General features: G+C 66.7%; 54 protein-coding genes, 3 tRNA genes and 2 pseudogenes (2 of these 59 only partly in view). 30 read left to right on the top strand and 29 right to left on the bottom strand.

Translation table 11 applies throughout. The annotated features are described in order from the left end of the window. The 3 genes from ACNA0R_RS07475 to tkt all read right to left on the bottom strand — a co-directional run. Positions 1-315 carry the beginning of a phosphoglycerate kinase gene (locus ACNA0R_RS07475; protein ID WP_415825319.1) on the bottom strand. 879 nt of this gene lie to the left of the window's left edge, so only the first 315 of its 1,194 coding nucleotides appear in the window; it begins with the start codon at positions 313-315; its stop codon lies off the left edge, out of view. A gap of 171 nt (positions 316-486) precedes the next feature. After that, the gene (gene gap, locus ACNA0R_RS07480; RefSeq protein ID WP_415825320.1) at positions 487-1,497 is read right to left on the bottom strand and encodes a type I glyceraldehyde-3-phosphate dehydrogenase; all 1,011 of its coding nucleotides are present in this window, start codon (positions 1,495-1,497) and stop codon (positions 487-489) included. Between the two features lie 16 nt (positions 1,498-1,513). Beyond that, a complete protein-coding gene (gene tkt / locus ACNA0R_RS07485; protein ID WP_415825321.1) occupies positions 1,514-3,559 on the bottom strand; it encodes a transketolase in 2,046 nt (681 codons plus the stop codon). Between the two features lie 310 nt (positions 3,560-3,869). Between tkt and ACNA0R_RS07490 the strand changes: the two genes are divergently transcribed. Then, positions 3,870-4,643 (top strand): 16S rRNA (uracil(1498)-N(3))-methyltransferase, encoded by a 774-nt coding sequence (locus tag ACNA0R_RS07490; RefSeq protein WP_415825322.1) that lies wholly within the window; start codon positions 3,870-3,872, stop codon positions 4,641-4,643. A gap of 27 nt (positions 4,644-4,670) precedes the next feature. Here the strand turns inward: ACNA0R_RS07490 and ACNA0R_RS07495 are convergent, their stop codons facing one another. The 3 genes from ACNA0R_RS07495 to ACNA0R_RS07505 all read right to left on the bottom strand — a co-directional run bounded on the left by ACNA0R_RS07495 (position 4,671) and on the right by ACNA0R_RS07505 (position 8,897). Continuing rightward, positions 4,671-5,135, bottom strand: a complete 465-nt coding sequence (locus ACNA0R_RS07495) for a barstar family protein (protein WP_415825323.1) — start codon at positions 5,133-5,135, stop codon at positions 4,671-4,673. 237 nt (positions 5,136-5,372) lie between these two features. Beyond that, complete coding sequence (locus tag ACNA0R_RS07500; protein WP_415825324.1) at positions 5,373-7,661, bottom strand: NADP-dependent malic enzyme; 2,289 nt, start codon at positions 7,659-7,661, stop codon at positions 5,373-5,375. A gap of 222 nt (positions 7,662-7,883) precedes the next feature. Next, a complete protein-coding gene (locus ACNA0R_RS07505; RefSeq protein WP_415825325.1) occupies positions 7,884-8,897 on the bottom strand; it encodes a hypothetical protein in 1,014 nt (337 codons plus the stop codon). 47 nt (positions 8,898-8,944) lie between these two features. Here ACNA0R_RS07505 and ACNA0R_RS07510 point away from each other — a divergent pair, with 47 nt between their 5' ends. Beyond that, positions 8,945-10,111, top strand: a complete 1,167-nt coding sequence (locus ACNA0R_RS07510; RefSeq protein WP_415825326.1) for a pyridoxal phosphate-dependent aminotransferase — start codon at positions 8,945-8,947, stop codon at positions 10,109-10,111. Between the two features lie 14 nt (positions 10,112-10,125). Here the strand turns inward: ACNA0R_RS07510 and ACNA0R_RS07515 are convergent, their stop codons facing one another. Then, a complete protein-coding gene (locus ACNA0R_RS07515) occupies positions 10,126-10,986 on the bottom strand; it encodes a transglycosylase SLT domain-containing protein (RefSeq protein ID WP_415825327.1) in 861 nt (286 codons plus the stop codon). A gap of 144 nt (positions 10,987-11,130) precedes the next feature. Here ACNA0R_RS07515 and ubiD point away from each other — a divergent pair, with 144 nt between their 5' ends. Continuing rightward, complete coding sequence (gene ubiD / locus ACNA0R_RS07520; RefSeq protein WP_415825328.1) at positions 11,131-12,675, top strand: 4-hydroxy-3-polyprenylbenzoate decarboxylase; 1,545 nt, start codon at positions 11,131-11,133, stop codon at positions 12,673-12,675. On the opposite strand, the gene ACNA0R_RS07525 is transcribed toward ubiD, so the two are convergent. The 4 genes from ACNA0R_RS07525 to ACNA0R_RS07540 form a co-directional block, all read right to left on the bottom strand. After that, on the bottom strand, positions 12,632-13,024 hold the full coding sequence (locus tag ACNA0R_RS07525; protein ID WP_415825329.1) for a hypothetical protein: 393 nt from the start codon (positions 13,022-13,024) through the stop codon (positions 12,632-12,634). The two genes, ubiD and ACNA0R_RS07525, sit on opposite strands and share 44 nt — an antisense overlap. Further along, positions 13,021-13,476, bottom strand: a complete 456-nt coding sequence (locus ACNA0R_RS07530) for a phage holin family protein (RefSeq protein ID WP_415825330.1) — start codon at positions 13,474-13,476, stop codon at positions 13,021-13,023. The genes ACNA0R_RS07525 and ACNA0R_RS07530 overlap by 4 nt, the downstream gene beginning before the upstream one ends. A gap of 67 nt (positions 13,477-13,543) precedes the next feature. After that, positions 13,544-13,858, bottom strand: coding sequence for an ElaB/YgaM/YqjD family protein (locus ACNA0R_RS07535; protein WP_415825331.1), 315 nt, complete (start codon positions 13,856-13,858; stop codon positions 13,544-13,546). Positions 13,859-13,973: 115 nt separating this feature from the next. Beyond that, positions 13,974-14,663: a hypothetical protein gene (locus ACNA0R_RS07540; protein ID WP_415825559.1), complete on the bottom strand. Its 690-nt coding sequence runs from the start codon at positions 14,661-14,663 to the stop codon at positions 13,974-13,976. A gap of 416 nt (positions 14,664-15,079) precedes the next feature. Here ACNA0R_RS07540 and cysG point away from each other — a divergent pair, with 416 nt between their 5' ends. Then, positions 15,080-16,495 carry a siroheme synthase CysG gene (gene cysG, locus ACNA0R_RS07545; RefSeq protein ID WP_415825332.1) on the top strand — a complete coding sequence of 472 codons (1,416 nt, stop codon included), beginning with the start codon at positions 15,080-15,082 and terminating at the stop codon, positions 16,493-16,495. Positions 16,496-16,602: 107 nt separating this feature from the next. On the opposite strand, the gene upp is transcribed toward cysG, so the two are convergent. Both upp and dacB read right to left on the bottom strand, forming a co-directional pair. Continuing rightward, entirely contained in the window at positions 16,603-17,241 is a 639-nt protein-coding gene (upp, locus tag ACNA0R_RS07550; protein ID WP_086063471.1) for a uracil phosphoribosyltransferase, read from the bottom strand. A gap of 39 nt (positions 17,242-17,280) precedes the next feature. Then, positions 17,281-18,777 (bottom strand): D-alanyl-D-alanine carboxypeptidase/D-alanyl-D-alanine endopeptidase, encoded by a 1,497-nt coding sequence (gene dacB / locus ACNA0R_RS07555; protein WP_415825333.1) that lies wholly within the window; start codon positions 18,775-18,777, stop codon positions 17,281-17,283. A gap of 117 nt (positions 18,778-18,894) precedes the next feature. Between dacB and queA the strand changes: the two genes are divergently transcribed. From queA to ACNA0R_RS07585, 6 genes are all read left to right on the top strand, one after another. After that, positions 18,895-19,953 carry a tRNA preQ1(34) S-adenosylmethionine ribosyltransferase-isomerase QueA gene (gene queA / locus ACNA0R_RS07560; protein WP_415825334.1) on the top strand — a complete coding sequence of 353 codons (1,059 nt, stop codon included), beginning with the start codon at positions 18,895-18,897 and terminating at the stop codon, positions 19,951-19,953. Then, entirely contained in the window at positions 19,950-21,086 is a 1,137-nt protein-coding gene (gene tgt / locus ACNA0R_RS07565) for a tRNA guanosine(34) transglycosylase Tgt (protein ID WP_415825335.1), read from the top strand. Before queA ends, tgt begins: the two co-directional genes overlap by 4 nt. Positions 21,087-21,300: 214 nt before the next feature. Next, positions 21,301-21,633, top strand: coding sequence for a preprotein translocase subunit YajC (gene yajC, locus ACNA0R_RS07570; protein ID WP_415825560.1), 333 nt, complete (start codon positions 21,301-21,303; stop codon positions 21,631-21,633). Positions 21,634-21,741: 108 nt separating this feature from the next. Further along, entirely contained in the window at positions 21,742-23,637 is a 1,896-nt protein-coding gene (gene secD / locus ACNA0R_RS07575) for a protein translocase subunit SecD (protein WP_415825336.1), read from the top strand. A 47-nt stretch (positions 23,638-23,684) separates the two neighbouring features. After that, entirely contained in the window at positions 23,685-24,614 is a 930-nt protein-coding gene (gene secF, locus ACNA0R_RS07580; protein WP_415825337.1) for a protein translocase subunit SecF, read from the top strand. 119 nt (positions 24,615-24,733) lie between these two features. Beyond that, entirely contained in the window at positions 24,734-25,069 is a 336-nt protein-coding gene (locus ACNA0R_RS07585; protein WP_415825338.1) for a hypothetical protein, read from the top strand. 93 nt (positions 25,070-25,162) lie between these two features. Here the strand turns inward: ACNA0R_RS07585 and ACNA0R_RS07590 are convergent, their stop codons facing one another. After that, complete coding sequence (locus ACNA0R_RS07590) at positions 25,163-25,891, bottom strand: haloacid dehalogenase type II (protein ID WP_415825339.1); 729 nt, start codon at positions 25,889-25,891, stop codon at positions 25,163-25,165. 107 nt (positions 25,892-25,998) lie between these two features. Here ACNA0R_RS07590 and ACNA0R_RS07595 point away from each other — a divergent pair, with 107 nt between their 5' ends. Further along, positions 25,999-26,475, top strand: a complete 477-nt coding sequence (locus ACNA0R_RS07595) for an OsmC family protein (RefSeq protein WP_415825340.1) — start codon at positions 25,999-26,001, stop codon at positions 26,473-26,475. Between the two features lie 39 nt (positions 26,476-26,514). Here the strand turns inward: ACNA0R_RS07595 and ACNA0R_RS07600 are convergent, their stop codons facing one another. Further along, complete coding sequence (locus ACNA0R_RS07600) at positions 26,515-26,898, bottom strand: RNA-binding S4 domain-containing protein (RefSeq protein WP_415825341.1); 384 nt, start codon at positions 26,896-26,898, stop codon at positions 26,515-26,517. A 71-nt stretch (positions 26,899-26,969) separates the two neighbouring features. Next, positions 26,970-27,872, bottom strand: a complete 903-nt coding sequence (locus ACNA0R_RS07605; RefSeq protein ID WP_415825342.1) for an SMP-30/gluconolactonase/LRE family protein — start codon at positions 27,870-27,872, stop codon at positions 26,970-26,972. A 210-nt stretch (positions 27,873-28,082) separates the two neighbouring features. Between ACNA0R_RS07605 and ACNA0R_RS07610 the strand changes: the two genes are divergently transcribed. Next, a complete protein-coding gene (locus tag ACNA0R_RS07610; RefSeq protein ID WP_415825343.1) occupies positions 28,083-28,874 on the top strand; it encodes a transporter substrate-binding domain-containing protein in 792 nt (263 codons plus the stop codon). A 27-nt stretch (positions 28,875-28,901) separates the two neighbouring features. After that, positions 28,902-29,762, top strand: coding sequence for an FRG domain-containing protein (locus ACNA0R_RS07615; RefSeq protein ID WP_415825344.1), 861 nt, complete (start codon positions 28,902-28,904; stop codon positions 29,760-29,762). Here the strand turns inward: ACNA0R_RS07615 and ACNA0R_RS07620 are convergent. Next, entirely contained in the window at positions 29,753-30,502 is a 750-nt protein-coding gene (locus ACNA0R_RS07620) for a phosphatase PAP2 family protein (RefSeq protein WP_415825345.1), read from the bottom strand. The genes ACNA0R_RS07615 and ACNA0R_RS07620 overlap by 10 nt on opposite strands. A gap of 166 nt (positions 30,503-30,668) precedes the next feature. On the opposite strand from ACNA0R_RS07620, the gene miaB reads away from it, so the two are divergent. The 6 genes and pseudogenes from miaB to ACNA0R_RS07650 form a co-directional block, all read left to right on the top strand. After that, the gene (gene miaB / locus ACNA0R_RS07625; RefSeq protein ID WP_415825346.1) at positions 30,669-32,099 is read left to right on the top strand and encodes a tRNA (N6-isopentenyl adenosine(37)-C2)-methylthiotransferase MiaB; all 1,431 of its coding nucleotides are present in this window, start codon (positions 30,669-30,671) and stop codon (positions 32,097-32,099) included. Beyond that, the gene (locus tag ACNA0R_RS07630) at positions 32,099-33,115 is read left to right on the top strand and encodes a PhoH family protein (RefSeq protein ID WP_415825347.1); all 1,017 of its coding nucleotides are present in this window, start codon (positions 32,099-32,101) and stop codon (positions 33,113-33,115) included. The genes miaB and ACNA0R_RS07630 overlap by 1 nt, the downstream gene beginning before the upstream one ends. After that, on the top strand, positions 33,105-33,614 hold the full coding sequence (gene ybeY, locus ACNA0R_RS07635; RefSeq protein WP_415825348.1) for an rRNA maturation RNase YbeY: 510 nt from the start codon (positions 33,105-33,107) through the stop codon (positions 33,612-33,614). The genes ACNA0R_RS07630 and ybeY overlap by 11 nt, the downstream gene beginning before the upstream one ends. A gap of 124 nt (positions 33,615-33,738) precedes the next feature. Next, positions 33,739-34,632: an HlyC/CorC family transporter gene (locus tag ACNA0R_RS07640; RefSeq protein ID WP_415825349.1), complete on the top strand. Its 894-nt coding sequence runs from the start codon at positions 33,739-33,741 to the stop codon at positions 34,630-34,632. Positions 34,633-34,661: 29 nt separating this feature from the next. Further along, positions 34,662-35,484 (top strand): annotated as a pseudogene (locus tag ACNA0R_RS07645) (apolipoprotein N-acyltransferase); the annotation flags it as partial. 6 nt (positions 35,485-35,490) lie between these two features. Then, positions 35,491-36,008, top strand: a pseudogene (locus ACNA0R_RS07650) (nitrilase-related carbon-nitrogen hydrolase); the annotation flags it as partial. Between the two features lie 134 nt (positions 36,009-36,142). On the opposite strand, the gene ACNA0R_RS07655 reads toward ACNA0R_RS07650, so the two are convergent. Beyond that, on the bottom strand, positions 36,143-37,150 hold the full coding sequence (locus ACNA0R_RS07655; RefSeq protein WP_415825561.1) for an aldo/keto reductase: 1,008 nt from the start codon (positions 37,148-37,150) through the stop codon (positions 36,143-36,145). Between the two features lie 296 nt (positions 37,151-37,446). Between ACNA0R_RS07655 and ACNA0R_RS07660 the strand changes: the two genes are divergently transcribed. The 3 genes from ACNA0R_RS07660 (at position 37,447) to ACNA0R_RS07670 (ending at position 37,775) form a co-directional block, all read left to right on the top strand. Then, a tRNA-Ala gene (locus ACNA0R_RS07660) sits at positions 37,447-37,522 on the top strand. A 34-nt stretch (positions 37,523-37,556) separates the two neighbouring features. Beyond that, a tRNA-Glu gene (locus ACNA0R_RS07665) sits at positions 37,557-37,632 on the top strand. 66 nt (positions 37,633-37,698) lie between these two features. Further along, a tRNA-Asp gene (locus tag ACNA0R_RS07670) sits at positions 37,699-37,775 on the top strand. Positions 37,776-37,899: 124 nt separating this feature from the next. Here the strand turns inward: ACNA0R_RS07670 and ACNA0R_RS07675 are convergent. From ACNA0R_RS07675 to ACNA0R_RS07690, 4 genes are all read right to left on the bottom strand, one after another. Further along, the gene (locus tag ACNA0R_RS07675) at positions 37,900-38,361 is read right to left on the bottom strand and encodes a TspO/MBR family protein (RefSeq protein WP_415825350.1); all 462 of its coding nucleotides are present in this window, start codon (positions 38,359-38,361) and stop codon (positions 37,900-37,902) included. Between the two features lie 123 nt (positions 38,362-38,484). After that, a complete protein-coding gene (locus ACNA0R_RS07680) occupies positions 38,485-39,765 on the bottom strand; it encodes a Rid family hydrolase (RefSeq protein WP_415825351.1) in 1,281 nt (426 codons plus the stop codon). Between the two features lie 10 nt (positions 39,766-39,775). Continuing rightward, positions 39,776-40,777 carry a Bug family tripartite tricarboxylate transporter substrate binding protein gene (locus ACNA0R_RS07685; RefSeq protein WP_415825352.1) on the bottom strand — a complete coding sequence of 334 codons (1,002 nt, stop codon included), beginning with the start codon at positions 40,775-40,777 and terminating at the stop codon, positions 39,776-39,778. 232 nt (positions 40,778-41,009) lie between these two features. Continuing rightward, positions 41,010-41,312 carry a YciI family protein gene (locus ACNA0R_RS07690; RefSeq protein WP_415825353.1) on the bottom strand — a complete coding sequence of 101 codons (303 nt, stop codon included), beginning with the start codon at positions 41,310-41,312 and terminating at the stop codon, positions 41,010-41,012. 276 nt (positions 41,313-41,588) lie between these two features. On the opposite strand from ACNA0R_RS07690, the gene bioB reads away from it, so the two are divergent. Genes bioB through bioD form a run of 4 tightly spaced genes read left to right on the top strand, consistent with a single transcriptional unit; the run spans position 41,589 to position 46,063 of the window. Further along, a complete protein-coding gene (gene bioB / locus ACNA0R_RS07695; RefSeq protein ID WP_415825354.1) occupies positions 41,589-42,596 on the top strand; it encodes a biotin synthase BioB in 1,008 nt (335 codons plus the stop codon). A gap of 32 nt (positions 42,597-42,628) precedes the next feature. After that, positions 42,629-43,993, top strand: coding sequence for an adenosylmethionine--8-amino-7-oxononanoate transaminase (bioA, locus tag ACNA0R_RS07700; RefSeq protein ID WP_415825355.1), 1,365 nt, complete (start codon positions 42,629-42,631; stop codon positions 43,991-43,993). Between the two features lie 13 nt (positions 43,994-44,006). Beyond that, on the top strand, positions 44,007-45,287 hold the full coding sequence (gene bioF / locus ACNA0R_RS07705) for an 8-amino-7-oxononanoate synthase (protein WP_415825356.1): 1,281 nt from the start codon (positions 44,007-44,009) through the stop codon (positions 45,285-45,287). Further along, a complete protein-coding gene (gene bioD, locus ACNA0R_RS07710; RefSeq protein ID WP_415825357.1) occupies positions 45,284-46,063 on the top strand; it encodes a dethiobiotin synthase in 780 nt (259 codons plus the stop codon). The genes bioF and bioD overlap by 4 nt, the downstream gene beginning before the upstream one ends. On the opposite strand, the gene ACNA0R_RS07715 is transcribed toward bioD, so the two are convergent. Next, the gene (locus tag ACNA0R_RS07715) at positions 45,978-46,514 is read right to left on the bottom strand and encodes a thioredoxin family protein (protein WP_415825358.1); all 537 of its coding nucleotides are present in this window, start codon (positions 46,512-46,514) and stop codon (positions 45,978-45,980) included. The genes bioD and ACNA0R_RS07715 overlap by 86 nt on opposite strands. Positions 46,515-46,585: 71 nt before the next feature. Then, positions 46,586-47,287 carry a cytochrome c biogenesis CcdA family protein gene (locus ACNA0R_RS07720; RefSeq protein ID WP_415825359.1) on the bottom strand — a complete coding sequence of 234 codons (702 nt, stop codon included), beginning with the start codon at positions 47,285-47,287 and terminating at the stop codon, positions 46,586-46,588. A 242-nt stretch (positions 47,288-47,529) separates the two neighbouring features. Between ACNA0R_RS07720 and ACNA0R_RS07725 the strand changes: the two genes are divergently transcribed. Genes ACNA0R_RS07725 through ACNA0R_RS07735 form a run of 3 tightly spaced genes read left to right on the top strand, consistent with a single transcriptional unit; the run spans position 47,530 to position 50,285 of the window. Then, on the top strand, positions 47,530-48,270 hold the full coding sequence (locus tag ACNA0R_RS07725) for a response regulator (protein WP_415825360.1): 741 nt from the start codon (positions 47,530-47,532) through the stop codon (positions 48,268-48,270). A 7-nt stretch (positions 48,271-48,277) separates the two neighbouring features. Then, positions 48,278-49,615 carry a sensor histidine kinase gene (locus ACNA0R_RS07730; RefSeq protein WP_415825361.1) on the top strand — a complete coding sequence of 446 codons (1,338 nt, stop codon included), beginning with the start codon at positions 48,278-48,280 and terminating at the stop codon, positions 49,613-49,615. Positions 49,616-49,625: 10 nt separating this feature from the next. Further along, positions 49,626-50,285: an alpha-ketoglutarate-dependent dioxygenase AlkB gene (locus tag ACNA0R_RS07735; RefSeq protein WP_415825362.1), complete on the top strand. Its 660-nt coding sequence runs from the start codon at positions 49,626-49,628 to the stop codon at positions 50,283-50,285. On the opposite strand, the gene ACNA0R_RS07740 is transcribed toward ACNA0R_RS07735, so the two are convergent. Then, a complete protein-coding gene (locus tag ACNA0R_RS07740; RefSeq protein WP_415825363.1) occupies positions 50,263-50,865 on the bottom strand; it encodes a YbhB/YbcL family Raf kinase inhibitor-like protein in 603 nt (200 codons plus the stop codon). The two genes, ACNA0R_RS07735 and ACNA0R_RS07740, sit on opposite strands and share 23 nt — an antisense overlap. 300 nt (positions 50,866-51,165) lie before the next feature. Between ACNA0R_RS07740 and ACNA0R_RS07745 the strand changes: the two genes are divergently transcribed. Continuing rightward, positions 51,166-52,137 carry a GGDEF domain-containing protein gene (locus tag ACNA0R_RS07745; protein WP_415825562.1) on the top strand — a complete coding sequence of 324 codons (972 nt, stop codon included), beginning with the start codon at positions 51,166-51,168 and terminating at the stop codon, positions 52,135-52,137. A 48-nt stretch (positions 52,138-52,185) separates the two neighbouring features. Here ACNA0R_RS07745 and ACNA0R_RS07750 read toward each other — a convergent pair whose 3' ends face one another. The 4 genes from ACNA0R_RS07750 to ACNA0R_RS07765 all read right to left on the bottom strand — a co-directional run. Continuing rightward, on the bottom strand, positions 52,186-53,106 hold the full coding sequence (locus ACNA0R_RS07750) for a 2-deoxy-5-keto-D-gluconate 6-phosphate aldolase domain-containing protein (RefSeq protein WP_415825364.1): 921 nt from the start codon (positions 53,104-53,106) through the stop codon (positions 52,186-52,188). 37 nt (positions 53,107-53,143) lie between these two features. Beyond that, positions 53,144-53,803 (bottom strand): HAD family hydrolase, encoded by a 660-nt coding sequence (locus ACNA0R_RS07755; RefSeq protein ID WP_415825365.1) that lies wholly within the window; start codon positions 53,801-53,803, stop codon positions 53,144-53,146. 142 nt (positions 53,804-53,945) lie between these two features. Beyond that, a complete protein-coding gene (locus ACNA0R_RS07760; RefSeq protein WP_415825366.1) occupies positions 53,946-54,458 on the bottom strand; it encodes a DUF1993 domain-containing protein in 513 nt (170 codons plus the stop codon). A gap of 183 nt (positions 54,459-54,641) precedes the next feature. After that, on the bottom strand, positions 54,642-54,699 hold the end of the coding sequence (locus tag ACNA0R_RS07765) for an amidohydrolase family protein (protein ID WP_415825367.1). The gene runs 755 nt beyond the window's last position; the window shows 58 of its 813 coding nt (coding positions 756-813); its start codon lies off the right edge, out of view; it ends in the stop codon at positions 54,642-54,644.

Genomic DNA, 54,699 nt, shown 5'->3' on the forward strand with positions numbered 1-54,699 from the left:
CACGCCGTCCACCCAATCGCGCACCAGCGGCACGGGGCTGCCCAGCAGCTCGGCCAGGCGGCGGCCCACCGGGGCCAGGCTGTCGGCATCGGTCAACTGGCCTTCTTTCGGACGGCCCAGGTGGGACGTCACCATCACGGCCGCGCCCGCGTCCAGCGCCATGCGGATGCCGGGCACCGACGCGCGGATGCGCGTGTCTTCGGTGATGTTGCCAGCGTCGTCGAACGGCACGTTGAGATCGGCGCGGATGAACACGCGCTTGCCTTTCAGCGCGCCGGACTTGGCCAGCGCGGACAGAGTATTTACCTTGGACATGAAAAAATTCTCCCCATCATTCCCACGCCGTGCAAAAAAAGAACGCCACCCGTCCCTTTGCCATCGCCCTATCGAAGACGCCGAGGAACCGGGCGGGCGGCCAGCCCTCCGCCGGTCCTCGAGCGTCGCCCCCTTGAGGGGGAAGCGCGCAGCGCTTCGGGGGTGGGTCTTTTATTTAGCGTTCATCAGCGCGACGGTGGTGTCCAGCATGCGGTTGCTGAAGCCCCACTCGTTGTCGTACCACGACGACACCTTGACCAGCGCGCCCGACACCTTGGTCAGCGTCGCGTCGACGGTGCTGGACGCCGGATTGTGGTTGTAGTCGACCGAGACCAGCGGTTCGGTGTTGTACTCCAGGATGCCCTTCAGCGCGCCTTGCGAAGCGGCCTTCAGGATGCCGTTCACTTCCTCGACCGAGGTCTCGCGCTTGGCGATGAACGACAGGTCGACGATGGACACATTGATGGTCGGCACGCGGATCGCGAAACCGTCCAACTTGCCGTTCAGTTCCGGCAGCACCAGGCCCACCGCGGCGGCCGCGCCGGTCTTGGTGGGGATCATGCTCATGGTCGCGGAACGGGCGCGGCGCAGGTCCTCGTGATAGACGTCGGTCAGCACCTGGTCGTTGGTGTAGGAATGGATGGTCGTCATCAGTCCCGACACCACGCCCAGTTCGTCATGCAGCGGCTTGACCAGCGGCGCCAGGCAATTGGTGGTGCAGGACGCGTTGGAGATGACGGTGTGCGCGGCCTTCAGGGTCTGGTGGTTCACGCCGTACACCACGGTGGCGTCGACATCCTTGCCGCCAGGCGCGGAGATGATCACCTTCTTGGCGCCGCCCTTCAGGTGGGCGCTGGCTTTTTCCTTGCTGGTGAAGAAGCCGGTGCATTCCAGCACCACATCCACCTTGAGGTCGCCCCAGGGTAGTTCCGCCGGGTTGCGGTTGGCCAGCACGCGGATCTTGTCGCCGTTGACGACCATGTAGTCGCCGTCCACTTCCACGGTGCCGGGGAAGCGGCCATGCGCCGTGTCGTAGCGCGTCAGGTGGGCATTGGTCTTGGGATCGCCGAGGTCGTTGATGGCGACGATCTGAATATCGTGCTTCTTGCCGCTTTCATAGTGCGCGCGCAGGACGTTGCGTCCGATGCGGCCGTAGCCATTGATGGCAACACGTATGGTCATGACTCGATCTCCTCGTTTACAAAACCTGTTTGACGGCAGCGGCCACCTTCTCGGCGGTCAGGCCGAAGAAGGGGAACAGCACGCCGGCCGGCGCCGATTCGCCGTAGCGGTCGATGCCGACGACGGCGCCTTCCAATCCCACGTATTTATGCCACAAGCCGGTCGTGCCGGCTTCGACGGCGACGCGCGGCAAGCCCTTGGGCAGCACGGCGGCGCGCCATTCGGCGTCCTGTTTGTCGAACACGTCCGTGCTGGGCATGGACACCACGCGCACGGCCACGCCGTCCTTGCTCAGCAATTCCTGTGCTGCAAGCGCCAGGGCGACTTCCGACCCGGTGGCGATGATGACGGCGCGCGCATCGTCGGCGTCGCGCAGCACATAGCCGCCGCGCGCGATGGCCGCGACGGTCGCTTCGTCGCGCGGCACGAAAGGCAGGTTCTGGCGCGACAACAGCAGCGCGCTCGGGCCGCCATCGCGCACGTCCATGCCTATGCTGGCGGGACGCTTGACGGCCTCGATCCAGGCGACGGCGGTTTCGGTCGTATCGCAGGGCCGCCACACCGACAGATTGGGGATCAGGCGCAGGCTGTTGGCATGCTCGATCGATTGATGCGTGGGGCCGTCTTCACCCAGGCCGATGGAATCGTGCGTGAATACGTGCACCACGCGCTGCTTCATCAGCGCGGCCATGCGCAGGCCGTTGCGCGAATAATCGGAGAACGTCAGGAAGGTGCCGCCGAAGGGCAGGTAGCCGCCATGCAGGGCGATGCCGTTCATGATGGCGGCCATGCCGAATTCGCGCACGCCGTAGTTGATGTGGCGGCCGAACTGGATGGCTTTTTCGCCGGCGCGGACGGGAGCCACGCCCTTCCAGTCGGTGTAGTTGGAGCCCGTCAGATCGGCGGAGCCGCCGAGCAATTCCGGCAGGGCCTGGGCCAGCGCGCCGATGGCGTACTGCGAAGCCTTGCGGGTAGCCACGGTTTCCGCCTTTTCCACCGTTGCGGCGACGAAGGCGCGCGCCTTGTCGGCGAAATCGGCGGGCAGCTCGCCGCGCATGCGGCGCGTGAATTCGGCGGCTTCCGTGGGGAACTGGCGGGCATAGGCATCGAAACGCGCCTGCCATTCGTTCTGCGCCACCGAACCGGCGCGACGCGCATCCCAGCCCTCGTAGACTTCCGGCGGGATCACGAAAGGTTCGTGCTGCCAGTTCAGCGCGGCGCGCGTGGCGGCAATTTCATCCTTGCCCAGCGGCGCGCCGTGGACCTTGTCGGTACCCGCCACATTGGGCGCGCCCTTGCCGATGACGGTACGGCAGGCGATCAGCGTCGGCCCGCCGTGGCTGGCGGCGTTCGCGCGCGCCTGGCGCACGGCGGCATCGACCGCCTCGACGTCATGGCCGTCCACGCCGCGGATCACGTTCCAGCCATAGGCTTCGAAACGCTTGCCGGTGTCGTCGCCGAACCAGGCCTCGACCTTGCCGTCGATGGAAATGCCGTTGTCGTCATACAGCACGATCAGCTTGGACAGGCGCAGCGTGCCGGCCAGCGAGCAGACTTCATGCGAGATGCCTTCCATCAGGCACCCGTCGCCCACGAAGGCGTAGGTATGATGATCCACCACGGTGTGGCCGGGGCGGTTGAATTCCGCCGCCAGCAGGGCTTCGGCCAAAGCCATGCCGACGGCATTGCCCAGGCCCTGGCCCAGCGGGCCGGTGGTGGTCTCGACGCCGGCCGTGATGCCGACTTCCGGATGCCCAGGCGTGCGCGAGTGCATCTGGCGGAATTGCTTGATTTCTTCGATCGGCAGGTCGTAGCCGGTCAGGTGCAGCAGCGCATACAGCAGCATCGAACCGTGGCCATTGGACAGCACGAAGCGGTCGCGGCCGGGCCAGGCGGGATCGGCGGGATTGTGGCGCAAATGGCGCGTCCACAGCGCCTGGGCGATTTCCGCCATGCCCATGGGAGCCCCCGGGTGCCCGGAGTTCGCCTGCTGTACGGCGTCCATCGCCAAGGCGCGGATGGCATCCGCCAAAGAAGGTTGTCGGGCGGTCGGATTGCTCATTCTGGAAGGGCTCGCTGCACACGCTGTCCCGGCGGCGATCGATAAGGGGCCGGGACTGGGGTTTGAAGAGCTCACGAGTTTACCATCCGGGCGGGAGCCGCCCGCCCGCCCGGCCTCGTCCGGTCAGCCTAGTGCGCGCCTCGCCAGGCGATGGATCCGGCCGGCGGCGCGGCCGGCGCCGGGTAAGATTCGCCCATGTGCGTCCCGCCGGACGCCCGCGCGGCCCACGACCAAGCCCGTCCGCATGGCCGGCCGCCGGACGCGGCAACCTCACAGGCATATTTGACAGGCACGCTGCACGAAATTCCCCATGCCCAGCCCTCGCTTCTATTGCTCCTTCGCGCTCGCGCCGCACGCCCGCATCGAACTGCCCGAGGCCATCGCCCATCACGCCGCGCGCGTGCTCCGGCTGCGCGATGGCGACACGGCGGTGCTGTTCGACGGCAACGGCGGCGAATACCCGGCGACACTGCGCATTGCCGGCAAGGCCGTGCATGCGGAGCTAGGCGCGCACGATCCGCGCGAGGCCGAATTGGCCGGCGGCCTCACGCTGGTCCAGGGCCTGCCGTCCGGCGACAAAATGGACTGGATCGTGGAAAAAGCCGTGGAGCTGGGCGTGCGGCGGCTGGTGCCCGTCGCCGCGCAGCGCAGCGTGCTGCAGCTCAACGGCGAGCGGCAGGACAAGCGCCTGGCGCACTGGCGTCGCATCGCCACCGCCGCCAGCGAACAATGCGGGCGCAACCGGCTGATGCGGATCGAACCGGTGATGCCGCTGGCCCGCTGGCTGGAAACGGCCTCGACCGGCCGGCGGCTGCTGTGCCATCCGGAGAACGGCACGCCGTTGAAGGCGGCGCTGCGCAATTTGGGCGATGCCCGGGCCGTCGAGCTGCTGGTGGGCCCGGAAGGCGGCTGGTCCGACACGGAGCGCGACGCGGCGCGCGCGGCCGGAGTCGACGTCGTCAGCTTCGGCCCGCGCGTGCTACGCACCGAAACCGCCGGCCTGGCGCTGGCCGCGGCGACAACCGCGCTGTTGGACTGGGATGCGGATGAAGCGACCGGCGCCCCCGTCGATTCCGGCACCTAGGCTGGGCAAGGGTTTCAGGCAGGCGCCTTAGTCGGCTTCACCGTAAGGCGCGGCCGCCACGCCGGGTTCAGCCGCGGGGTGTGCGCCCGCGTGCTCGACGACATAGGCGAACAGCCGGCCGTTTTCACGGGCATATTCGGTGACGTCCTGGCAGATGGAAAGAATGCGGGCCGCGTCTTCTTCCAGCGCGGGATCGCCGGAATGCAGCTTGTGCAGCCACAACACGACGCCGACTTTCTGATCGAGCACGGTGTCGGAAAGGCAATCCGACAATTCGTCGAAACTGCGGAAGTGCATCGGGAAATCCACCGCCTTGGCGATGGCCCGGAATACGGCCGACCGGCTGCGCGCCCGGTCGCAGTCGGCGACGTACAGGGCCGCGCGCAATTCGCCGGCGGCGTCCGCTACCGATTGCCTATCCAGCGCAGCAGCATCGAGCTCGCCGCCACGCTGCAACTGGCGTTGCAATGCGGGCTGACCGGTTCTGGCCATGCTCGGACCTCCTGCAAAAAAAACGTCCGCGACCCATCCGCGGGATACGCTGCATCGTATCGGCATAAACCGGTTCGATCAATCGCATCGCGCCATGTTTTTGCGCCTTACCGATCCACGTGCTATCCACGGTCGGCGCATTGGATTCGGAAGATACAACGAGCAAGAAGCAATGAAAAGGGCCGGAGCCCGGGCCGATGCCCCGGGTCTCCGGCCCTTGGACCGAGACCGCCCCGCCTAGCGGCGATTGTTGGCGTCGACCACGGCCAGTGCCGTCATATTGACGATACGGCGCACCGTGGAACTGGACGTCAGGATATGCACGGGCGCATTCGCACCCAACAGGAAGGGACCGACGGCCACGTTGCCGCCCGCCGCGGTCTTCAGCAGGTTGTACGCGATGTTGCCCGAATCGACGTTGGGACATACCAACAGATTGGCGCTTCCTTTCAGCGTCGACGACGGCAGAATGCGCAGGCGCAGCTCCTCGTCCAGCGCGCAGTCGCCATGCATTTCGCCATCGATCTCGATTTCCGGCGCGCGCTCGCGCACCAGTTGCAGCGCTTCGCGCATTTTCTCGCCCGACGACGAACTGCCGGACCCGAAATTCGAGCGCGACAGCAGCGCCACCTTCGGGGCCACGTTCAAGCGGCCCATTTCCTGCGCGGCGGCGATGGTGAATTCGGCGATCTGTTCGGCGGTGGGGTCTTCATTGATGTGCGTATCCACCAGCACGACCGTACGCTCGGACAGCAGCAGTATGCTCATCGCGGCGTAGACGTTGCTGCCCGCGCGCTTGCCGATCACCTCATCGACAAAGCGCAGGTGGTCGGCGTAGGCGCCGACGGTGCCGCAAATCATGGCATCGGCGTCGCCCAGGTGGACCATCATCGCGCCGATCAGCGTCAAACGACGGCGCATTTCCACGCGCGCCATTTCCTTGGTGATGCCGCGGCGGCACATCAGCTCCCAATACGTCGTCCAGTAGCGATGGAAGCGCTCGTCGTATTCGGGGTTGGTGACCTCGACGTCCTCGCCCAGGCGGAGGCGCAGGCCCAGGCGTTCGATGCGCGCGGCCAGCACGGCCGGGCGGCCGACCAGGATGGGCTTGGCCAGGCCTTCATCGACCACCACCTGCACGGCGCGCAGCACGCGTTCGTCTTCGCCTTCGGTGAACACCACGCGCGACTTCGCGCCCTCGCGCACCAGGCGCTTGGATGCCGCGAACACCGGCTTCATGAAGGCGCCGGAGTGATAGACGAACTGCTGCAGCTGTTCGACATAGCTGTCCATATCGGCCAGCGGACGGGTCGCGACGCCCTCTTCCATCGCGGCCTTGGCCACGGCGGGGGCGATGCGCACGATCAGGCGCGGGTCGAACGGCTTGGGAATGAAGTATTCGGGACCGAAACAGAGATCGAAGGTGCCGTAGGCCGCGGCCACGACTTCGCTCTGTTCTTCCTGCGCCAGCTTGGCGATGGCGTAAACGGCGGCTTTTTCCATGCCGCGCGTGATGGTGGTCGCGCCCACGTCCAGCGCGCCCCGGAAGATGTACGGGAAGCACAGAACGTTGTTGACCTGGTTCGGGTAGTCCGAGCGGCCGGTCGCCATGACGGCGTCATCGCGCACGCTCTTGACCACTTCCGGCAGGACTTCGGGCGTGGGGTTGGCCAGCGCCAGGATCAGCGGACGGGCGGCCATCGCGGCCACCATTTCCGGTTTCAGCACATTGCCCGCCGACAGGCCCAGGAACACGTCGGCGCCTTCGATGACTTCGCCCAGCTTGCGCAGGTCGGTCTTGCGCGCGAAGCGGGCCTTGTCCGGATCCATCAGCGTGGTGCGCCCTTCGTACACCACTCCTTCGATATCGGTAACCCAGATGTTTTCGATGGGCAGGCCCAGATCGACCATCAGCTCCAGGCAGGCCAGCGCCGCGGCGCCCGCGCCGGACGTCACCACCTTGACCTTGCCGATGTCCTTGCCGACCACCTTCAGGCCGTTGATGAAGGCCGCGCAGACAGTGATGGCGGTACCGTGCTGGTCGTCATGGAAGACCGGGATCTTCATGCGTTCGCGCAGCTTGCGCTCCACCACGAAGCATTCCGGCGCCTTGATGTCTTCCAGGTTGATGCCGCCGAAGGTGGGCTCGAGGCCGGCGATGATTTCCACCAGCTTGTCGGGATCGGTTTCGCTGATTTCGATGTCGAACACGTCCAGGCCGGCGAATTTCTTGAACAGCACGGCCTTGCCTTCCATCACAGGCTTGGACGCCAGCGCGCCGATATTGCCCAGGCCCAGCACCGCCGTACCGTTGGAAATGACGCCAACCAGATTGCCACGGCTGGTGTAGCGATAGGCGTTCACCGGGTCCGTGACGATTTCTTCGCAGGCGGCCGCGACGCCCGGCGTGTAGGCGAGAGCCAGATCGCGTTGATTGGTCAGTTGCTTGGTCGGCGTGACCGAGATCTTGCCGGGGCGGCCTTGCTCGTGATATTCGAGCGCGGCCTTGCGCAAATTGGCGTCCATGATCGCTTGATACGTGTGAAGAAAGTTGAAAACCGAAAGGCAGGATTCTAGTACCTTGCCGGACCCTGTGCTGGGAATCGGGTCGGAACGCGCCGGTGGAACTGCCTTCGTGGGGCATCGCGACTGGCGGACGGAAAGTCTTTTATCTTACTCCGATGCGCTGGAGCGGCCGCGCGGCGGGCATCGCCGCGCGCGTCGGCGAAACGCGGAACGGCACGGCTTTCAAGGGGCCTCGGGGAATAAACCGGCGGGGTCGAAACTGTCCTTGACGCGCCTGTCGAGTGCGCGCGCGCGTGCCGGCGGCAGCGGTGCGGCCGGCCCGGCAACATCAGGCGGCGGTGGCGGCGATGCTCCCGGCGGCGCTTCCAGAACCAGGCTTTCCAGCCACACCAGAGTGCCCCCATGCCCATGCAGCATGCGCGCCAGATTCAAGGTCGCCGGCGCGGCCGGCAGCAAGGCATCCAGACGGTAGCGTGCGGGCCAGGCCGGCTGCTCGCCGCACCACCGCGCGTCCTCGCCCGATGCCAGGCGGAACAGCACAGGCACCAATTGCTGCAGGGTTGCGCTGCGCAAGGGCCGGCCGTCGTCGGCGCCGAAAGGGCCGAGCGTATCGGCCACGCCGTCGGCCAGCAGCACATCGGCCTCATGCACGCCGGACAGGTCGCCGCGCCCGGTCGGCCAGGCGGCCGCGCCGCGATCGGCGAACCAGGCCGCGAGCGTGATCGCCGGATCGGCTCCGGCGAACTGCGGCAGGCCGGCGGCGGCCAGTTCGCCCAGCGTCACGCCCGGGCCGGCGCGCCAGCGCGGTACGGGCCCGGACTCACGCGCCAGTCCGTTGAGGGCCGCCGGGTCCACCCACAGCACCGGCCGCCCCTCGATCGACACCGCCGACCCCGCCAGGGCCAATTGCACGCCATGCTCGGCGCAAAGCATCCTGGCTTGCCGCACATTGGCGCCGTCGACCGGCGTCCAGCGCGCCTGTGGCGCGGCCTGCGCCGAACCGGCCGTATGGAAGCCGGCGGCCGTCGGAAATGCCGCATCCGCCGCAGCCGCGGTCGTGGCCGTGGTTGCCCTATCGGGCCCGCCGGCTCCGGGAATCGTCGCCTCGGCGCCGACCGCCGAGTGGATGAGCTTGAGTTCGCCGGCGCAAACGCGGCGCAGGCTCTGGCAGAACACCTGCCAAGGTGTGCGGGGCGTGGCCCGGCCCATCAGAAACGCGCGTCGCGATGGCTGCATGACTACAATTCCCTTCTTCCTTATCCGCGACCGCCGCAAGATTCCGTATGTTTCCCCTCGCCGACCGTACCCATGAATTCCTGACGTTCCACGCGGTGGAGGTGTTCAAACAGGCGCAGGCCATGCAGGCCGCGGGCCGCGACATCATCAGCCTGGGCATAGGCGAACCGGACTTTACCGCGCCCGCCCAAGTGGTGGAAGCGCTGGAACGCGCCGCGCGCGCGGGCCAAAGCGGCTACAGTCCGCCCGCCGGGCTATCGGCGCTGCGCGAGGCGATCGCGGACTTCTACACCCGCTTCGGCGCTCGTGTCGATCCCTCGCGCGTCATCGTCACGGCGGGCGCCTCCGGCGCCCTGTCGCTGGCATGCGCCGCCCTGGTCAATCCCGGCGATGAAGTCCTCATGCCGGATCCGTCCTATCCCGCCAATAGCAACTTCGTGCTGGCCGCGGGGGGACGGCCGCAGCTGATACCCAGCACGCCGGACAAGCGCTTCCAATTGTCGGCGGCCGATCTGCGCGACCATTGGTCGGCCCGCAGCCGCGGCGCCATCATCGCGTCGCCCAGCAATCCGACCGGCACGTCCATCGCGCAGCCTGAGCTGGCCGAGCTGTTGGGCGAGGTCGGCGCGCGCGGCGGTTTCACGCTGATGGACGAGATCTACCTGGGCCTGTCCTACGACGGCCAGCCGCGCTCGGCGCTGGCGCTGGATGACGACGCCATCGTCATCAATAGCTTCTCCAAGTACTTCAACATGACGGGCTGGCGGCTGGGCTGGCTGATCGTGCCGCAGGCCATGGTGGCGACGGTGGAAAAAATGGCCGCCAGCCTGGCGATCTGCGCTCCCACCCTGGCCCAGCACGCGGCCCTGGCCTGCTTCCAACCCGACACCCTGGCGCTCTACGAAGAACGGCGCCTGGCGTTCCAGGCGCGCCGCGACTTCCTGCTGGATGGCTTCGAGCGCCTGGGGATCGACGTCCCGGTCAAGCCGGACGGGGCGTTCTATATCTATGCCGACGTGGCGCGCTGGGGGATGGATAGCGCCAGCTTCGCCATGCAACTGCTGCACGAGGCCGGGGTGGCCGCCGTGCCGGGCCTGGATTTCGGCCCGGCGCATGCCAGCCGCACGCTGCGCTTCGCCTATACCACCGGCATGGAGCAGTTGCGCGCGGCCGTGGACCGCATCGGCGGTTTCCTGGAAACGCTGCGGCGCTAAGCCGACGACAGGCCTCAGTCACGCGCCAGCGGAATCCCCGACGCCAGCGCCAGCCGGCGGCGCTCGGCCTGCACCTTGTCGCCGTAGCCGCCGTCATTCGGACCGCTGGCGCCGACATAGCAGGCCAGACCGCCCGGCACCGAACCACGGCGCTTGATGCAGTCCTTCAAGATCCCCGCGCCCACGCGGATATTGGCGACGGGATCCAGCGCGCCCTTCTTGCCGTAGGCATCGAACTTGGACTGATGCACGCTGGTCATGACCTGCATGAGCCCCTGGGCGCCCACGCTGGATTCGGCGAAGGGGTTGTAGCGCGACTCCACCGCGATGACCGCCAGCAGCAGCAGCGGATCGATCTTCAGTTCGCGCCCGACCTTGTAGGCGGTATTCACCAGCACGGCGGTGGCATCCGACGCCACTTTGTACTTGCGCGAGATATAGTTGCGCAGCGCTTCGGTCTGCATACTGTTCGCCGTTTCGGCACGCGGCGCCGGCTTGACCTCGGGATGGGGCAAAGGCGTAAGGAAGGCGGTTGCATTACTGCCGGCATCCGGCACGGCCAGCGCCACGGCGCCGGGCGAACCATCCGCCTTGTTGCCATCGTCCAGGTCCGACAAGGTGTCGGCATCGGCGTAGGCGCTGTCCGCCGATCCCGCCGGGGAAACCGTCGCGGGCGCGAGCGCCATCAACAAAGCCTTGTGTACCTGCAAGGCCTGGTCGCGCAGACCAGGCAAAGCCAAACCCATGCTGACTGTGACGATGACGGCGATGCCCAGGTACACCGAGCAGATCCGCAGCCATTCGCCGAGATAACGGTGAACGCCTTGTGCCAATTGCCGGAAGACCGGATAACTGGCGACTGACGCATAAGGCATTGGAGACCTCCTGCGTTTTAAAGGGAAGGGGATGTTAACCTCTTATGGGCTGCCCATATGTAACAAATCCCGCAATTACCATGCAACGTTGGGCAACTTTGTCGAACTTCCGCGAACTCACACGCGCTCTCCCGTAGGCCTTTCGTGAAATACCGAGATTTAAGAGATTTCATCGCCCAACTCGAATCGCGCGGCGACCTCAAGCGCATCGCCGCGCCGGTGTCGACGCACCTGGAAATGACCGAGATCGCCGACCGCGTGCTGCGCAAGGGCGGCCCCGCGCTGCTGTTCGAAAACGCCATCCATCAGGACCGCCCCGCCGGCATGCCGGTACTGGCCAACCTGTTCGGTACGCCGCGCCGCGTGGCCTGGGGCATGGGCGCGGAGCAGGTGGAAGCGCTGCGGGATACCGGCGAACTGCTGGCCTCCCTGCGCGAACCGGAGCCGCCCAAGGGCCTGCGCGATGCCTTCGCCAAGGTCGCGATGCTAAAGGCCGCGCTGTGGGACATGAGCCCCAAAACGGTACGCGGCCCGGCCTGCCAGGAAATCGTATTGGAAGGCGACGACGTCGACCTGTCGCGCCTGCCCCTGCAAAAATGCTGGCCCGGCGATGTCGCTCCGCTACTGACCTGGGGTCTGGTGATCACCAAGGGCCCGCGGGCGCGGCGCCAGAACCTGGGAATCTACCGCCAGCAACCCGTGGGCCGCAACAAGCTCATCATGCGTTGGCTGTCGCACCGGGGCGGGGCGCTGGACTTCCGCGAACACGCGCAGGCCTATCCCGGCCAGCCTTTTCCCATCGCCGTTGCGCTGGGGGCCGATCCGGCAACCATATTGGGGGCCGTCACGCCCGTGCCCGACACCCTGTCGGAATACCAATTCGCCGGACTCTTGCGTGGATCGCGCACCGAGGTCGCCAAGGCGCTGGGCAGCGAACTGTCGGTGCCCGCCTACGCCGAGATTGTCCTGGAAGGCCACCTGCTGCCGAGCACGGACCCGCGCGCGGTCGCGCCGGCGGTGCCCGATGGCGTCGCGCCGCCGCCGGACACCGGCTACGAGATGGCCCTGGAAGGCCCCTACGGCGACCATACCGGCTACTACAACGAACGCGACTGGTTTCCGGTGTTCACGGTGGACCGCATTACGATGCGCCGCGATCCGATCTACCACTCCACCTACACCGGCAAGCCGCCGGACGAACCGGCGGTGCTGGGCGTGGCGCTGAACGAAGTCTTCGTGCCCCTGCTGCGCCGCCAGTTGCCGGAGATCGTCGACTTCTATCTGCCGCCGGAAGGCTGCAGCTACCGCCTGGCCGTGGTGTCCATCCGCAAACAATATCCAGGCCACGCCAAGCGCGTCATGTTCGGGCTATGGAGCGTGCTGCGGCAGTTCATGTACACCAAGTTCATCGTGGTGGTGGACGAAGACGTCAACCCGCGCGACTGGAAAGAGGTGGTGTGGGCCATGACCACGCGCATGGACCCGGTGCGCGACACCACCCTGGTGGAGCACACGCCCATCGATTACCTGGATTTCGCCTCGCCGGTGTCCGGCCTGGGCGGCAAGATGGGCCTGGACGCCACCAATAAGTGGCCCGGCGAGACCGACCGCGAATGGGGCCGGCCCATCGTCATGGATGACGCCATCAAGAATAAGGTGGACGCGATGTGGAGTCAGCTGGGCTTGTGACGTGCGCGGCGCCGGCCTGGCGCGCCTTCCAGCCGCGATAGGCCTGCCAGCCGACGACCGCGAGGGTGCCCAGCTTCAAGAGCCGGGAACGCTTGCCGCGCAGGAACACGGTGGACAACGTCGACGTAATGATGGGATAGCGGCGCGCCAAGGTGAACGCCTGCCACGCCAGGCCGGGCATGTTGCCCGCGCCGATACGCGGAACCAGGCCCTTGATGAGATGCGAAGGCGACAAGGACTGCGTCAATGCGGCAACGTTGTGCACCAGCGATTGGCGCTCGACCGCCGCGCGCGCGCGCAGCAGTTCGATGCGCACCTGGCGATCGACCTCCGGGGACAATTTACTCATGGCGCGGTCTCCCGCCGACGGGTGGCATGGGCTTGGCGTTCGGCTTCGGCGCGCCGCTCCGCTTCTTCTTCCTCCTGGGCCTTGATACGCAGGTGCTCCAGCAGTTGCACGTCGCGCGCCAGTTCCTCCAGCGTTGCGGCGAAGGGCGCCGGGCCCTGCGTCAACATGCGGCGCACGACCAGCAGCAGGATCACGCCCAGGACGGCATAAACGGCCGCCAGCGCGCCAAACGCCATATAACGTTCATCGGTGGGCCAGAAATACACGGCCACCAGGATGGAAAACACCAGCACGGCCAGGGTCAGGAACAACAAGGCCGCGAAGGAACATCCCAGCAGCTTGAGCAGCCGGCCTTTCTCCACCGATGCTTCCAGCGCCAGCAGCTCGAAACGCGTGCGCCCCAATTCGACCAGGCTGGAGGCAACGCCGAGCAAGGATTTGCGTATGGGCATGTTCGGGGTGCCGGCCGCTGGCGGGGGCGAAGGATTCGCGCCTGCCGGCGGCCCGCCAGGTGAGGGTTCAGCGGCGCGCGATGAGCAGGCCGAGCAGCAGGCCGGTCAGGCCGGCGATGCCGATGGCCTGCCAGGGCTTGTCGTGCACGTAGTCGTCCGTGGCGCGCGCCGCCTTGCGGCCGCGTTCGACCACGGCGTCCTGCACTTCGTACAGCGCTTCGCGGGTACGCTTGAGCGAGGTCATGGCGCGGTCGCGCAGTTCGGCGGCCTTGTCGCCGGTGCTGGCCGCGGCTTCGCGCAGCAGGCTTTCCGCGTCGTTGAGGCTGCTTTTGACGCTGTCGATCAGGTTGTCTTTGGCGGCGTCGGAAGATGTCGCGTTCATGTTCGCTCCTTTCTCTTGTTGCTTGTGCTGGACAAAAACAATGATACCAGTGGGCTTTTGCCTCAAGCCCCCTATTGCTACCGTGTGCTACGCCCGCGGAGCATCTATTTGATCTTTATTTGACCTTTGTTATCTCCACCGCGGATTTGATGCCCTGCTGATCGATGTCCTGCTTCATCACCAGATTGACGGCGGGGCAATACCAGTCGGTGACCATGGTGTTCAGCGCCGGGATGGGAATCGTCAAGCCTTTGAATGTCGCCATCGTCGGGTCGGTATCCCGGCTGTAGGAGATCGGCCAGCAGGATTGCTGCCCCAGCGCCGTGGCCATGCTGCGACGCGTGCCGACGATTTTCTGGCTGATGCGCACCGTGGTGCTGGGGGTGCCGCCGACGGGGGCTTCCTTGCCGATATTCAGGCGGAAGTTCGCGCCGGGCAGTTTCTGACCCGGACCGCTGATTCTCCCGTCGTAGGCGAACAGGCCCAGCATGCGCAGGTCGAACTGTCCATCCGACGCGGGCTTTTCGCCGGCGTTTTCATACTTGACGAAGGTCGCCTTGCCGTCGCGCACCGTCATCAGGTAATCGAGCTTGGACTTGCCCGGCGGCAGGCCGGCGTAGGAAAACGTCGCGACCCCGCTGACACGGGCGCGGCAGTTCTCTCCATTGCTTTTGGTTACTTCGGCAAACGCCAAATCGGCGCCCAGTTGCAAATTGCCCGAGCCGGTCAACTGCACCTCCCCGCCATTACGGATGAATTGCGCGTCGCAAACGCCGGCCTGCGCCGCGCCGGCGGCCAGCATCATGGCGGCGGCCGCGACGGCGTGCGGCAGAAAGGTGGCGGCGTGCCGGCCTGCCCGCGATGGAGCGGATCCCGTGGACGTGGGGCTGGGGGACGTGGCGTCGAAAGCGGAATGCGGATACACGGTGGGAGACCTCTCAAAAGCAGCCGCCCCTGGACATAAGGCGGTGCGTCGATACTACACCGCGGCCAGACCCGCGCGGCGGGCGCCAGCCCTGCATACGAGAGAGCGGCGCGAGCTTCCTTATAGCGGCCATGGATGAAACTTGATCCGGATATTCCGGAAAATTATAAGAACATACCCATAACTTCCTTCCTGGTCTTCAACGCCCCTTTCTAGAATGCGCGTATTGCCCATTTCGCGCCGCGACCTGGGCTTGCGTCGTTTTACGGCGCCCGATATCCCAACCGCCCGCTGCCATGAAACTATTCCCTCTGTTCGCCGACCTGAACCAGCGCCTCGTCCTGGTCGTGGGAGGTGGCGCCGTCGCCGCGCGCAAGGCGCAGGCGCTGCTGGAAGCGGGGGCGCGCGTGCAAGTAGGCGCACCCGAGCTGAACCCGGAACTGGCGGCACTGGCGCAGGCCGGCCGGATTACCCATGTCCCGGGCCGGTTCGAGGACGCCTGGCTGGAGGGCAGCTGGCTGGTCGTGGCGGCCACCGATGACGAAAGCGTCAATGCCCGGGTGGCCGCGGCGGCCGCCGCGCGGCGCATCCTGGCAAACGTGGTGGACGACCCCGCGCTGTCCTCGTTCCAGGTGCCTTCCATCGTCGACCGGTCGCCGCTGATTGTGGCGATCTCGTCGTCCGGCGTGGCGCCGGTGCTGGCCCGGCGCCTGCGCGAGCGTATCGAATCCTTGTTCGACCACGCGCTGGGGCCCCTGGCCGAGCTCGCGGCGCGCTATAGGGCGCGCATCCGGGAGCGCCGTCCGGACTTGGGCGCGCGGCGGCGTTTTTACGACAACCTGCTGGATGGGCCGGTCGCCGCGCTGCTGCGCCAGGCGCGCCCGGCGGAAGCCGCCCAGGCACTGGAAACCGCGCTGGCGCAGCCCCAGGAAACGCCGGCGGGCAGCGTGGTGCTGGTGGGCGCCGGCCCGGGCGACCCCGGCCTGCTGACGCTGAAAGCGCTGCGCGCCCTGAACGAAGCGGACGTCATTCTGTACGACCGGCTGATCAGCGCTGAAATCATGTCGCTGGCCCGGCGTGACGCCGAACGCATCGACGTCGGCAAGCGTCCCGGCGAGGACCACGCGGCCACCCAGGCCCGCATCCACGCCCTGATGGTCGAGCACGCCAGGCGGGGACGGCGGGTGGTGCGGCTCAAGGGCGGCGACGCCTTCATCTTCGGCCGCGGCGGTGAAGAGCTGCAATACCTGAGGGCCCACGGGGTGCCCTACGAGGTGGTGCCCGGCGTGACGGCGGCGCTGGCCTGTGCGGCGCATGCCGGCATACCCTTGACGCATCGCGAACACGCGCAGTCGCTGCATCTGATCACTGCCCACTGCCGGGACGACGGCCAGGCCATGGACTGGCAGGCCTTGGCCGGAGCCAACCAGACGCTTGCCTTCTATATGGGAGTCAGCCAGCTGGAGTCCCTATCGCGCGGCCTGCGCGAGCACGGACGGGCCGCGGATACGCCCTTCGCGCTGGTGGAAAACGGCAGCCGGCCGGAGCAGCGGGTGGTGACGGGGCGGCTGGAAGACCTGGCGGCATTGGCGCGGACCCACGCGATACGGGCGCCGGCCCTGCTGATCGTGGGCAGCGTGGCGGCCCTGGCCAATGAGCTGCATTGGTTCGGGGAACATATAGACGGCATGGCGGCCGCGCCGTCGGCCTGACCGGGCCCCGTCCGCCTTTCCCTGGCCGCGCAAGCTGGCCCGGCAAGGCCCGGCGACACCGGCCCGGCGCGGCTGTGGGCCCGGCGCGGCGGGGTCTGTCCGTGGCCCTATTCCGCCTTCTGCCGCGTACCAAAAATCCGGTCACCCGCGTCGCCCAGGCCGGGGATGATGTAGCCGTCCTCGTTCAGGCGCTCATCGATGGACGCGGTGTACACCTGGACGTCCGGATGCTCGCGGTCCAGCCGGGCGATGCCCTCCGGGGCGGCCACGAGCACCAGGGCGCGGATATCGCGGCACCCTGCCCGCTTCAGCATATCGATGGTGGCGCACATCGACCCGGCCGTCGCCAGCATGGGATCGACGATCAGCGCCACGCGCTGGTCCAGCTCCGCCACCAGGCGCTCCAGATAGGTATGCGCCTGCAGGGTTTCTTCGTTGCGGGCGATGCCGACGACGCTGACCTTGGCGCCGGGCACCAGGGTGAGCACGCCATCCAGCATGCCGATACCGGCGCGCAGGATGGGCACCACGGTGATTTTCTTGCCGGCCAGCTTCTCGACATCGACGACGCCGCTCCAGCCCTGCACCTGGCAGTGCTCCAGGGGCAGGTCCTTGCAGGCCTCGTAGGTCAGCAGCGCCGCGACTTCCTGGGATAGTTCACGGAAGCTTTTGGTGCTGAGGTCGGCGCGCCGCATGATGCCAATCTTGTGGCGGATCAGCGGATGGCGGATTTCATGCACGGGCATGGGGATTCTCCGATGGCGATGGTTGGAATCGTAGCGTGTTCAGCGATCGACCAGCCACTTGATCAGCGCATCGTCGAAAGGCCGCACCGCGTCGGCGCGATCATCGTTGACGATGCTGACCACCACGTAGCGCTTGCCGCTGGCGCCCAGCACGTAGCCCGCCATGGCGCGCACATTGGCCAGCGAACCGGTCTTCAGGTGCGCCATGCCGCGCGTGTCCCTGTCGCGCAGGCGTCGCCGCACCGTGCCGTCGACGCCCGCGATGGCCAGCGAAGACATGAATTCCGGCATATAGGGGGAATTCCACGCCACCGTCAGCATCGATGCCAGGCTGTCGGCCGACACCCGGCCTATGCGCGACAGGCCCGAGCCGTTGTCGATGACCAGCTCCGGCATGGACAGCCCCTGGCTACCCAGCACGCGGCGCACGACGGCCGCGCCGCTGTCCGGCGTGGCGGGACGGCGGCCGCCCTCCGCGCCCAGGGTCAGCAGCAGCAGGCGCGCCATCACGTTATTGCTGCGCTTGTTGATGGTGCGGATCACGTCGCCCAGCGGCGGCGACTCGTGGGACGCCAGCGGAACCGCGTCCGGCGGCACCATGCCGGCGCGCACCTGGCCGTTGAAGGTGCCGCCCATCTCCCGCCACAGCTGCCGGATGACCTCGGTGGCGAAATCCGTCTGCGACAGGGCCAGGCGGTACAGGCTGAATTCGCCGCAGGAACCGGCGACGGTGCCGGTCACGCGCAGCGTAATGCCCTGCTGCGTGATCAAGGGTTCGGTGGCGACGTCCGGCGCACCCGGGCAGACGGCGTCGCTCCATTCCACCTGGCCGCTGACGCTCACCCCCGGCAGGGGCGGATCGATGACCGGCCGCCAGCGGCGCGCCGCCGGATCGGGGATGAACAGCAGGCGCAAGGCGCCGAAACCCACCATGAGCGCGTCCGGGCTGGCGTTGTAGGGCCGGTCGGGCGCGCCGTCGAAGGCCCCGGGGTCGGTGGCGACCGAGCCGAATATCGTGCGGTCGATAACCAGGTCGTTGATCTGCCGCACGCCGTGCAGGCGCAGATCGCGCAACAGCGTCCACAGGTCCTGCATCAGGAACAGAGGATCGCCGCCGGCGCGCAGATAGAGCGGACCGGGCAGCACGCCGTTGGCGCCCACCCGGGCGCCCGGCTGGGCCAGCAATTCGGTGCGCCACGTATAGTTGGGGCCCAGGCTGGACAGGGCCGACCAGGTGGTGATGAGCTTCATCACCGAAGCCGGATTGCGCGGCTCCTTGGCATTGATGGACAGCAGGCGCTGGCCGCCCAGCTCCTGGACCACCAGCGACAGGGACCCGCTGGGCAGCTTGCTGGCGCGCCACGTCGCCGCCAGATCATGCGGCAGCACATTGGTGGAAGCAGGCGCCAGGCCCTGGGCGACGGCGGCGGCCGGCGCCAGGGCCGCCACCAGGGACACGATCAGGACGGCCGCGACCGATCGCCACACCCCTGGCCACAACCCCGCCGTCCGCTTGCCGCCTGCCCGCTCTATCATTCCCGCCCGCTGTCGTCGCCAAATCGCCAAAAGCGCCAAGGATACCCTGCATGGGCTGGCGCGTGCGCCGGGCCTACTACAATCACGGGTTGGCTTTTTACGATTTCCACGTCCAGCGTGTCTCCGTCCCTGCCCTCTTCCCATCGCGTTTCCGACTTCGACTATGAACTGCCGCCCGAGCTGATCGCCCAGCACCCCAGCGCCGAGCGCGGCGGCAGCCGCCTGTTGCACCTGGACGCGCAAGGCGGCCTGCACGACAGGCGCTTCGCCGACATCGCGTCCCTGCTGCGTCCGGGCGACCTGCTGGTGTTCAACGATACGCGGGTGATCAAGGCCCGCCTGACCGGCCATAAGGCCAGCGGCGGCAAGATCGAAGTCCTGGTGGAACGCATCACCGGCCCGCGTCGCGCGCTGGCGCACGTGCGCGCCAGCAAATCGCCCGGACCGGGCACGGTGCTGCGCCTGGCCGGCGCCTTCGAAGCCGTGGTGGAAGGCCGCGCCGGCGAGCTCTTCGACCTGAGCTTTCCCGATGACGTGCTGGCGCTGCTGGACGCCCATGGCGCCACGCCGCTGCCGCCCTATATCACCCACGCCCCGGACAGCCACGACGACACCCGCTACCAGACCGTCTACGCCCGCGAACCCGGCGCGGTGGCGGCGCCCACGGCGGGCCTGCATTTCGACCAGGACATGCTGGACCGCCTGGACGGCATGGGCGTCGGGCGCGCCTTCGTCACCCTGCACGTCGGCGCCGGCACCTTCCAGCCGGTGCGGGTCGAGAACATCGCCGACCACGTCATGCACGCGGAGTGGTACACCGTGCCGCAGGCCACCGCGGACGCCGTGGCGCGCGCCAAGGCGTCGGGCGGCCGGGTGGTCGCGGTGGGCACCACCAGCGCCCGCGCCCTGGAATCGGCGGCGGGGCAGCACCTGCCCCTGCGCGCCACCCAGGGCGATACGCGGCTCTTCATTACCCCGGGCTATCGCTTCCAGGCGCTGGACGTGCTGATCACCAACTTCCACCTGCCCCAATCGACGCTATTGATGATGGTGTCGGCCCTGGCGGGCATGGAACCCATCCGCCGCGCCTATGCCCATGCCGTGGCGCAACGCTATCGTTTCTTCAGCTACGGCGACGCGATGTTCATCGAAGCCGCCGGCGCCCCCAGACCATGACAGGACTCGATTTCCAACTGCTGGCCACCGATGGCGGCGCCCGCCGCGGCCGCATCACGCTCAACCATGGCGTCGTCGAAACGCCCATCTTCATGCCGGTGGGCACCTATGGCAGCGTCAAGGCCATGCTGCCCCATGAACTGGAAGAGATCGGCGCGCAGATCGTGCTGGGCAATACCTTCCACCTGTGGCTGCGTCCGGGCACGGACATCATGGAAAAGCACGGCGGCCTGCACGGCTTCATGGGCTGGAACAGGCCCATCCTGACGGACTCGGGCGGCTTCCAGGTGTTCAGCCTGCAGGGCATGCGCAAGATCACGGAAGAAGGCGTGCGTTTCGCCTCGCCCATCGACGGCGCGCGCCTGTTCCTGACGCCGGAAGAATCCATGCGCATCCAGCGCGCGTTGAACTCCGACATCGTCATGGTGTTCGACGAATGCACGCCTTATGAAATAGACGGCCGCGCCGCCACGGAGGAAGAAGCCGCGCGCTCCATGCGCATGTCCCTGCGCTGGGCGCGGCGCTCGCGCGATGCCTTCGACGGGCTGGCCAATCCCAACGCGCTGTTCGGCATCGTCCAGGGCGGCATGTACGAGCGGCTGCGCGACGAATCGCTGGCCGGCCTGCTGGACATCGGCTTCCACGGCTATGCGATCGGCGGCCTGTCCGTGGGGGAGCCCAAGGAAGACATGATGCGCATCCTGGCGCACGTGGCGCCGCGGCTGCCGGCCCACGCGCCGCGCTACCTGATGGGCGTCGGGACGCCGGAAGACCTGGTGGCCGGCGTCGCGCAGGGCGTGGACATGTTCGACTGCGTGATGCCGACCCGCAACGCGCGCAATGGCTGGCTGTTCACCCGCTACGGCGACGTCAAGATCCGCAATGCCCGCTACCGCGACGATACGCGGCCGCTGGACCCCAGCTGCGGCTGCCATACCTGCGGACATTTCACGCGCGCCTATCTGCACCACCTGCAGCGCGCCAACGAAATCACCGGGGCGCGGCTGAATACGCTGCACAATCTGCATTTCTACCTGACCCTGATGGGCGAGATGCGCGAGGCGATCGCCGCCGGGCGCTTCGAGGCCTGGCGAGCGCAGTTCGCCGCGGACCGGGCGCGCGGGGTGGATTAGCGGCGGCGCCAGGCATGCCGCGGCGCGGGCGGTTGCCAGCCGGCGCCGGCGGCCTCCGGTGCGGGCCCGGCGGGTAACGCTTTCCCGGGCGGACAGCTTCGCTACAATAGCGGGCTGCCCTATATGCGCAGGCTCGCGAAAAACCCAAAACCACATCAAAAACCGATAACCGGATCCGCATGACGGATCCCACTGGAGAATTCCGATGTCCTTCATGACCGACAACCTGGGCGTGGTCGTCGCCCAAGCCGCCCCGGAAAGCGCGCTGATGAACTTCCTGCCCATCGTGCTGATGTTCGTCATCCTGTATTTCCTGATGATCCGGCCGCAGATGAAGCGCCAGAAGGAACATCGCAACCTGCTGGCCGCCCTCAGCAAGGGCGACGAAGTCGTCACCGCCGGCGGCCTGCTGGGCAAGGTCACCCGCGTCACCGACACCTATATCACCGTGGAAATCTCCGAATCGGCCGACAAGCCGGTGGAAGTGGTCGTCCAGAAGAGCGCCGTTTCGACCGTGCTGCCCAAGGGAACCATCAAGGCGCTGTAAGCGTCCCAGCATGCCGGACCGCGGCGGCGCCCCCGCCGGCCGGTCCGCCTGGCAGTTTTCCCGGCTTTTCGCCTCAACCGTTCTTCGTCACCCTACAAGTAGCCGGCCATGAACCGCTATCCCCTCTGGAAGTACCTTACGGTCCTGATCGCGGTCGTCATCGGCCTGCTGTATACGCTGCCCAATTTCTACGGCGAATCCCCCGCGGTACAGATTTCCAGTGCGAAAGCGACGATCAAGGTCGACAACGCCCTGCTCGGCACGGTGGAACAGATCCTGAACCAGGCCAAGATTCCCACCACGGGCGCCTACTACGAACAGAACGGGCCGCTGGGCACCATACGCGCGCGCTTCGCCTCGACCGACCAGCAGCTGCAGGCGCGCGACCTGATCGACAAGACCCTGAACACCGTCCCGGGCGATCCCCATTACACGGTGGCGCTGAACCTGCTGCCGGCCTCGCCGGAGTGGATGCGCGCGCTGGGATGGTTCGAGCCCAGGCCCATGTATCTGGGCCTGGACCTGCGCGGCGGCGTGTACTTCCTGCTGCAGATCGATATGCAGGGCGCCTTGAACGCGCGCTATGACTCCCTGGCCGCCGACGTGCGCAGCGTGCTGCGCGACCAGGACGTGCCGGGCGTCACCGTCGACCGCACCGGCCAGGCCGTCACCGCCACCTTCCCCAACGGCGACAGCCGCGACAAGGCGATTTCCATCCTGCGCTCGCGCATGCCCGACCTGCAATTCGTCGACCAGAACGACGGCGGCAAGCCGCAGCTGGTCGGCACGCTCAGCCCGGCGTCTATCACCCGCGTGCAGGAAACCGCGCTGAGCCAGAACATCAACACGCTGCACAACCGGATCAACGAACTGGGCGTGGCCGAACCGGTCATCCAGCAGCAGGGCAATGACCGTATCGTCGTGCAATTGCCCGGCGTGCAGGACGTGGCCAAGGCCAAGGAACTGCTGGGCCGCACCGCCACGCTGGAAATCCGCATGGTGGACGACTCGCCGTCCGCCCAGGCCGCGCTGGCCGCCAATACCGTGCCTTTCGGCCTGGAACGCTACACCGACCGCGACGGCCGGCCGCTGCTGGTACGCCGCCAGGTCATCCTGACCGGCGAGAACCTGCAGGACGCCCAGCCGGGCCGCGATCAGCAGACCCAGCAGCCCGCCGTGCATCTGACGCTGGACGCCAAGGGCGCGCGCATATTCCGCGACGTCACCCGCGACAACGTGGGCAAGCGCATGGCCATCCTGCTGTTCGAAAACGGCAAGGGCGAAGTCGTCACGGCGCCGGTCATCCGCGGCGAGATCCCCGGCGGGCAGGTGCAGATCTCCGGCAGCATGACCGCCGAGGAAGCCGCCGACACGGCGCTGCTGCTGCGCGCCGGCGCCCTGGCCGCGCCGATGTCCATCATCGAAGAACGCACCATCGGCCCCAGCCTGGGCGCGGACAACATCGCCAAGGGCTTCGCGTCCACGCTGTACGGTTTCCTGGCGATCGCCGTCTTCATCATCGTCTATTACCGCTTGTTCGGCGTGTTCTCCACCATCGGCCTGGCGGTGAACGTACTGCTGCTGCTGGCGCTGCTGTCCATGCTACAGGCCACGCTGACCCTGCCGGGCATCGCGGCCATCGCGCTGACGCTGGGCATGGCCATCGACTCGAACGTGCTGATCAACGAGCGGATACGGGAAGAGCTGCGCAACGGCGCCTCGCCGCAACAGGCCATACACCAGGGCTTCGAGCGCGCCTGGGGCACCATCCTGGATTCGAACCTGACCACGCTGATCGTCGGCCTGGCGCTGCTGGCCTTCGGTTCCGGCCCCATCCGCGGCTTCGCGGTGGTGCACTGCCTGGGCATCCTGACGTCGATGTTCTCGTCGGTGGTGGGCGTGCGCGCGCTGGCCAACCTGTGGTACGGCCGCCGTAAAAAGCTGGCCAGCGTATCCATCGGCCAGGTGTGGAAACCGTCGGAAGACGCCAAGGCGAAGGCCTGATACCAGATACGGCCCGCTAACGGCATCCAAACAAAGCAAGGCGAAACATGGAATTCTTCCGCATACACCGCACCATCCCGTTCATGCGGCATGCGCTGGTGCTCAATATCATCAGCGCGGTGACCTTCCTGGCGGCCGTCTTTTTTATCGTGACGCGCGGCTTCCACCTGTCCATCGAGTTCACCGGCGGCACGGTGATGGAGGTCAACTACGCGCAGACGGCGCAGCTGGAAAATGTGCGCGGGTCCGTGGCCAAGCTGGGCTACGCGGACTTCCAGGTACAGAACTTCGGCACGTCGCGCGACGTGCTGATCCGCCTGCCGCTGCAGGCCGGCCAGACTTCTTCGCAGCAAAGCGACGCGGTGCTGAAGGCCCTGAAGGCCGACGATCCTTCCGTGGAACTGCGCCGGGTGGAATACGTGGGTCCGCAGGTGGGCCAGGAGCTGGTGCACAACGGCCTGATGGCGCTGCTGTTCGTGGTGCTGGGCATCGTCATTTACCTGGGCATCCGCTTCGAATGGAAGTTCGCCCTGGCCGGCGTGGTGGCCAACCTGCATGACGTGGTCATCATCCTGGGCTTCTTCGCCTTCTTCCAGTGGGAATTTTCGCTGTCCGTGCTGGCGGGCGTGCTGGCGGTGCTGGGGTATTCGGTCAACGAATCCGTGGTCATCATGGACCGGATCCGGGAGAACTTCCGCAAGCAGCGCAAGGCGTCCGTGCAGGAAGTCATCAACGGCGCCATCACGCAGACCATCTCGCGAACCATCATCACGCACGGTTCGACGCAGATGATGGTGCTGTCCATGCTGTTCTTCGGCGGCCCGACGCTGCACTACTTCGCGATGGCGCTGACCATCGGGATCTGGTTCGGTATCTATTCGTCGGTGTTCGTGGCGGCCGCGCTGGCCATGTGGTTCGGCGTCAAGCGCGAAGACCTGGTCAAGCCGGCCAAGAAGGACGGCCCGGAAGTCGCCTGACTCCGCGTCCGATGCCGGACAGGCGCCGCCCTCCACGGGCGGCGCACCGTTGATTGCCGGGCGCAAGTGGCATATCCGTCATATTGCCGCGGTGGCCGGCCGGGATGATAATTCCCGGTATGGAAGCCGCCGCCCAGCCTCGCCGAAGATTTCACTCCAGGCTCGAAGCCATCGAGGCCAGCATGGATTGGCGGATTTCGCGAATTGAAGACTACACGCGCGAAATCCGCACGGACATGAAGGAAATGCGGGCCGAAATGCGGGCGGAGCTGAATGAGGTCCACAACAAGATCGCGGGGTTCAAGATAGTTGTGGTCACGACGGCGATCGCGGTCGTGCTGGGCATCGCCTCACTCAACGCCGCGCTGACGTCGAACATGCTGAGCGCCTTTCAGGCGGGCATTCAGAACACGGCGCAGAAAGCGCCCGCCGAAGCGCCGGCATCGTCCCAATAGCAGCGCCATTTCGCAGCCCGTGCCCCGGCACGGGCCCTAGTTCTTGTCGCTGGCTGCAAGCTGGACGCCAGGCGGCCCAGTGCCGCGGCGGGCTCAGGCCGGGCAGTTCATCTTCGTCGCCAGCTCCACCATGTCGTTGGCGACCCAGTCCCAATCCTGTTCGGCGCGCAGATTGGTCTTCTGCTCCGGGCCGTATTCCGTGGGCCGCAAAACGAATGCGGTATGGAATCCACACTTGCGCGCCGCCGCCAGGTCGGAATTGTGGGCCGCCACCATGCAGATTTCCTCCGGCCGCAGATCCAGCACTTCCGCCGTGCGCAGATAGGCTTCGGGCGAGGTCTTGTAGGCCTTGACCACCTCCGCGCCCAGGATGGCATCCCAAGGCAGCCCGGCGCGCTTGGCCATGTCGGTCATCAGCCTGATATTGCCGTTGGACATCGGCGCGATGATGAAACGCTGCTTCAGGCGCCGCAGGCCTTGCACCGAATCGGGCCACGGGTCCAACCGGTGCCAGATCAGGTTCAGGTCGTTCAGCGTTTCCTCCGGCAGGCTGGCGACATCGACCTTGTAATCCGCCAGCAGGGCTTCCAGGTTTTCGCGATGCAGCACGTCCAGCTTGACGAAGGGACGGCGGCCGGAACGCACTTCGTCCAGCGCAGGCTGGTATTTCTTGCGCCAGGCATTGGCCACATCGTGCGGGTCATCCTGGATACCGTGCCGCTCCAGGAACGGCCGCAACTGCCGCGCGACGCTGGTGCGCCAGTCCACCACCGTTCCGAACACATCGAACAGCAGCGCCTTGATCTTGTCTTCCTTCGCCATGGTCTCCACCCTTGCATCGAGTAAGTTCGATGCCGAAGTCTACCGCTGGTGATACGCTCGCGGCTTAATCATCGCTGAACCGATATCCAACGAATCTGGAGCACCGAATGGCGCATGGCGAACACAGATATCGCGTCGAAGTCGAATGGACCGGCAACCGCGGCAGCGGTACGTCAGGCTACGCGGCCTATGGCAGGGACCACCTTATCCGGGCCGAAGGCAAGGCCGACATCGCTGGATCCTCCGACCCCGCCTTCCGCGGGGACCCGACCCGCTGGAATCCCGAAGAACTCCTGCTGGCGTCGGCTTCGGCCTGCCACAAGCTCTGGTACTTGCATCTTTGCGCCGAGGCCGCCGTCACGGTGCTGGAATATGTCGACCGCCCGGAAGGCACCATGGTGGATGGGCCGGGAGCCGGCCGGTTCACTTCCGCTGTCCTGCGTCCCGGCGTAGTGATCGCGGCGGGCAGCGACGCCGGGCAGGCGCGCCAGTTGCACCATAGCGCGCATGAAAAGTGCTATATCGCCAATTCGGTGAACTTCCCGATCCGCTGCGAACCCACCATCACCGTCGCGGCAGGCTGAAAGTTTTCCTGGGCAGAGTATCGGCGGAAACCCACCCGCCTATTTCCCCCGCCACTGATCGATCAGGCGGCGGTCGCGCTTGGTGGGGCGGCCCTGGGCGATATCGAGGGCGGGTTCGGGCGCCAGGCGGCGCATTTCGGCGGCGCGTTCGCGGGCGGCGATGCTGTCGGGGGTTTCGTCGTACATCAGGCGCGCCGCGGTGGCGGGGCCGCGTATGGTGCTGACGGCGCGGACCAGCACCCGGATGGGCGGATCGCTTTTGCGCACGGTGATGTAATCGCCTTCGCCCACCTCGCGCGCGGGCTTGGCGGGGTGGTCGTTGACCAGCACCCGGCCCTTGCCGATTTCCTCCACCGCAAGGGCGCGCGTCTTGTAGAAACGCGCCGCCCATAGCCATTTATCCAAGCGTATCTTGTTCGTCATGGGGTCCTCCGACGTCATCGGCGGCTTTGTCGTGGCGTCCCATCACACGTTCCATGCCCGCGAGGCGCGGCTCATCCTCGCGGCGGCGCCAGCGGGTTCCTGACCCGGTAGAGACTGCCTTCGTCGTCATCGATGGTGCCATAGACCCACGCCTGGTCCGGCGAAATCGCCAGATTGGCGTGGTGGGTGCCCGGTAGCGACTGCGTCGCCAACAGCTTCCCATCGGCGCCGAACACGGCGAAGCCGGCGCCATTGTAGAGGCTGACGAAGACGTGGCCCGACGGGTCCGTGCGCACGCCGTCCGGCGTATGGCGGCCGCCGCCCGGCAGCGTCTGCCCGTGACCCAGCTCGTCCAGCGCCAGGAAATCGCGCCGCCCCCGCAGGCTGCCATCCGCCGCCACATCGAAGCGCAGCACCTTGTCCGTGGTGCTCTCGCCCAGGTAAAGAATGCGGCCGTCCGGAGACAAGGCCACGCCGTTGGCATTCCGGACATGATCCACCACCATGTCGGCACGCGTCAGTCCCGCCGCCAGGTGATACAGCCTGCCTTCTATCCCGTCCGCGCCGCCGGAAGCGGTAAAGTAGGCGCCGCCATGGCCATCCGCGGCCAGGTCATTGGGCCGTATCAAGGGTTCGCCCTGGGCGCCCCGGTCCACGGTCCGCAAGAGCCGCCCATCGAGGGAGCGCTGTTCCACCGTCCCGGCGTCATAACAGGCGACCAGCATCGTTCCATCGCCCAGCGGCAGCAAGCCGTTCGGACCGCACCCCGCGGATCGCCACGCGGGGACGGCCGCAAGGTCGGCGCCCAGCCGCAGCACGGTGGACGTGCCGTAATCCACGAAATAAAGCGTATCGCCGACAAAGACGGTGCCTTCGGGAAAGCGCAGTCCGGGCGCGAAACGCTCCACGTCTTCGACGGGCGCCGCATGCAGGGGAGCGCATAGCGCCATCAGCAAAAGCCATAGGTAACGCATGAATGGATGCTCCTGGACAGCCGTCCCCTCCGGCGCGGCCTACCTTCGACGGCATACAGGCGCGGCGGTTCCCTTCGCGTCCGCAAGCCGTGCAAACCCGCAATGAATGAAATGGCCGGCTCCGATTACAGTTATCAGTCGGATCGACGACGTACTGGCGCGTCGACGATCCGCGGTACCGTACAAACCAATACCAAAGGAAGCCCGGCCATGAAAATCCTTGCCGCTTTGATCCTGTTCTCCGCCCAGACCCTGGCATTCGCCCAGGCGCCGGCGGCCGGCGCCGCCGCATCGGGTTCCGCCCTGACCCGCGTCGAACAGGCCGGCGTGCTGCGCGTCTGCACGCCTGGCGACTACAAGCCCTTCAGCTTCCAGCACGCCCCGGGCGAATTCGAGGGCATGGACATCGATCTGATGCAGACGCTGGCCGCCGCGCTCAAGGCCAAGCCGCAGTTCATCAAGACCACCTGGGCCAATTTGATGCCGGACTTCGTCGCCGGCAAGTGCGATATCGCGGTGGGCGGGATTTCCGCCTCGCTGGAACGCCAGAAGCAGGCTTACTTCAGCATGCCGTACATGATCAACGGCAAGACCCCGCTGACGCGCTGCGAAAACGTATCCAAGTTCCAGACCATCGAAGCCATCGACCAGCCGTCGGTGCGCGTGATCGCGAACCCGGGCGGCAGCAATGAACGTTTCGCCAAAACGAAACTCAGCCACGCCAAGCTGACCATGCACCCGGACAACCTGACCATCTTCGATGAAATCATCAAAGGCCAGGCCGACGTGTTCGTCACCGAAGCGGCGGAAGCCATCGTGCAAAGCAAGCTGCATCCGGAGCTGTGCGCCGTCAATCCCGACAAGCCCCTGCAATATGCCGAGATGGCCTATCTGCTGCCGCAAGGCGACGAGGTATTCAAGCGTTTCGTCGACCAATGGCTGCACCTGTCACAGGCCAGCGGCGAATACGCGCAGATCAGTGGAAAATGGCTGGGCAAGTAAGCACGCCGGCAACCTGAAGGACGGCACTTGGAGACCATCACCGAGTACAAGCTATGGTCGTTCATCGGCGGCTCGCCGGTGGCGACCGTGGTGCAGCGCCAGGACTATCGCAAGGCCGCGGCCTATCCGGTCACCTCGTACTTCGACCTGGCCACCCGGATCGCCGAGCTGCAATTCCACAACCGCGACCACATCCTGCTATTCCGCGGCCAGGCCGCCGACTTCCGCAACCGCGCCGGATATACCTCGCTGAAGCCGACGATATTGCGTGGCAACGGCGGCAAGAACCCCAGCCTGGAGGAACTGCGCAGGCGCTACGCCAGGCTGACCGCCGCCGAGAAAATCCTGGCCGAGGAATACCTGGCCGCGGGTTTCCTGGGTCTGGAGCGCATCGGCCGCCACGGCATGGTCCGCTGGGCCGTCCTGCAGCACTACGAGATCTGCCCCACTCCCCTGCTGGACGTCACGCATTCGCTGCGGGTCGCCGCATCGTTCGCCAGCCACGGTGCGGACCAGGAAGCCTATGTCTTCGTACTGGGCGTGCCCTACCTGAGCGGCGGGATCACCGTGAGCGCGGAAGCCGGCCTGCAGACCATCCGCCTGTCCAGCGTCTGCCCGCCTTCCGCGGCGCGCCCGCATCTGCAGGAAGGATATCTATTGGGCGAATATCCGGAGATGTCCGGCATCGGGCAGAAAGCGCTGTATCTGCATCACGAAATGGATTTCGGACGACGCCTGGTCGCCAAGTTCCGCTTCGATCCCAGGCAGTTCTGGAAAGGACACAGCTTTCCGATCGTCGGCAAGCATGAGCTCTATCCGTCCAGCGACCCCATGCTGGACCTGGCGCGCCGCGTCAGGGAAAGGCTGGAGCGCGCGGGTCAGGGCTGATCGCTGCGGCGGAACCAGCGCCAGGGCGCGCGCAGCGGCCAGCGGTAGGCGGGATCGACAAACCACGGTTTGAGCACATGCACGGCGGTGATGGCGATCAGCGCCGAGGCCGCCACGTCCGAAGCGAAATGATCCAGGTTGACCAGGCGGCTGATGCCGGCCAGCACGGCGATCGTATAGACCGGCACGCGCCAGCGCGGCGCCACCGCCGAAATGGCCGCCGCCAGCACGAAGGCGGTCAACGAATGGCTGGACGGAAAAGAATTGAAGGGCTTGCCCTGGAAAGCGTCCCCCAGGCCATAGAAGCCCTGCTCGAAAAACACTTTCGGCCGCGCGCGCGCCACCGTCTGCTTGAGCACGCCCGTAACGATGCCGCCGACCACCCAGGCCGCCATCAGCAGCAAGCTGCCGCGCACCACACGTTCATAGCCGCCTATCCAGGCGCCGTCCCAGCCCCGAAGCAGAGCCACCAGAGCCGCGATGTAGATAGCCAGCACGATCCAGGCGTAATTATCGCTATCGCCGATTTCGCCTATCCATTCGAAGGCGGTGTCGACGGACGGCGACACATTGGCCTGCAGATACCTGGTCAGGGGCAGATCGACGAACAGCAACAGGAGGCCGATCAGCAGCAGGGCCAGTACCCAGCCGGCGATCCATCGGTTGCGGACAGCCGTGCGGTCGCGCGGCGCGCTATGGCTGGAAGGCGCATCGTCGCGCAAGGCCGTGTTCTTGGCCATATCCCCTCGTCATCCTGTCGATTGCGCGGCGCCGCCCCGTGCGGCCGCCCGCGTATCCGGCCTCATGCCAGGGCCGGACCGAGACAATACCAAGACAATGGCGCATCCGGGGTAAAATTCTGTTTTTCCCCCGCCCCCGGGATCTACACCCGTCACGGCTTCCGATATGCAAGAAACCATACTCGCGCGCGACGGCGCGTCCGCCGACGCCTCCGTTTCGGCCACCTCCGGCTCCGCCTCCGATACCCCCCGCAAGCTGTTCATCCGCACCTTCGGTTGCCAGATGAACGAGTACGACTCCGACAAAATGGTCGACGTACTGCGCGAATCGCAGGGCGTCGAGCTGACCGACACGCCGGAAGACGCGGACATCATTCTGTTCAATACCTGTTCGGTGCGCGAAAAGGCGCAGGAAAAGGTGTTCTCCGACCTGGGCCGCGTCCAGCAGCTCAAGAAAGCCAAGCCCGGCCTGGTCATCGGCGTGGGGGGCTGCGTGGCCAGCCAGGAAGGCGATGCCATCGTCAAGCGCGCGCCCTATGTCGACCTGGTGTTCGGTCCGCAGACCCTGCACCGCCTGCCGGAGCTGATCCGCCAGCGCCAGGCCGAAGGCCGTGCCCAGGTGGACATCAGTTTTCCCAGCATCGAGAAATTCGATTCCCTGCCGCCGCCGCGCGTCGACGGCGCCACGGCCTTCGTGTCCATCATGGAAGGCTGCAGCAAATATTGCAGTTTCTGCGTCGTACCCTACACCCGTGGCGACGAAGTCTCCCGGCCGTTCGACGACATCCTGGTGGAAATCGCCGACCTGGCCGACCAGGGCGTGAAGGAAGTCACCCTGCTGGGCCAGAACGTGAATGCCTACCGCGGCCGCCTGGGCGATGGCGATGAAATCGCCGACTTCGCCATGCTGCTGGAGTATGTGCACGATATTCCGGGCATCGAACGCATCCGGTATACGACCTCGCACCCCAAGGAAATGACGCCGCGGCTGATCCAGGCCCATGCGCGCCTGCCCAAGCTGGTGTCCTTCCTGCACCTGCCGGTGCAGGCCGGCAGCGATCGCGTGCTGGCCGCGATGAAGCGCGGCTACACGACGCTGGAATTCAAATCCATCGTGCGCCGTTTGCGCGAGGCGCGCCCGGGCCTGACCCTGTCGTCCGACTTCATCGTTGGATTCCCTGGCGAAACGGAAGAGGACTTTGAAAAGACCATGAAGCTGATCGATGACGTCGGCTTCGACACGTCTTTTTCCTTCGTTTATTCGCGCCGCCCGGGCACGCCGGCCGCCGACCTGGCGGACGATACGCCGCAGGCACTGAAGCTGCAGCGCCTGCAGCGGCTGCAGGCGCGCATCGCCGAACAGGCGTCGGCCATCAGCCGCGCCATGATAGGCACCACCCAGCGCGTACTGGTCGAAGGACCGTCGCGCCGCGATCCGAATGAACTGATGGGACGCACCGAAAACAACCGCATCGTCAATTTCGCCGCCCCGCCGCGGCTGATCGGCCACATGGTCGATATCGTCATCACCGAGGCCTATCCGAATTCGCTGCGCGGGCGGGTGGCCATGGCCGGCGGCGCCGCGGAGACCGAGTAATGGCAGGCGCTCCCCGCAAGCCGTCCGGCGTCACGGTACAGGTGGGCGGCGACAACGCCCAGCTGGCCAACCTGTGCGGCCCGCTCGATGAAAACCTGCGCCAGTTGGCCGATGGCCTGGCGGTCAAACTCAGGCGTCGCGGCAACCGCATCACACTGGAAGGCGAAAACGCCGAACTGGCCGCCCAGGCGCTGCGGCGCTTCGACGAACAGGCGTCCCGCAAGCCCTTGTCGGTGGACGACATCCAGCTCGGGCTGGTCGAGATCGGCGTCGGCCGCGCGAGCGGCTCCCACGGCGGCACACAGGCGCTGAACCCGGCGGCCATCCCCGCCCTGGATGACGACCGCGACTTCATCGCCCTGCGTACCCGCCGCTCCGATCTGCGTCCGCGCACGCCGCGCCAGCGCGAATATCTGGAAAACATCCTCAAGCACGACATCACCTTCGGCATCGGCCCTGCCGGCACCGGCAAGACCTGGCTGGCCGTGGCCTGCGCCATCGACGCCATGGAGCGCGACACGGTGCAGCGCCTGGTGCTGACGCGGCCGGCCGTGGAAGCCGGCGAACGCCTGGGCTTCCTTCCCGGCGATCTGACGCAGAAGGTCGATCCCTATCTGCGCCCGCTGTATGACGCGCTGTACGACCTGATGGGATTCGAGCGCGTCCAGCGACTGTTCGAAAAGCAAACCATCGAGATTGCCCCGCTGGCCTATATGCGCGGCCGCACGCTGAACCACGCCTTCGTCATCCTGGACGAGGCGCAGAACACCACGCCGGAACAGATGAAAATGTTCCTGACGCGCATCGGCTTCGGCAGCAAGGCGGTGATCACCGGCGATCCCTCGCAGGTCGATCTGCCGCGCGGCCAGCAAAGCGGCCTGGCGCATGCCGTGCGGGTGCTGGAGGAAGTGCAAGGCATCGCCACGACGCGCTTCACCAGCCGCGACGTGGTGCGCCACCCGCTGGTTGCACGCATCGTCGACGCCTACGACAAGGCCGCGGCGGATGAGGAATAGCAGCGCGGGCGCGGCGAACGCGGCCGACGGCGTCACGCTGGCGCTTTCCGTCCAGTACGCCGTCCAGGCTCCCGCCCTGCCGCGCTGGCGCCTGCGCCGCTGGATACAGCGGGCGCTGGACGCGGCGCGCGCTGACGGCCTGGTCGGATTCCAGGGCGCCGAAATCAGCCTGCGCATCGTCGGGCAGGCGGAAGGCCGCCAGCTCAATCACGCTTTCCGCGGCCGGGATTACGCCACCAATGTGCTGACTTTCGAATACGGCGTCGGCCCGGACGCGGTCGCCCGCGGGGACATCGTGCTCTGCCTGCCGGTCCTGCGCCGCGAGGCGCGCGAACAGCGCAAGGCGCCGCTGGACCACGCCGCCCACCTGACGGTGCACGGCGCCCTGCACGCGCTGGGCTACGACCACATCAAGGCGCGCGACGCCAAACGCATGGAAGCGCTGGAAACCCGCGTGCTGGCCGGGATGGGCATCGCCGACCCGTACCAGCCACATTAGGGCCACGCCGCGGCCCTGCGCCACGCGGACCGGCCGGCCGACTCGGGTTATCCCCGCCGCACCGTTACAAAAGCGCCCCGCAACATCGGTTATGCTGGATTCTTTGTAACTTGTCCTCTGGACGATGCCCGACCCCTACCCTGCGAACGACGCGGATTCCACGCGTCAAGCCAAGCCCGCCAACAAATCCCTGCTAGACCGCCTGCTGTCCCTGGTTCGCCGCGAACCCGAAGATCGCGAAGGCATCAAGGCCATACTTGAAGCCGCCCACGAGCGCGATCTGCTGGACGACGAGTCCTACGCAATGATCAAGGGCGCGCTCGCCGTATCGGAACGCACCGTCGGCGACATCATGGTGCCGCGTTCCCGCATGGATCTGCTGGACATCGCCCAGCCCCTGCCCTATCTGCTGTCCGTCATCATCGATACCGCGCATTCGCGCTTTCCGGTATTCGAGGACGACCGCGACAACATCATCGGCATCCTGCTGGCCAAGGACCTGCTGCGCTGCATGCTCGAACCGGATATCGAGCTGCGCTCGCTGGTGCGCCCCGCCGTCTTCATCCCCGAATCCAAGCGCCTGAACGTGCTGCTGCGCGATTTCCGCGAAAGCCGCAACCACCTGGCCATCGTCATCGACGAATACGGCGGCATCGCCGGCCTGGTCAGCATGGAAGACGTGCTGGAGGAAATCGTCGGCGATATCGAGGATGAATTCGACGAAGACGACGAAGCCACTATCTTCGCCGAAGGCGAGAACCAGTGGCGGGTGCAGGCGAGCACGGACATCGAGAAGTTCAACGAGGCCTTCGGCCTGTCGCTGCCGGACGACGAATACGACAGCATAGGCGGCTGGCTGGGCGGCGAACTCGGCCGCATCCCGCGCCGCGGCGATTACGCCGAACGCGATGGCCTGCGCTTCGAGGTCGTGCGCGCCGATCCGCGCCGCGCGCTATGGCTGCGCGTCAAGCGTCTGCCTCCCCATCCCGTACCCGCCCCTCCCGCCGACGCAGAATGAGCATTCTGAAGAAGCGCTACCCCCGGGCGATGGACGGGGCCGGCCCGGGCACGGCTGATAAACGCCGCGCGGGCATAAGCGCGGCCTGCATGATCGTGGCCGGCGCCGTCCAGGCGCTGACCTTCGCCCCCGATCCCCTGCCCGATGGCGCGCTCGCGTTGGTGCAGGTCCTGATGCTGGCCATCGTCGCGCGCCGGCAGCTCGCCGCGCCCACCTTGCGGCGCGCGCTATGGGACGGGTGGCTCTTCCACTTCGCCTGCTATGCATTGGGCCTGTACTGGCTCTACGTCAGCATGCACGACTACGGCGGCCTGTCATCGCCGCTGGCGGCCGCCGGCGTACTGGCGCTGTCCGGATTCATCGCGCTGTTCCCGGCGGCGGGCGGCGTGCTCGGACGCTGGCTGGCGCCGCTGGGCGCGGACGCCACACCCGCGCGCCGGCTACGCGCCGCGCTCGCCTTCGCCTGCGGCGTGACCGCGCTCGAATGGGTGCGCGGCACCCTCTGGACCGGCTTCCCCTGGCTGAACATCGGCTACGCGCACGTCGACAGTCCCTACGCCGGTTGGGCGCCGGTGCTGGGCGTGTACGGCATCGCCTGGCTGGCCGCCTTTGCCGCCGCTTCCCTGGCGGTGTTATGGCGCCCGGCGGAGTCCTCGCGCGACCCGCGCGACGGCATGGCCGCCGCGCTGGCCATCGTTGCCGCGCTGGCCGGCTGGGGCCTGTCGCACATCGCCTGGTCGCGTCCGGATGGCGCGCCGCTGCGGGTGCGCCTCATCCAGGGCAACATCGAACAATCGCAGAAGTTCGACCCGGCCCAGATGGAAAGAGGCCTGCTGCAGCACATGAACCAGGNGTNCNTGCCGCCCGGCTTCCACTGGTTCGTACGCATGCTCGATATCCCGCTGGGCGACTTCGACCGCGGCGATGCGCGCCAGGCGCCCTTCGACATCGCCGGCCAGCGCCTGGCCTTGAACATCTGCTATGAAGACCTGTTCGGCGAAGAACTGCTGCCCGCGCTGCGGCCCGGCCCGCAAGGCGAACCGGGGGCGTCCATCCTGGTGAACCTCAGCAACCTGGGGTGGTTCGGCGACACCTGGGCCTTGCGCCAGCATCTGCAGATCGGCCGCATGCGCACCCTGGAAACCGCGCGGCCCATGCTGGCGGCGACCAATACCGGGCTGACGGTGTCCATCGATCCCGAAGGACATGTGCTGGCCCAGGCGCCGACGATGCAAATGACGGCGCTGGCGACTTCGGTGCAAGGCACCACCGGCCTGACGCCCTATGTCCGCACCGGCAACACCGTGATCATGGGTGCGGTGGCGCTGGGCCTGCTCGCGCTGCTGGCGACGCGGCGCCGCGGCCTGTCCGCGTAGTACGCGCCAACGGCCGGCAACGGGGCTCCGCCGCCTCCCGCCGCGCCGCTGATCCGCACCACCGGGCCCGCTCCGCGCCGGCTCCCGGCCACGGCGGATGGACGCAACGCGCCGTGCCCAGGCCGGGCGCGAACTCAACCCTCGCGCAGCGGCAGGTCCGCGCCCGCCTGGCGCTGCGGCGATGAAGGCCCCGTCCCTACGCCGCTCAGCTCGATAAAGGTGGCGATCTCCGCCATGTCCTGTTCGTCCAGTTCCAGCGTGGCGGCGCCCAGCCAGCCATCCACCTGTCCCGGCGAGCGCGCACCGACAATGGCGCCGGTCACGCCCGGCCACGCCAGGGTCCAGGCGATAGCCGTCGCCGCCACCGTGCTGCCATGCCGCTCGGCGACCCGCCGCAGCACGTCGGCCAGTTCCAGATTGCGCCGCAGGTTCTCACCCGTGAACTCAGGATTGCGCGAACGCCAGTCATCCTCGGGCAAAGCGGCCGCGCGCGCCTGGCTGAAACCGCCGCTCAACAGGCCGGACTGCATCGGGCTGTAGACGATCACACCCGTGTCGTGATCCAGGCACCACGGCAACAGGTCGGCGGCCGCGTCGCGGCGGATCGCGGAAAACGGCGGCTGCAGCGTATCGACGTGCCCCAGGCGTTCGGCATCTTCCAGCTGCGCCGCGTTGTGATTGGACAGCCCCACGGCGCGGACCTTGCCTTCGGCCTTCAGATCCAGCAGCGCCTGCCAATATTCCGCCAACGTAGCGCCGTCATTCGCGGGCCAGTGCATCTGGTACAGGTCTATGCGCTCGACACCCAGGCGCTTCAGCGAGGCGTCCACCTCGGCACGCAGGCTGCGCGCGGCGCCCACTCGTCGTGGCGGCGCTTTCGGGTCGTTTTCGTCCCACACCAGCCCGCATTTGGTGAACACATAGGGGCGCAGGCTGGGCGCCATGTCCTTCAGCGCCTGGCCCACCAGTTCTTCGGAATGGCCCAGGCCATAGACCGCCGCCGTATCGATCCAGTTGATGCCGCGAGCCACGGCATGCCGGATCGCCGCGATGGAATCGGCATCATCCTGCGCGCCCCAGCCCGCGGCCCAACCGGCCCCGCCTATGGCCCAGGCGCCGAAACCGACGCGAGTGATGTTCATGTCGGTACGGCCCAAGGGGCGCACCGGAAAGGAAGTCGGACTCATGCTTCGCCTCCTGAAACTTAGCCTGCCGAATTGGCGCGGCGCGGCATAACGCGTGCCTGTGGCCGCGCGCCTATGGCCCCGGGCCAGCCAACTTGCACACCCAAAAAAACTCGTGCATAATCTCGTTTCTTCGCCAACGGCAGAGACAAAAAGCCGGCAAGAACAGTCGCAGCGAACAGTTATGCTGTAAACCCAAGCGCTGATTTTGCAGGATTTTGGCTAGTATTTCGTAAGCAGTATCGCGAATACACGGGGGTATAGCTCAGCTGGGAGAGCGCTTGCATGGCATGCAAGAGGTCAGCGGTTCGATCCCGCTTACCTCCACCAGTCGAAAGCGAAGTCGCAGTACAAATTTGTTCAGGTCCCCTTCGTCTAGAGGCCTAGGACATCACCCTTTCACGGTGAGTACAGGGGTTCGAATCCCCTAGGGGACGCCAGCTTAACTGCTGGCAAGGTTGTAAAGTCCGGCGTCGTTCGCGATGCTGTACAAAATACGCCGCTGCGGAGCGGTAGTTCAGTTGGTTAGAATACCGGCCTGTCACGCCGGGGGTCGCGGGTTCGAGCCCCGTCCGCTCCGCCAAAATTCCAGAACGTTGTCCACGAGGTGTCCGAGACAACGATCCAGCTGAAAGCCCCGAGAAATTGGGGCTTTTTGCATTGGGACCGATTGCGCCAGCGGGCCACCATGGCCTGCCGCTCCTAGCCTACCCCAACAGCTCCGGGTTCAAGCGCCAGGCTTGATAACAAAGCGCGGTTGCAAACGCGACCCAGGCCAGATACGGCAACAGTAGCACGCCCGCCAGCACCCGCACGCGCCAGAACGCGGCCAGCGTCGCGACGATCAATACCAGCAATACGCAAACGTCGACGAACGCGGCGGCGCCCAGGTGCCATGCGAAGAACAGCCAGCTCCATAGCGCATTGACCACAAGCTGGACCAGGAACAGTGCCAGGGTTTTCGGATGGGCCCGCCAGCCGCCCTCGCGCCAGACCAGCCAGGCCGCGACGCTCATCAGCACATACAGCAGGCTCCAGACGGGACCGAACACGCCGGCCGGCGGCGCCCAGTCCGGTCGGGCGAGTTGCAAATAGAACCCGGCCGCCTGGACGGATGCGATAGCGCCGGTTGCCGCTGTCGCGAAGCCGATGGCGAGCCAGCCGACCAAGCCCGGGATTTGCTGCCGCAAAGAAAAAGATGACATAGGTGCGCGCCTGCCAAGAGAGAAGTGCTGAATAAGATAACCCCAACCCTCAGTACGATACTTGCTCAGCGCGGCGCGTCCAGGCAGTCAGCGCACGTATCCCCACAAATCCAGGATGACGGCCGCGCCCGGCAGGAATAGCGTGTCCGCCACCTGGATGGCGCTGGAGGGCAGTCCAACACGGCGCAGCGCCGGATCCCAGGCCATATAGCCCCTGCGGAAATCCGCCAGGTCGGCATGGAAATGCAGGGCACGCGTCACGAGCGCGAGCTCCGTACCGGCGGCGGCGAAAATGGTCGCGGCTTTCTCCAGGATATCCCTCATCTGCGCCTGCACCGGGTCGTCATAGAACGGCGCGCTGGGCTGCACGCGCGCGCCCGGGCACAAGCCGCCATCCTCGATGGCCATGAGTCCGGCGACGAACAGCACGCCGTCGAAGACGCGCGCCGGCAGCATGTCGGTGGCGATCAGCGACACATCGCATTCGACGTCACGCACGCGGCCGGCGGCGGATTCGTGCGCGGCGACCAGGTTGACTTCGATGGTCGCGTCGCGCGTGCCGAAGCCGGGATGATGCACGGGCACCACCGTGGTGGGCGGCACGCGGCCGCCGAAGGCGCGCGACCATGATTGCCAGAAGGCGGCGAGATCTTCGCCGTGGCTCAGATAGACCTGGGCCTTGAGGACCAGGTCCAGGCGGCTGCCGGCCGCTTCGAGCGCGGGCAGCAGACGCTTCTGCACCAGGTAGTCGGTTTCCAGCTTGATGCGCGTGCCATTCCACATCTGGCCGGCGGGTACCTGTGCCTCCGGCGCGATGTTGCCGCTGGCGTCGCGCGCCAGCTGGCCGGCGACGAAGATCATGTCGCCCATGCGCAAACAGGGCGCATAGCCGGAGGTCTGCGGCACGTTGAGCTTGCCGGCGCCGGCAAGCTCGGCGGTATAGCCGCTGGCCGCGGTGGCGGCCATGACTTGTACGTCCATGGAGACGTCCAGGTTCAACAGGCGATCGACAATGACGGACGTGCTGGGCGCGACCTGCCCCGCCAGCGCTTGCTTGCGCGCGACGTGATAAGGGTCGACGTGCCGCGGATCCGGATAATACTGGTCCAGGCGCGCCACGCGGTCCATGCCGCTGCCCGCCTCTTCCAGATGGCGGCGCATGGTGTCGAAAATGGCTTGCGCTTCGCGCTGCGCCTGGGGCGGCGCGCCCAGCGGGTGATCCGTGCGCAGCACCGCGGGGTCCGCCAGGCCGTTAGGCCGCACGGCGCGCAGGCCGGTGCCGTACACCCAATTGCCCGCGCGCACGAAGGGCACGTGGATGATGTCGCCGTTGCCGTAGCGGCGAACCCCGTAGCGTTGGAAGGTCATGCTGTCTCCATCAATCGATCTTTAAGTCGGCCTCTTTGATGACTTTGGCGTCACGCTCTTTTTCCTGCTGGAAGAAGGCCTGGAATTCGGCGGGCGTGTTGGTGACGATCTCGACAGACGCATTATTCATGTAGGCCTTGACCGTATCCGACTCCATGGCTTTCTTCAGCTCGCGGTTCAGGCGGTCGATGATAGCGGGCGGCGTGCCCTTGGGGGCGACCAGCCCGGACCATACGTAGGCGGAGAAGCCCGGGAAGCCGGACTCGGCCAGCGTGGGCACGTCCGGCAGGAGCGGCGATCGCTTGTCCCCCGTCACCGCCAGCGGGATCAGGCGCTTTTCGCGGATGTGCGGCATCATCGCCGCCAAACCCGGCATGGCGACCATGACCTGCCCGGCGACCACGTCGGTCACGGCCTGCGCGCTGCCACGATAAGGGATGTGCATCATCCGCAGTCCCGCGGCGGACAGGAACATGGCGGTGAACAGATGCTGGGCGCTGCCGTTGCCCGACGACGCATAGTCGATCTCGCCGGGACGCGCCTTCACGTAGTCGATGAACTCCCGCACGCTGCGCACCGGCATCCTGGGGTTGACCACAAGTACCCCGGGTTCGCGGCCGAACAGCGAGATAGCGGCGAAATCGCCGACGGGATCGAAGCTCAGGCGGCTGTACAGCGTCGCGCTGATGGCTTGCGGATTGGAGGCCAGCAGCAGCGTATAGCCGTCGGGCGCCGAGCGCGCGACGTACTCGGCGCCTATCATCGCGCCCTGCCCCGGTTTGTTTTCGATGACGATGGCCTGGCCCATCTGCTGCGCCATCTGCTGGGCGATGACGCGCATGGGCGCATCCGAAGAACCGCCGGCGGAATACGGGACGATGATATGGATGGCGCGGGACGGATAGTCGTCCGCGCTGGCAGGGGATGCCGCCAGCCCCACGGCCAGGGCCAGCAGCAGCGCCATCCCATGCGCGGGGCTCAGGGCAATGCGGCGGAGCAATAAAGCGACCATTGCGGACTCCTGCGTTCCGGTACGAGCTTGCGGCGCTCATCGACGCCGAATGCCTCGTGGAAGCAATATGCGCGCCAGTTTTGCGCTTTACGCGTCCGAAACGAGCATGCACCGGCGTGGGGACGGCAGGGATAGGGTTTTTCCCGCAGCCGTGCATGACGGTGCGGAATCGGGCGCCCGGCTAGGGGCGCCCGGCCAGCTGCCCTCGACTGTCTCGCCGGTACCGTTGCCGTCAGCCGGCCGGAAAGCCCACCTTCTGTGGCCACAGATTGGCGAAGGCATGGATGGACGTCGACCCGTACACGCCATTGCGCGTGAAGGGCTCGTCCCGCAGCCACTGTTCCGCCGCATCGCGCGACGGAAAGTCGATGACCAGCAGGCTGCCGATCATGGTCTCGCCATCATCGGCCAGCAGCGGCCCGGCGAAGGCCATCTGGTCCGCCTTGGTCGCCAGATACGCCCGGTGCTCGGGCCGAATGCGCGTCCGGATTTCCGTGACGCCGGGTTTGTCGAGCATGTGTATCGCATAGAGCACAGTAGGTCTCCTTAGGTATCCCGACAGCAATGTAGACCGGCGCAGCGGCGAGGCGACCCAAGGCATGCGTCGCCAGATACATCTCGAAACTATTACGTAGGACAAAGCGGAGCGGCGCGATACGCGTCAAGATAGGCTCGGCAGCACACGAAAATGCGCCAACTCCGTGGAGATGTTCCGAACGCACCCGCAAACCCACCGCAAAATCGCGATTGCCTCGCGGCACTTCCCTTCCTACGATCCGGCCGTTTTTAACCCGCCGTACGGGAGGTCCCCATGCCGCACACCCAAACCGTCGCCCTGCCGCGTCCTTCGAAGCCACCGGCGCAGTCCGCTAGCCCCTGGTCCACCGAGCGCGTCGCGGCGCTCTACGAGCTGCCCTTTCCCGACCTGCTATACCGCGCGCAAGACGTTCACCGCGCCCATTTCGACCCGGCCGAAATCCAGCTATCCAGCCTGCTCTCCATCAAGACCGGCGGCTGTCCGGAGGATTGCGGCTATTGCTCGCAGTCCGCGCGCCACGACACGGGACTCAAGGCGCAACCCCTGATGGCATTGGAAGACGTACTCGCCGCCGCGCGCGCCGCCCAGGCCGCCGGCGCGCGCCGCTTCTGCATGGGCGCCGCATGGCGGTCGCCCAAGCCGCGCCAGGTGGCCGCCGTCGCCCGCATGATCGCCGGTGTTAAAGCGCTGGGCCTGGAAACCTGCGTCACCCTGGGCATGCTCGACGACCCGCAGGCGCGTGAACTGGCCGACGCCGGCCTGGACTACTACAACCACAACCTGGATACCTCGCCCGAGTTCTACGGCAATGTCGTCACCACGCGCACGTACCAGGAAAGACTCGATACGCTGCAGCGCGTGCGCGACGCCGGCATCAAGGTGTGCTGCGGCGGCATCATCGGCATGGGCGAAGACCGCACGGTACGAGCCGGCCTGATCGCCCAGCTGGCCAACCTGGATCCCTACCCCGAATCGGTGCCCGTAAACGCCCTGATGCACGTCGCCGGCACGCCGCTGCACGGCTCACGGCGGCTGGACCCTTTCGAGTTCGTGCGGACCATCGCCGTGGCCCGCATCGCCATGCCACGCGCCGTGGTGCGCCTGTCCGCCGGCCGCGAGCAGATGGACGATGCGACCCAGGCCCTTTGTTTCCTGGCCGGGGCGAACTCCATGTTCTACGGCGACGTGCTGCTGACCACCGCCAATCCGCGGGTCGAGGCTGACCGCCAGATGCTGGCCCGACTGGGCATGCGCGTCGGGGATGCCGCATGCAAGGCGTGAGCGCGTCCCGACGGGCCGAGTCCGCGCGGACCATGTCCCTGCCATCCGATACCTTGCCGTCCGATTCCCTTGTCGTCCGCAGCCTGCGCGCGGTGTGGCATCCCTGCACGCAGATGAAGCACCACGAAGAAACTCCGCTGTTGCCGATCGCCCGCGGCGCGGGCGCCTGGCTGTACGACGCCGACGGGCGGCGCTATCTGGACGGCATCAGCTCCTGGTGGGTGAATCTGTTCGGCCACGCGAACCCGGCGATCAATGCGGCGCTGGTGGACCAGCTGGCGACGCTGGAGCACGCCATGCTGGCGGGATGCACGCACGAGCCCGCCGTGGCCCTGGCCGAACGCCTGTCCGCGCGCACAGGCGGCGCGCTGGGCCATGCCTTCTTCGCCTCCGACGGCGCGTCCGCGGTGGAGATCGCGCTGAAGATGAGCTTTCATTTCTGGCGCAACGCCGGCCGGGCAGGCAAGCGCGAGTTCGTCTGCGTGCGACATGGCTATCACGGCGAAACACTGGGCGCGCTGGGCGTCACCGACGTCGCGCTATTTCGCGATGCCTATGGGCCTTTGCTGAGGCAGGCCCATTGCGTGGCCTCGCCGGATGCCAGACAGGCCATGCCGGGCGAAACCGCCGCCGACGTGGCGGCTCGCGCATTGTCCGATGTCGCCGCCCTGTTCGAGCAGCGCGGCGCATCGATCGCGGCCATCATCGTCGAACCCCTGGTGCAGTGCGCGGCCGGCATGGCGATGCACGACCCGGCCTATCTGAACGGCCTGCGCACGCTGTGCGATCGCCACGACGTGCATTTGATTGCCGACGAGATCGCCGTGGGATTCGGCCGCACGGGCAGCTTCTTCGCGCACGAGCAGGCTGGCATCCGGCCGGACTTCCTGTGCCTGTCCAAAGGCATCAGCGGCGGGTATCTGCCGCTGTCGGTCGTGCTGTCGCGCGGCGCGATCCATGACGCCTTCCATGACGACGACGTGGCGCGCGGCTTCCTGCACTCGCACTCCTACACCGGCAACCCGCTGGCCTGCAGGGCCGCGCTGGCCACGCTGGACCTGTTCGACGAACACGACGTGTTGGCGGCGAACCGCGTCAGGTTCGACGCGCTGGCGACCGCGTTGGACAGCCTCGCGGAACGTTCGGACGTCGCGCATCCGCGCCGGTGCGGCGGCATCCTGGCGTTTGACGCGGTCGTGGACGACGCCCGCGCCGCGGGCAGCTTCGCGCGCCGCTACGCGCGCCACGCACTGGCCCTGGGGGCGCTGCTGCGCCCCATCGGACGCACCGTGTATCTGATGCCGCCCTATGTGCTGGACGAAGAAGAAATCGCCATGCTGGCCTCCGCCACGATAGCGGCGCTGGACCGCACCCTTGCAGAACAGATTGAACGTTAGCGGATCACCGATCATGAATCTATCTTCCAAACCACACGCGATGTATACCCCGCGCGCCCTCCAGGCGCTGGAGCAGGGATTGGTTGAGCTCGAGTCGCATGCGCTGACGCGGCGACGACGTATCGCCGATAGCCCTTGCGCGCCGCATATATGCCTCGACGGCGAGCAGGTTGTCGCCTTTGCCAGCAATGACTACCTGGGACTGGCCAGCCATCCCGCGCTCATCGACGCCATCGCGGAAGGCGCGCGTCGCTACGGGGCGGGCAGCGGCGGCTCGCACTTGCTGGGCGGGCACTCGCGTGCTCACGTCCTGCTGGAGGACGCGCTGGCCGACTATGCCGGGGGGTTCGCCCGCGCGCCGCGTGCCTTGTCGTTTTCCACGGGCTATATGGCGAATCTCGCCATTCTTACCGCCCTGGCGGGCCGCGGCGCGACCATTTACTCCGATGCCTTGAACCACGCGTCGCTGATCGATGGCGCCCGTCTGTCGCGCGCCGACGTACGCATCTATCCGCATGCGGATGCCGTGGCGCTGGCGGCGATGATGGACGATGACCACGGCGATGGCGTCAAGCTGATCGTGACCGACGCGGTATTCAGCATGGACGGCGATGTGGCGCCGCTGGCCGAGCTGGCCGCGCTGGCTGAGCGGCATCAGGCCTGGCTGGTGGTCGATGACGCCCATGGCTTCGGGGTGCAGGGCGGGGATGGCGCGGGTACGGTGGCGGCGTTGGGTCTGCGATCATCGCTGCTGGTGTATATGGGCACGCTGGGCAAGGCGGCGGGCGTGTCGGGTGCCTTCGTCGTCGCGGAAAGTACCGTTATCGAGTGGCTGGTGCAGCGTGCGAGGACTTATATTTTCACGACCGCCGCCGCGCCCGCGCTGGCGCATGCCGCGCGCGCCAGCGTCGCGCTGATGCGCGGGCCCGAGGGCGCGGCGCGGCGCCGTGTGTTGCGCGCGAACGTGGATGCGATGCGGGGCTTCGTAGCACGAACGGCATGGGCGACGCCCGCTGCGCATACGCCCATCCTGCCTATTGTGATCGGCGTCAACGAAGCCGCCCTGGCACTGGCCGGCTCGCTCATGGAGCAAGGATTCTGGGTACCGGCGGTCAGGCCGCCCACGGTGCCGGCCGGTACCGCGCGGCTGCGGCTGTCGCTGTCGGCGGCGCATGAGCCGGTCGATATAGAACGGCTGGGCGCCGCCCTGCTGGCGGCCGGTGGGGCTGGCGCGCCCTACGCGGCCGGTGGGGCCGGTGCGGCAAGCCCATTCGGTGGAATCGATTCGATATGACGACTCATCGCGTCTCCTACTTCGTCGCCGGGACCGACACGGAAATCGGCAAAACCCTGGCCAGCCGCGGCCTGCTGCGCGCCTTCGCGGCCCGCGGCCTGTCGACCGCCGCGATGAAACCCATCGCGGCCGGCGCGCAACCCGACGCCAACGGCATATGGCGCAACGAGGACGCCGAACTCCTGGCCGATTGCGCCACGACCACCGTACCGCGGGCGCTTTCCACCCCCTACCTGCTACGCGAACCCGCCGCCCCGCACCTGGTCGCGCGGCGGGAAGACGTCACGCTGGACATCGATCACATCGTCCGCTGCCATCGCGACGTCGCGGCACGCGCCGACGTCACCATCGTCGAAGGCGTAGGCGGCTTTCGCGTGCCGCTGGACCGCGACCGCGATACCGGCGATCTGGCGCGCGCCCTGGACCTGCCCGTCATCCTGGTCGTAGGCATGCGCCTGGGCTGCCTGAGCCACGCGCTGCTGACCGCCGAAGCCGTCGCAGCCAGCGACCTGCGCATGGCCGGATGGATCGCCAACACGGTCGACGACGCCATGCGCCTGCCCCGCGAGAACCTGGCCACGCTGCGCGATCGCTTCGCGCGCCATTACGACGCCCCCCTGCTGGGCGCCATCCCGCGACTGCCGGCGCCGTCCGGCCAGGCAGCCGCGGCCTGGCTGGACATCGACGGCCTTATCCCGCCGGCGGTTGCGCCAAGGCCTGCTGGATCATCGCCTCCGTCTCCTTGTACCGGCCTTCGCCGAAGTGCGTGTGGATGACCTTGCCTTGCTTATCGATCAGGTAGAACGCCGGCCAGTAGATGTTGCGATAGGCGTCCCAGGTGGCGTACTTGTTGTCCTGCGCCACCGGGTAGGTAATGCCGAAGCGTTTGATGGCATTCTGCACATTCTGCGTGGAACGCTCGAAGGCAAACTCGGGCGTATGCACGCCCACCACCACCAATCCTTGGTCCTTGTATTTCTCATGCCAGCTCTTCACATAGGGCAGCGTGCGGATGCAGTTGATGCAGGTATAGGTCCAGAAGTCCACCAGCACCACCTTGCCGCGCAACGCGGGCAGATCCAGCGGCTCGCTGTTCAGCCACTTTTCTATGCCGGTGAATTCAGGCGCCGGCGCGCCGGGCTGCGCGGCACGGACCGGCGCGGCGAACGGCATCATGGATACGGCGAAAACGGCGGCCAGCGTGAGTTTTTTCAGGGTGGAAAACATAAGGATCTCCCAGGGGCGAGCAAAAGATGATGGAAAGTCCGGTCGGCCGGACCGGTACGCGCAGCGCCCGATCAGGGCGAAACCGCGCTGAACAGTCCCGCGATCCAGGCGTAGGCCAGCACGTCGTATTGGAAATAAATGGCCGCCGCGGTCAGGATCAGCAGCACGCCGAACCCGCGCTGCAGGGCAGCGGTATGGCGCGCCAGGCGGCGCACGCGGTCGACCATGAACTTGCCGCCATAGGCGATCGCCAACATGGGGATGCCCGCGCCGGCGGCATAAAGCAGCAGCAGCAAGCTGGACTGGCCGACATCCTGGGCGCGCGCGGCCAGCACCAGGATGGACGCCAGCACCGGCCCCGCGCAGGGCGTCCACACGGCGCCCAGCGACATGCCCAGCAGAAAGCCGCCGGCGTTTCCGCTACCCCCGCTCGCCCCCAGCGCGGCGACGCGCTGCAACGGCCCGCCCAGCCTGGTCATCAGCCAGTCATAGGGCCGTGGCCAGATGCGAGCCAGGCCGAACAGCGCCAGCAGCGCGGTCGACGTCGAACGGACCGCTTCCTGTACGTGTCCGGAGGAATGCGTCAGCAGTCCCAGCAAAATGCCCAGCGAAGCAAACGCCAGCACGAAGCCCGCCACGATAAAGAGCGGTCGCAACCGGCCCGAACGTTCCACCGAGCTGCCCAGGACGACCGGCAACAACGGCAGCACGCAGGGCGACGCGATGGTTAGTACGCCGGCCAGCAGCGCGATGGGGGGATAGCTGAAATCCATGACGGGTCTCCGTTTCAAGAGCCCACATTCCAACGCCGCCACGTATCCGGCCTATGCCCCCGAAGGGGATTTTTTCGAGGTTTTGTATCGCCCGGCGGGGCGTATACAGTACGACACAAACACCGCGCGCCGCGACGGTATAAAGCGGTCTGCGAGCCCGCCCCGCGGGCGCCCGGCCGGTGGACAAGACCTGAAGGACTCGTACACTCTCCAGGCACAGGCAGACCCAGAAAGGCAAAAGAATGGATCATGTCGATCACATCCTGATCGTCGACGACGATCGCGAAATCCACGAACTGGCCGGCAATTTCCTCAAGAAAAACGGCCTGAACGTCAGCTTCGCCGCCGACGGCAGGCAGATGCGCGCCCTGCTGGAAAACACCACGGTCGACCTGATCGTGCTGGACATCATGATGCCCGGCGATGACGGCCTGGTGCTGTGCCGCGAGCTGCGCGGCGGCAAGCACAAGCGCATCCCCATCATGCTGCTGACCGCGCGCAGCGACGATATGGATCGCGTCATCGGCCTGGAGATGGGCGCGGACGACTACCTGGTCAAACCCTTCGTCGCACGCGAATTGCTGGCCCGCATCAAGGCCGTCCTGCGCCGCACGCGCATGCTGCCGCCCAATTTCCAGGTGACGGAATCCGGCCGGCAGATCCGCTTCGGCGACTGGCGGCTGGACACGACCGCGCGCCATTTGCTGGATCCGGACGGCACCGTGGTATCGCTGAGCGGCGCCGAATACCGCATGCTGCGCGTATTCCTGGACCATCCGCAGCGCGTGCTGACGCGCGACCAGCTATTGAACCTGACCCAGGGACGCGATGCCGACGTCTTCGGACGCTCCATCGATCTGCTGGTCAGCCGCCTGCGCCAGCGCCTGCGCGAAGACGCCCGCGAGCCGATGTATATCAAGACGGTACGCAGCGAAGGCTATGTATTCGCGTCGGCGGTCGAAGTCACCGAAGGCGACGATTGAATCCGTTATGAAGCTGCCCGCCGCCCTCGCCGCACGGCGCATCGCATTATGGCCCCGTACGCTGGTCGTGCGGCTGTTCGTGATATTCCTGATCGGCCTGATCGTCGCCCAGGTCCTGTCGCTGGCGCTGCTGTTCTACGAGCGCTACGAAGCCGGCAAATCCATGATGCTGGGCAACCTGGAAAGCGAGGTCGCGCTTGCCATGGACATCCTGGATCGCCTGCCCCCGGCGGAACGCTCCGCGTGGCTGCCGCGGCTGAATACCTCGAACCGCACCTACCTGCTGACCACGGGCGTGGCCGACCAGCCCCTGACGACGCTGGCCGCGCGTTCCGCCGCGACCGCCATCGAGCACGCGCTGCCCGGCCGCGATGTCGCGGTGCGGGAAATGGCCGGCCAACCCAAGCATATCCAGGCCATCACGCGGCTGCGCGATGGCAGCCCGGTCACCCTGGACATCAATATGTCGCTGATGCCGATGGCGATGTGGCTGCCCCTGGTGCTGGCACTGCAGTTGCTGCTGCTGGTGGGCTGCGCCTGGTATGCCGTGCGCCTGGCGGTACGTCCGCTGACCCGGCTGGCCCACGCCGCCGATACGCTGGATCCCAACAAGACCGGACCGCGACTGGACGAGCAGGGGCCGCTGGAAGTCGCGCACGCCGCGACCGCCTTCAATGCCATGCAGGACCGCATCGCGGCGCACCTGGCCGAACGCATGCGCATACTGGGCGCGATCTCGCATGACCTGCAGACACCGATCACTCGCATGAAACTGCGCTCCGAACTGATGGATGATTCCGCCGACAAGGTCAAGCTGACGCAGGACCTGGACGAAGTGGAACGCCTGGTGCGCGAAGGCCTGGCCTACGCCCGCACCGCCCACGGCGCCATGGAAAAGCCCGCGCGCCTGGACCTGTGCGCCTTCCTGGATAGCCTGGTGTGCGATTACCAGGATACGGGCAAGGACGTCAGCCTTTCCGGCGCGCCCTCCGCTTCGCCCTTGCTGACGCGGCCCCACGCGCTGCGGCGCCTGCTGGGCAACCTGATCGACAACGCCCTCAAGTACGGCGGCGGGACGGCGGAAGTGCATGTCGCGTCACGCGACGGCGGCGGGCTGACCGTGTCCGTCATGGACCGCGGCCCCGGCATTCCGGACGACAAGCTGCAGGACGTACTGCAACCCTTCTACCGGCTCGAAGGCTCGCGCAACCGCGATACGGGCGGGACCGGACTGGGGCTGGCCATCGCCAGCCAGCTGGCGGCGGTCACGGGCGGCACGCTGACCCTGGCGAACCGGGATGGCGGCGGCCTGTGCGCCGAGCTGCGGCTCGCGGGGCTGGAGTAGAAGGCGCGATATGGCCAGCGCAACGCGATCCGCGCGGGCCGGCCAGTCCTCGCAATCCATGCAAGGCGACCTTTTCGGCACGCCGCCTGCGGGAGCCGCGGGCCCCGCGGTGATGCAGGACATCATCACCGTGGACGAGGAGCATGAGCTGCTCGCCGCGTTGCACACCGTAGAACTGCAACGCTTCCGCTTCCAGCAATGGGAAGGCAATCGCCTGACCAGGACCTTCGGCTGGAAATACGACTTCGGCGCGGGGACATTCGAGCCCGCCGAAGCCATACCGGATTTCCTGCTGCCGCTGCGCGAGCGCGCGGCGGCATTCGCCGGCATCGATGCATCGCTGCTGGTACAGGTGCTCGTGACGCTGTACGAGCCAGGCGCGGGCATAGGCTGGCACCGCGACCGGCCGGAATTCGAAGACGTCGTCGGCATATCGCTGGGCGCCGTCGCGACCATGCGTTTCCGGCGGCGGCTCGCGGACCGCAAATTCGAGCGGCTGGGGGTCGTGATGACGCCCCGTTCCGCCTACCACCTGGCTGGAGAGATACGGCACGAATGGGAGCACAGCATCGCGCCCATGACGGAAAAGCGCTGGTCGGTGACCTTCCGGCGTTTGTCGGCGCGCGGCCTTGCCCGCGAGCGCGCCGTCACTTCATCCGCGCCGGCTTAGCCGGCCGCCCATAACGCAGCATGACGCTCGAATACCCGAGCACGTGCCCGCGCATTTCCTCGATCAGTTCATCGCGCTTCAAGCCTTGTTTCAAGGCGCCGGGTTCCAGGTCCAGGGCGTAAGCCTGGAAGATGTAGTGATGCGGCTTGTCGCCCATCGGCGGGCAAGGACCGTAATAGCCCGGCCCGTTCGTCCGGTTGGTACCCGGCGTGGAGCCCTCCGGCCCCTTCGCGCCGACGCCGCGCGCCAGCGTCCTGGTCGATGCGGGGATGCCGTAGACCACCCAATGCACGATGCCCAGCCCGGTGGCGCCATCGGGATCGTAGACCGTCACGGAGAAACTCTTGGTGCCCGCCGGCGCATTGTTGAAGGACAGCTCGGGCGAAACATTCTCGCCGCCACACATCGCCCCGGTCGCATCCTTGGCGCTGGCCGCATTGGCCCGGCTCAACGAGGCGTTGTCATGCAGTCCCTTCGCCACCAGCTCGAAAGGCTGCGCCGCCTGGGCGGATAGCGCCCAGCTCAGGCACAGCGCGCCGGCCGCGACGCTGGCGCTACGCAAACCCATGGATCGGTACATCTGCAGCTCCTTGTAAGGTGGAATCCCTCGACAGCGGGACGGACGACAGACAGGACGCGGGCAGGATGGTTCCGCGCGCGCCAGGGCGGCGGGATTCCTTTGCAATCAATCGCGCCTGCCGAGCATTGGACAAGGCCACGGAGCCTTGCACAAGCACCCGCGCCTTTTGGCTGAGCATCAAGGTTTACACCTCATCCCCACGGTGTTACCTTGGACCGCATCCCGCAAAAGAACCGGTCCCGTCGCGCCGGCCTGGCTCGCCGCCCTGGCGCGCGGCCACCGCAGCTTCCCTCCGTGCCTATGCCAACTGCCGCCGTACCCCTCAACGAGTCCGCCCGCATCGCGCAGCTGCGCTCGCTGCAAATCCTCGACACGCTGCCCGAAGAGCGCTTCGATCGCCTGACCCGCCTGGCCAGGCGCATGTTCGATGTGCCTATCGCCCTGGTCAGCCTGGTCGACGTCAATCGCCAGTGGTTCAAATCGCGCCAGGGCCTGGATACCGCCGAAACACCGCGCGACGTCTCGTTCTGCGCCCACGCGATACTCGACGACGCCGTGCTGGAAGTCCCGGATGCCCGGAACGATGGACGGTTTTCCGACAATCCGCTGGTCACCGGCAATCCGGGCATCCGCTTCTATGCCGGCTGCCCGCTAAACGTGGGCAATGGCATGCGCGTGGGCACCCTGTGCCTGGTGGACACCGAGCCGCGCCGATTGAGCGATGAAGACCGTACGCTGCTGCAGGACCTGGCCAAGATGGCCGAACAGGAATTGGCGTCGCTGCACACCGCCACGGTGGACCACCTGACCGGCCTGAGCAATCGCCGCGGTTTCGAAATCCTGGGCCAGCACGTACTGTCGCTCTGCGAACGCTTGCAGCTGCCCGCGACATTGCTGCTGCTCGATGTGGACAACTTCAAGACCATCAACGATACGCACGGTCATGCCGAAGGCGATCGTGCGCTGGCCGCCTTCGCGGAAATCCTGCGCGCCACCTTGCGCGATTCCGATGTGCTGGCGCGCCTGGGCGGCGATGAATTCGTGGCCCTGCTCAGCAATGTCGACGAACCACGCTCGGCCGCGGTGATCGCGCGCCTGCGGCAGGCCTTCGAGCAGGCTCGCGGCGATTCCACCCGCGTCTACGAATTGCTGCCCAGCATAGGCAGCGCCACGGTGAACGAGCACACCGCTTACCGGATGGAAGCGCTGCTGCACGCCGCCGATGGCGCCATGTACGAAAACAAGCGCATGCGCCGCGGCAAGATGCGCTGACGGCCCTGCCGGCGGCGTTGCGCCGGCCTGCCCGGCACCGGCGCAGCGTCAAGCCCGGGTATCGCGCGCCCGCTCGAAGATATCGACCCATTGCGCATACTGCGTTCCGATGCGCCGGGCCGCGTCTTCGCGGCTGATCTTCTTGGCTTCATAGTCCGCGACGGCGCTGAAAAAGCTGGTGCGGCCCACGGCGAAGCCGATGAAACCCGGCACCGAAGCCGCGGTTTCCAGCCATGCACGTACCTTGGCGTCGTCCGCGCCGCGGCCCAGGACGATGCAGCCGACACGGTCCCGGCCGCCACGCCGCGCCTGTTGCACCACGCGCTCGCAGTCCTCGCGCCGGTCCAGTCCTTCGATCTTCCAGACGTCCGGCTCGACGCCGGCGTCCTGCAGCGCGCGCATGGCCTCGATCATCAGGCCGGGCCGCAAGCGCAGGTCGTAGGCGTCCTTATCGCCGTTCACGCTGGCCATCTGCGCTTCCGTGGCCGGCACCAGCAACTCGAACATCAGATGGCGGTTGGCGCCGCGGCAGTATTCCGACAGACTGCGCAACCGCGCCGCCTGCCGGCGGTTCATGGCATCGTCGTCCTCGGGGTTGTAGCGCACCAGGACCTTGGCGAAGGTCGGGTCGAACTCCTCGATGTGGTCGGCGTAATCGTCGCCATACTCGAACTGGAACTCGTCGGAGCCGCTGCGTTCGACCGACAGCGCCACCACGTAGCCGCGTTTGCGGGCGTCGCGCAGGATGGGCGTGCCGAATTCCTCGTCCACCAGAATGCCGGCATGCTCCTTGGCCAGGCCGCCGGCGGCCGCTTGCAGAAAGCCTTCGTAGATCAGCTGCTTGCTGTCTTCCACCTGCGCCTGCTGCGCCACGCCAAGCGGCGGCGTGTAGTGGAACATGCTCTTGACGTAGGAATTGCGATGATCGAAAGGGAGCAGATACAGGGCTTGTTCGTAACCGGGTTGCATGGCGGCCTCCTGGGTAGGATCAATTGCCGCGGGTCCGCTATCGGCGGGTCCGGGCGGGAATATCGGTATCGGCGAACTGGCCGATGTGATCGAGCGTGACATCGGCGGGCGGGTAATCGGCGATGATCCTCGCATCGTTGGCGTAATGGCCCTGCCGCACGAAGACCGTCGTCACCTTGTCGCCCCAGGCCTGCTTGATGGCGGCCAGCAGGCGCAGTTTGTCGTCCACCACCACATAGTGCGGCGCGGGATGGCGGGCGGCTATCCGCGCCAGCACTTTTTCCTTGTGGACATGGATCAGCACGCGGCCGCCGACGGCATCCCACAGGCCGGCGCAACGCACCTTGTGCGGCTGGAACACTACGTCGCCATCCGAAAGGATGAACGGATCTCCCGCGCTGGCGAGCGCCTCCATGGCGCCGGGAAACACCCCGCGCTTGAATGGATACTCCAACAGGAAGGTCGAGACATCGACCAATTCGGCGTCGTTGACGCCGGGCTCGCGCAGGGCCTGCAGGCTGCCCAGGTAATCGGCATAGCCGGTTTCGTCGCGGCGCTGTTCATACACTTGCCGGTAGCGCTTGACCGCCTGTTCGCCCAGGACGCGACGCAGCCGTTCGTCCAGGGCCCGGTTCATGCCATCGTTGTCGAACAGGGTGTTATCGACATCGAACAGGAATAGCGGTTCATCGCGCATGCCGTGGGGCCTCCATGGAACCTGGCCGGGCGGGCCGCCGCGGCACGCGAGTGCCCGGCACGGTGCCCGGATACCGGTACTTGGGGTGGTCCATGGTAAGCCCGCCGTCCCGGCGGAGCAATCGCCGGACGGTAACGCCCTTTCACGCGGGATACGGCCCCAGGTAATCCAGCTTGCCGACCGGCACGCCGCTATGGCGCAGGATGTCGTACGCCGTCGTGATGTGGAAAAAGAAATTCGGCAAGGCGAATGACAGCAGATAGGCGTCGCCCTGGAATACCGGCTTGTGTTCGCCGAAGCTAAGCTGCACGCTCCGGCTTTCACTGCCCTCCAGCGCGGAGGCCGGCACGCTTTGCAGCCAGGCGATCGTATCGGCGATGCGCTTGCGCAATTCGGGGAAGGTCGTTTCCGTATCCTCGAAGCTGGGCGCGTCCAGGCCGCCCAGGCGCTTGACGGCAAACTTCGCGGTATCGCTTGCGCGCTGGATCTGGCCCGACAGCGGGTACATATCGGGCGCCAGGCGCGCGTTCACCAGCGTGGACAGCTCCACGCCTTGCGCGGCGGCGTGCGATTCGGCTTTATCCAGCAAGGCGTTCAGGACATTCAGCGCGCGCACGAAAACGGGGATGGAAGCCTGGTACATCGACAAGGGCATGATGGTCTGCTCCGGAATCAGGAAGGACGGGCTGCCTCCCCGATGGAGGCGGTACGCCGTATACCGGCGCATAGTAGCGTCCCCCAATGTCGGCGTGGCGGACAACCCTGCCGGCAGCCGGGTGAATGGGCGCGCCCAGCCATTCCGGCGTGCCGCGAATAGCGTCCTGGCGGACCAGCGCGCTCAGGTGAAGTAGAACTCCAGCGCGTTCGGCCCATACACGCGCCGCCGCGCGGCCTCG

The organism is Bordetella sputigena (assembly GCF_965137885.1).
Taxonomy (GTDB): Bacteria; Pseudomonadota; Gammaproteobacteria; order Burkholderiales; family Burkholderiaceae_B; genus Bordetella_C; species Bordetella_C sputigena.

Excerpts from the sequence above, each read along its gene's own strand:
- gap (WP_415825320.1), bottom strand. The coding sequence starts at position 1,497 with ATGACCATACGTGTTGCCATCAATGGCTACGGCCGCATCGGACGCAAC.
- tkt (WP_415825321.1), bottom strand. The coding sequence starts at position 3,559 with ATGAGCAATCCGACCGCCCGACAACCTTCTTTGGCGGATGCCATCCGC.
- ACNA0R_RS07490 (WP_415825322.1), top strand. The coding sequence starts at position 3,870 with ATGCCCAGCCCTCGCTTCTATTGCTCCTTCGCGCTCGCGCCGCACGCC.
- ACNA0R_RS07495 (WP_415825323.1), bottom strand. The coding sequence starts at position 5,135 with ATGGCCAGAACCGGTCAGCCCGCATTGCAACGCCAGTTGCAGCGTGGC.
- ACNA0R_RS07500 (WP_415825324.1), bottom strand. The coding sequence starts at position 7,661 with ATGGACGCCAATTTGCGCAAGGCCGCGCTCGAATATCACGAGCAAGGC.
- ACNA0R_RS07505 (WP_415825325.1), bottom strand. The coding sequence starts at position 8,897 with ATGCAGCCATCGCGACGCGCGTTTCTGATGGGCCGGGCCACGCCCCGC.
- ACNA0R_RS07510 (WP_415825326.1), top strand. The coding sequence starts at position 8,945 with ATGTTTCCCCTCGCCGACCGTACCCATGAATTCCTGACGTTCCACGCG.
- ACNA0R_RS07515 (WP_415825327.1), bottom strand. The coding sequence starts at position 10,986 with ATGCCTTATGCGTCAGTCGCCAGTTATCCGGTCTTCCGGCAATTGGCA.
- ACNA0R_RS07525 (WP_415825329.1), bottom strand. The coding sequence starts at position 13,024 with ATGAGTAAATTGTCCCCGGAGGTCGATCGCCAGGTGCGCATCGAACTG.
- ACNA0R_RS07530 (WP_415825330.1), bottom strand. The coding sequence starts at position 13,476 with ATGCCCATACGCAAATCCTTGCTCGGCGTTGCCTCCAGCCTGGTCGAA.
- ACNA0R_RS07535 (WP_415825331.1), bottom strand. The coding sequence starts at position 13,858 with ATGAACGCGACATCTTCCGACGCCGCCAAAGACAACCTGATCGACAGC.
- ACNA0R_RS07540 (WP_415825559.1), bottom strand. The coding sequence starts at position 14,663 with ATGATGCTGGCCGCCGGCGCGGCGCAGGCCGGCGTTTGCGACGCGCAA.
- cysG (WP_415825332.1), top strand. The coding sequence starts at position 15,080 with ATGAAACTATTCCCTCTGTTCGCCGACCTGAACCAGCGCCTCGTCCTG.
- upp (WP_086063471.1), bottom strand. The coding sequence starts at position 17,241 with ATGCCCGTGCATGAAATCCGCCATCCGCTGATCCGCCACAAGATTGGC.
- dacB (WP_415825333.1), bottom strand. The coding sequence starts at position 18,777 with ATGATAGAGCGGGCAGGCGGCAAGCGGACGGCGGGGTTGTGGCCAGGG.
- tgt (WP_415825335.1), top strand. The coding sequence starts at position 19,950 with ATGACAGGACTCGATTTCCAACTGCTGGCCACCGATGGCGGCGCCCGC.
- yajC (WP_415825560.1), top strand. The coding sequence starts at position 21,301 with ATGACCGACAACCTGGGCGTGGTCGTCGCCCAAGCCGCCCCGGAAAGC.
- secD (WP_415825336.1), top strand. The coding sequence starts at position 21,742 with ATGAACCGCTATCCCCTCTGGAAGTACCTTACGGTCCTGATCGCGGTC.
- secF (WP_415825337.1), top strand. The coding sequence starts at position 23,685 with ATGGAATTCTTCCGCATACACCGCACCATCCCGTTCATGCGGCATGCG.
- ACNA0R_RS07585 (WP_415825338.1), top strand. The coding sequence starts at position 24,734 with ATGGAAGCCGCCGCCCAGCCTCGCCGAAGATTTCACTCCAGGCTCGAA.
- ACNA0R_RS07590 (WP_415825339.1), bottom strand. The coding sequence starts at position 25,891 with ATGGCGAAGGAAGACAAGATCAAGGCGCTGCTGTTCGATGTGTTCGGA.
- ACNA0R_RS07595 (WP_415825340.1), top strand. The coding sequence starts at position 25,999 with ATGGCGCATGGCGAACACAGATATCGCGTCGAAGTCGAATGGACCGGC.
- ACNA0R_RS07600 (WP_415825341.1), bottom strand. The coding sequence starts at position 26,898 with ATGACGAACAAGATACGCTTGGATAAATGGCTATGGGCGGCGCGTTTC.
- ACNA0R_RS07605 (WP_415825342.1), bottom strand. The coding sequence starts at position 27,872 with ATGCGTTACCTATGGCTTTTGCTGATGGCGCTATGCGCTCCCCTGCAT.
- ACNA0R_RS07610 (WP_415825343.1), top strand. The coding sequence starts at position 28,083 with ATGAAAATCCTTGCCGCTTTGATCCTGTTCTCCGCCCAGACCCTGGCA.
- ACNA0R_RS07620 (WP_415825345.1), bottom strand. The coding sequence starts at position 30,502 with ATGGCCAAGAACACGGCCTTGCGCGACGATGCGCCTTCCAGCCATAGC.
- miaB (WP_415825346.1), top strand. The coding sequence starts at position 30,669 with ATGCAAGAAACCATACTCGCGCGCGACGGCGCGTCCGCCGACGCCTCC.
- ACNA0R_RS07630 (WP_415825347.1), top strand. The coding sequence starts at position 32,099 with ATGGCAGGCGCTCCCCGCAAGCCGTCCGGCGTCACGGTACAGGTGGGC.
- ybeY (WP_415825348.1), top strand. The coding sequence starts at position 33,105 with ATGAGGAATAGCAGCGCGGGCGCGGCGAACGCGGCCGACGGCGTCACG.
- ACNA0R_RS07640 (WP_415825349.1), top strand. The coding sequence starts at position 33,739 with ATGCCCGACCCCTACCCTGCGAACGACGCGGATTCCACGCGTCAAGCC.
- ACNA0R_RS07655 (WP_415825561.1), bottom strand. The coding sequence starts at position 37,150 with ATGAACATCACTCGCGTCGGTTTCGGCGCCTGGGCCATAGGCGGGGCC.
- ACNA0R_RS07680 (WP_415825351.1), bottom strand. The coding sequence starts at position 39,765 with ATGACCTTCCAACGCTACGGGGTTCGCCGCTACGGCAACGGCGACATC.
- ACNA0R_RS07685 (WP_415825352.1), bottom strand. The coding sequence starts at position 40,777 with ATGGTCGCTTTATTGCTCCGCCGCATTGCCCTGAGCCCCGCGCATGGG.
- bioB (WP_415825354.1), top strand. The coding sequence starts at position 41,589 with ATGCCGCACACCCAAACCGTCGCCCTGCCGCGTCCTTCGAAGCCACCG.
- bioA (WP_415825355.1), top strand. The coding sequence starts at position 42,629 with ATGTCCCTGCCATCCGATACCTTGCCGTCCGATTCCCTTGTCGTCCGC.
- bioF (WP_415825356.1), top strand. The coding sequence starts at position 44,007 with ATGAATCTATCTTCCAAACCACACGCGATGTATACCCCGCGCGCCCTC.
- bioD (WP_415825357.1), top strand. The coding sequence starts at position 45,284 with ATGACGACTCATCGCGTCTCCTACTTCGTCGCCGGGACCGACACGGAA.
- ACNA0R_RS07715 (WP_415825358.1), bottom strand. The coding sequence starts at position 46,514 with ATGTTTTCCACCCTGAAAAAACTCACGCTGGCCGCCGTTTTCGCCGTA.
- ACNA0R_RS07720 (WP_415825359.1), bottom strand. The coding sequence starts at position 47,287 with ATGGATTTCAGCTATCCCCCCATCGCGCTGCTGGCCGGCGTACTAACC.
- ACNA0R_RS07725 (WP_415825360.1), top strand. The coding sequence starts at position 47,530 with ATGGATCATGTCGATCACATCCTGATCGTCGACGACGATCGCGAAATC.
- ACNA0R_RS07730 (WP_415825361.1), top strand. The coding sequence starts at position 48,278 with ATGAAGCTGCCCGCCGCCCTCGCCGCACGGCGCATCGCATTATGGCCC.
- ACNA0R_RS07735 (WP_415825362.1), top strand. The coding sequence starts at position 49,626 with ATGGCCAGCGCAACGCGATCCGCGCGGGCCGGCCAGTCCTCGCAATCC.
- ACNA0R_RS07740 (WP_415825363.1), bottom strand. The coding sequence starts at position 50,865 with ATGTACCGATCCATGGGTTTGCGTAGCGCCAGCGTCGCGGCCGGCGCG.
- ACNA0R_RS07745 (WP_415825562.1), top strand. The coding sequence starts at position 51,166 with ATGCCAACTGCCGCCGTACCCCTCAACGAGTCCGCCCGCATCGCGCAG.
- ACNA0R_RS07750 (WP_415825364.1), bottom strand. The coding sequence starts at position 53,106 with ATGCAACCCGGTTACGAACAAGCCCTGTATCTGCTCCCTTTCGATCAT.
- ACNA0R_RS07755 (WP_415825365.1), bottom strand. The coding sequence starts at position 53,803 with ATGCGCGATGAACCGCTATTCCTGTTCGATGTCGATAACACCCTGTTC.
- ACNA0R_RS07760 (WP_415825366.1), bottom strand. The coding sequence starts at position 54,458 with ATGCCCTTGTCGATGTACCAGGCTTCCATCCCCGTTTTCGTGCGCGCG.